Origin of the sequence: Vibrio porteresiae DSM 19223, assembly GCF_024347055.1 — a bacterium.
Classification (GTDB): Bacteria; Pseudomonadota; Gammaproteobacteria; order Enterobacterales; family Vibrionaceae; genus Vibrio; species Vibrio porteresiae.
On sequence record NZ_AP024895.1, the window covers coordinates 1,384,114 to 1,441,784 of the forward strand.

Genomic DNA, 57,671 nt, shown 5'->3' on the forward strand with positions numbered 1-57,671 from the left:
ATCAACTCTCCAGCGCTCGCTAATCCTGATCTGATTACTGAGCTTTCTGATCGTTTCGGAGTGCAGTGTATTGTTGTTGGTATCGACTCCTATTTTGATAAAGAGACTGGTAAATATCAGGTATACCAATTTACTGGCGATGAAGCGCGCACCAAAGCAACGCGCTGGGAAACTTGCGATTGGGTGCAAGAAGTACAACGCCGTGGCGCGGGTGAAATCGTGCTCAACATGATGAACCAAGATGGCGTGAGAAACGGTTACGACCTAGAACAGCTTAATAAAGTGCGAGCTGTGTGTAACGTGCCACTGATTGCTTCCGGCGGTGCAGGCGAAATGGTGCACTTTTTAGATGCCTACCAAAAGGCCAATGTGGACGGTGCCTTAGCTGCATCTGTGTTCCACAAACAAATAATTAATATTGGCGAGTTAAAACGCTATTTAAAACAAGAAGGGATCGAGGTACGACTATGAGTCAAGATCAAGCACAACAGGGTACGTTAGTAGAGCGAATCAATTGGGAAAAAGTCGACGGACTTGTGCCTGCTATTATCCAAGATTTCACCTCAAGCCAAGTCTTGATGATGGGATATATGAACCCTGCCGCGTTAGAAAAAACGCTAGAAACAGAGCAAGTTACCTTCTTTTCTCGTACCAAGCAGCGTCTTTGGACTAAAGGTGAAACCTCAGGCAACGTACTGCAATTAAAAAACATTGCGTTGGATTGTGACCAAGATACTTTGCTGGTTAAAGTGAAGCCAATCGGCCCAACTTGCCACACGGGTACAACAACCTGCTTTGATGCTGATAGCCAAGAAGAGTCACAAATGGTGTGGTTACACCAATTGGAAACCCTATTAGGTGACCGCAAGTCTGCGTCTCCAGAGACCTCTTATACCGCGAGCTTGTATGCGCGTGGTACGAAACGTATTTCTCAGAAAGTGGGTGAGGAAGGGGTTGAAGTGGCATTAGCGGCAACAGCGGGTGATAAAGATGAGCTGATTTGTGAATCGGCGGATCTGATTTACCACCTACTGGTACTGCTTAACGATCAAGAGCTGTCGATGTCTCACGTGATCGATAAACTCAAAGAGCGCCACAATAAGTAAGCGCTCCACAGCAAGTAAGCGCACGATAGTGCTTTGTTGATCGATTCGCCCCTAATTGGGTTATCCCTAATTAGGGGCGAATTTGTTTCCACTCACCAGGCTGTAAATCGCCTAAGGTGATATCGCCCATTGAATAGCGAATCAGGCGTAGGGTCGGAAAACCGATGTGAGCTGTCATACGGCGTACTTGACGATTACGCCCTTCAATAATCGTGATGGCTAGCCAAGTGGTTGGAATGGCTGCTCTAAAACGCACTGGAGGATTGCGCTCCCATAGCCCTTCAGGTTCTGCCATGACCACCACTTGGGCTGGTAATGTCATACCATCTTTTAATTCGACACCATCGCGTAGCGGCTGCAAATCAGCTTCGGTAGGGGCACCTTCTACTTGAACCCAGTAAGTCTTTGGTGACTTTGACTGAGGTTGAGTGAGGCGAGCTTGCAAAATCCCATCATTGGTGAGCACCATCAAACCTTCGCTATCGCGGTCTAAGCGACCCGCAGCGTATACTTCTTTTAGCGGAATAAAATCGGCCAATGTTTGGCGACCATCGCCATCAGTAAACTGGCTTAATACATCAAAGGGTTTGTTAAAAATCACCACTTTTTGGTCTTGCAGTGCCACTTTGGGCCGAGATGCATTGGTACTAGTACGTCCGCTACGTCGGTGGTTTGAGGCTGTAGGTCCTGTAGTGGAGCGCTTTCTAGCCGTGGTGCTAGCACTTTTTTTTGGCGCGAAATGACGCTTCTCTTGCGGGTGAGATGACATGTTAACTACCTTGCAAAAATGTAAAATTATCGCTGCGATCGTTTTTTGAAAGCGAACTTTACGTTATGATTTCGAAAACAAAAACAGGTTAGACGCGAAAGGTATTGGACTCTAGCGTCAGATTTGGTTATCAATAATAGCGCGATGAGTGACAACGCTCTAGGCAAGTGGCTCACCCATCACGGTTTTGTCAAATCATACCATGTATTACATCTGTTTGGTCTCGCGATGGGTGTATTCACTGTCAAAGACATGCGTCTGTGTTAGTTGGCGAGTCAAAACCATGTCCCCACAAGGACGATGACAGCAGCAATGTTGTTCTACACTACAATCATGAAGAGTGAGTTAAGCTTGCTCGAAAGGATTGGACGTTCATCAAGCCTCTCTTGTCACAGTCGACAACTGTGCTGGCAACATTAGGAGTGATGAAGCAATATCATCTTCGAGCAGGGTAGCCACACACACGATAGCGGCTTTATCGTGTTTTAAGAACATATAGGGAAAGTTCATGCCTACAAAAAAACCAACGATCATTTATACGATCACTGATGAAGCACCGGCACTTGCAACATATTCTTTATTGCCAATTATTCAGTCTTTTACTGCCTCTTCAGGCATTGAAGTAGAGACACGAGATATCTCCTTAGCTGGACGTATTCTGGCGAGTTTTCCAGAACATCTTAAAGAAGATCAACGCATTGGTGATGCACTGTCTGAATTAGGCGCATTAGCTCAAACTCCAGAAGCAAACATCATTAAGCTGCCGAACATTTCAGCATCAGTTCCACAGTTGAAAGCTGCGATCAAAGAGTTGCAAAGCAAAGGTTATGACTTGCCTGATTATCCTGAAGAGCCAAGCACTTATGATGAAGAAGCAATCAAAGCGACTTACGATAAAATCAAAGGTAGTGCAGTAAACCCAGTATTGCGTGAGGGTAACTCAGACCGTCGTGCTCCTGCCTCTGTAAAAAATTACGCGAAGAAAAACCCACACTCAATGGGCGCGTGGAGTAAAGAGTCCAAATCCCATGTGGCGAGCATGAGCGATCACGATTTCTTTGGTAGCGAAAAATCCGTTACCGTGGCGCAGCCAACCGAAGTGAGCATAGAGTTTGTTGGTCAAGATGGCAGTAAAAAAGTATTGAAAAAACCTTTTGCGCTTAAAGCACAAGAGATCATTGATGCTTCAGTGCTCAGCAAAAAGGCGCTGATCACCTTCTATGAAGAGCAAATTGCGCAAGCCAAACAGCAAGATGTGTTACTTTCATTGCACCTAAAAGCCACCATGATGAAAGTCTCTGACCCAGTGATTTTCGGTTACGCAGTGAAAGTGTATTACAAAGCCGTATTCGATAAACACGCCGCTTTGTTTGCTCAATTAGGTGTGGATGTGAACAATGGCTTGGGTGATGTGTATGCGAAAATTCAATCGCTACCAGACGCTCAACGTCAAGAGATCGAAGCTGATATCGCTGCGGTTTATCAAACTCAGCCAGCACTGGCGATGGTCGACTCTGACCGTGGCATCACTAACTTACACGTACCAAGCGATGTGATTGTAGATGCGTCTATGCCAGCCATGATCCGTTCTTCTGGTCAAATGTGGGGGCCTGACGGCAAACAGAAAGACACCAAAGCGGTGATTCCAGATCGCTGTTATTCAGGTGTGTATCAAGCGGTAATTGAGTTCTGTAAAGAACACGGCGCATTTGATCCAACCACCATGGGTAGCGTACCAAACGTTGGTTTGATGGCGCAAAAAGCCGAAGAGTACGGTTCACACGATAAAACCTTTATTATTGATGCGGCAGGTACCGTCAATGTAGTCGATAGCGCAGGTAAGGTTCTTCTCAGCCAAACCGTCGAAGAAGGCGATATCTTCCGTATGTGTCAGGTGAAAGACGCACCTATTCAAGATTGGGTAAAGTTAGCCGTGACACGCGCTCGTGCCAGCAACACTCCAGCGGTATTCTGGCTTGACAGTGCTCGTGCTCATGATGCTGAGCTGATCAAAAAAGTGAATCAATACCTACCTGATCACAACACTGAAGGCCTAGAGATCAAAATCTTGTCACCAGTGGATGCAACGCTCTATTCACTAGAACGCATCAAAGCGGGTAAAGATACCATTTCCGTCACTGGTAACGTATTACGTGACTACCTAACGGACTTGTTCCCTATTTTGGAATTGGGCACGTCGGCAAAAATGCTCTCTATCGTTCCATTGATGAATGGTGGTGGTCTATTTGAAACTGGGGCGGGTGGTTCTGCACCTAAACACGTGCAACAAGTGCAAAAAGAGAACCACTTACGTTGGGATTCATTGGGCGAGTTCTTGGCACTAGCGGCCTCACTTGAACACCTAAGCCAAGTGTCTGGTAATCAACAAGCGCAAGTATTAGCGGATACGCTTGATAAAGCGACCGGTGAATTTTTGGATACCAACAAATCACCTTCACGTAAAGTAGGCGAGCTAGATAACCGTGGCAGCCATTTCTACTTAGCTATGTACTGGGCGCAAGCTTTAGCTGCGCAAACCGCTGACAAAGCGTTAGCGGCGCAATTTAAGCCAGTTGCACAGCAACTTGCCGACAATGAAGCTGCGATTGTGGCAGAATTAAATGGTGCTCAGGGTATTCCTGGTGATTTAGGTGGTTACTATCTACCTGAGTTTGATAAAGCTTCAACGCTGATGCGTCCAAGCGCCATTCTTAATGGCATTATCAATGCTCTGTAGAGTGACGACGCCTAGAAACAATAAAACCCGCTGCGGCGGGTTTTTTATGCTTTGCAAAGTAATCGATTTGCTAAGTTAACGTATTCTGCTGGTACGTTTTTTCTTTCGGGTTGGCTGCTATTTAGCCAGCTCACCTTCGATGGGAACGACGCTGCTCGCGTGAGAGCCTTTTGGTCCTTGTTCCACTTCGTAAGATACCTGCTGTCCCGCTTTCAATGTGCGGTAGCCATCCATCTGAATGGTCGAATAGTGAGCAAAGATGTCACCATCTTCACCTTCTGGACAGATAAAACCAAATCCTTTAGCGTTATTGAACCATTTCACTGTACCTGTAGCCATGCTATACATCCCTCATGCATTGTGTTACTGATGTGATTGCAGTGCAGTTAAACCCAAATTGTTAACTTTCACTGTTAGTGAGAATCGATCTACTACCAAATCATTACTCACTAATTGACCAATTTAGCTAATGATTGACCACAGTCAATAGGAAAATTGCATAAAGATTGAATGTTTTATAAGCAAATCACTTTTGGGATTTGCAATTTGGTAACGCAACTTACTCTTTTTTAACTTCTTTGATTCGCATTTGGCGACGCAAAGTGTGAAATTGTTTGTATATTTGCGATGAGAATTTGTGCGGTCAAGCAGGTCAGTGATCGGAATCGCAATCTTTTATTTGCAGCCGCTGGATTGGTGGATTAGTCTCTTTAGTAAGGGGAGTTTTTCACCTGAACTCACAGCAGCTTACGTATGAATCAATATGAGCATTGCACTGTTGATTTCCACCAAGCACAATAACGACTGAGAAACACTCTTAACAAAATACGTCATGGGCAAGAATTTTGAATGGGTTACTCCAGGCTCAGATTTACTGGAGGCAGAGAAAACGGCAGTTAAGCCACCGGCAATGTATAACGTTGTGTTAAATAACGATGATTACACTCCTATGGACTTTGTTGTCGAAATCCTTGAGCGCTTTTTCTCTATGAATATAGAGCAAGCAACGCAAATCATGCTCAGGGTTCATTATGAAGGTAAAGCAATATGTGGCACGTTTACTGCAGAGGTTGCAGAAACGAAAGTAGTACAAGTTACGATGTACTCAAGGGAAAATGAGCACCCGCTGCTCTGCACCATGGAGCAGGCGTAACACGATAACACATGCGAAAACCGTGGTTGTTTCTTAAGGAGGCCTTATGCTTAACAAAGAACTAGAATCGAGTTTAAATGGAGCGTTTGCTCGAGCTCGAGATAAAAGACATGAGTTTATGACAGTCGAGCACCTCCTTTTGGCGTTGTTGGAAAACGACGCTGCGAAGGAAGCATTAGTCGCGTGTCAGGCAGATATCGATACTCTTCGACGTGAGCTTGACACATTCATAGATCAAACCACTCCGTTAATTCCAGATAACGATGAAACCCGTGAAACTCAGCCAACCTTGAGTTTTCAACGTGTGTTGCAACGTGCCGTGTTCCATGTCCAATCCTCCGGTCGCAGTGAAGTCACAGGGGCCAATGTGCTCGTGGCCATTTTCAGCGAACAAGAGTCTCATGCTGCTTATCTTCTGAAGAAGAATGACATCAGCCGACTCGATATTGTCAATTACATCTCTCACGGTATTACCAAAGCGTCTAGCTCAAGTGATGACTCTTCATCCGATTCGTTTGGTACCGAGAGTTCAGAAGAGGTGGGTTCTGATGAACGCCTAGAAAGTTTTGCTAGCAACCTAAACCATTTAGCAAAACAGGGGCAAATCGATCCACTGATTGGTCGTGACAAAGAGCTTGAACGTACTATTCAAGTGCTGTGTCGCCGTCGTAAAAATAACCCATTACTTGTCGGCGAAGCTGGGGTGGGTAAAACCGCCATTGCGGAAGGCCTTGCATGGCGTATCGTTGAAGGTACCGTTCCTGATGTGATTCAAAACAGCGTGATTTATTCGCTGGATATCGGTTCACTATTGGCCGGCACTAAGTATCGTGGCGACTTTGAAAAACGCTTTAAATCGATTTTGAAGCAGCTTGAAAAAGAGAAAGACGCCATTCTCTTTATCGATGAAATCCACACCATCATCGGTGCGGGTGCGGCGTCTGGCGGTCAAGTCGATGCAGCAAACCTGATTAAGCCTCTGCTAAGTAGCGGTAAGCTGCGTTGTATTGGCTCAACAACCTATCAGGAATACAGCAACATTTTCGAGAAAGAGCGTGCTCTGGCTCGTCGTTTCCAAAAAATCGACGTTGTGGAACCATCACTTGATGATACCACCAAGATTTTGATGGGTTTGAAACCGAAATACGAAGCGCACCACGATGTTCGTTATACCAACAAAGCGTTGCGTGCTGCGGTGGAATTGTCAGCTAAATACATCAATGAACGTCACCTTCCTGACAAAGCGATTGATGTTATCGATGAAGCCGGCGCTCGCGTTCGCTTGATGCCAGTGAGCAAACGTAAGAAAACCGTTGGTGTGGCAGAAATCGAAGCTATGGTGGCTAAGATGGCGCGTATTCCTGAAAAATCTGTCTCTTCTTCCGATAAAGATATTCTTAAAAATCTCGATCGTAAGATGAAGATGTTGGTTTTCGGACAAGACAATGCCATCGAAGTACTGACTGAATCGATCAAGTTGACTCGTGCTGGATTAGGTTCAGACAATCGTCCAGTGGGTTCCTTCTTGTTTGCTGGCCCAACTGGGGTAGGTAAGACAGAAGTGACGGTGCAGTTGGCAAAACTGCTCGGGATTGAGCTACTGCGCTTTGATATGTCTGAATATGGCGAACGTCACTCCGTGAGCCGTTTGATTGGTGCGCCTCCAGGCTATGTTGGTTATGACCAAGGTGGTTTGCTCACCGATGCGGTGATTAAAAACCCGCATTCTGTAGTGCTGCTGGATGAAATTGAAAAAGCGCACCCAGATATCTTTAACTTGCTGTTGCAAGTGATGGATAACGGCACGCTAACGGACAATAACGGTCGTAAAGCCGATTTTCGTAACGTCATTTTGGTGATGACCACCAACGCTGGCGTGGCAGAAACTGTGAAGAAATCGATTGGTCTTATCCAACAAGATCACTCGCATGATGCTCTGTCGGAAATCAAGAAAGTGTTTACGCCAGAATTTAGAAACCGTTTGGACCACATTATTTGGTTCAATAGCTTGGATGAACGCGTCATCGCGCAAGTGGTGGATAAATTCATCGTTCAATTGCAAGTTCAATTGGATGCACGTGGTGTTTCTCTGGAAGTGTCTGAAGATGCAAGACATTGGCTTGCCATCAAAGGTTATGACAGAGAGATGGGGGCTCGCCCTATGGGCCGTGTGATTCAAGAGCAGCTCAAAAAACCGCTGGCCAACGAACTGTTGTTCGGTTCTTTAGTTGATGGCGGTACGGTGAAAGTGGAATTGGATGGCGATAAACTGAAATTTGAGTACTTAGGCTCTAAAGCGGAAGCTCAAGTCGAGTGATAGGTTTGTCTCTCCTGAAAAAGTAAAAAAAGCGTGCAGTGGCACGCTTTTTCTTTGCCTTGAGATTGTTATCCGGTTTTTAGTGAAAGGCTTAATAGTCTCAAAGGGAATCCCATTTTGAGAGTCTCTTTGAGGTTAACAATGATCTACCTAGAAACATCTACAGCAAAAAGCGTGCATAAAAAACGGGACTCTCAAGTCCCGCTTAGTGGTTCGCAATCAGAGATTAACGAGCACGGAAGACGATGCGTCCTTTAGTTAGATCGTATGGAGTTAACTCTACAGTTACTTTGTCGCCAGTCAGAATACGGATGTAGTTTTTACGCATTTTGCCGGAGATATGAGCTGTAACCACGTGGCCATTTTCAAGCTCAACACGGAACATAGTATTAGGAAGAGTATCAAGGACAGTACCTTGCATCTCAATTACGTCTTCTTTAGCCATTTAATCCTCTTTAGAAATTTGGCGATATTTTAGCGGCGGGAATTGTGCCCCTAAATGTTCAATAAGTAAAGTTGCCGCGTATTTTACCCTTGCCAACGCTGATTTACTAGCCTTTGATGCGCTTGAAAACGCACTTTGTAACTCATCGCGGGGCATTCATCAATCTGGTAGCCAAGATATAACCACTGTTTTGAGTCTTTTTTACACAATTCAATCTGGTACAACACGCAGAGGGTACCAAGGGACAGGTCAATATCCGGGTCGAAAAACGTGTAAAACGCACTGGCGCTGGAGGGCAATATATCGGTCACGGCAATCGCGACCAAACGCTGCTGATAATAAACGTGTAGGTAGCGTGTGTCCAGCCAATCACACTTAGCAAATTTACTAAATTCATCACACTTTGGCGGATACATGGTGCCATTACGGTGACGGGCGTTGATATAGCGGGCGTAGAGGTCAAACCAACTCTCGTCCATCGTGCTTTTTATTTCCCAATGAAAATCGGCTTGTGCTTTGTTCAGTAGCCGTTTTTGGCTCTTACTTGGCAAACTGTCGGGGATAGCGACACGCAGCGCCTGACAGGCTTGGCAGTGATCACAGTGGGGTTTGTAAATGGTATCGCCACTACGACGAAAACCGTTGGCGAGTAGGACTTCGTAATTGCCCGAATCTTGCATTTGTGGATCGATGGCAACAGCGACCCTTTCCAGCTTATCAGCCAGATAACTGCACGGATGGTTATTGGTTAAGCCAATCCGAATCTGATGAATGTCTGAACTCATGGTTTCAACCTCAACTTAGAGTACGTCGATGGGCATGGTTAACCATTGGCGTTGAAAACAGTGGTCACTGATGACCTGCTTTTGTAAGGATAGCAATGTTTGCATAAATTGTTGTCTTGGTAGCTCCTGCGCGCCTAAGGATTGCGTGTGTGGATTCAAAACTTGGCAATCGATCATCTCACCACCGCAGCGCCCGAAGTGGTCACAGAAATACCACAGGGCAATTTTCGAGGCGTTACTCTTGAGACTGAACATCGATTCACCACAAAAGAGCTGACCTAAATTGAGTCCATAAAGTCCGCCGATAAGCTCTTGGTGTTGCCATACTTCCACGGAATGACAAATCCCTGCCTTAGCAAGGGACTTATAGGCCGCTCGCATCTCTTCATGCAACCAAGTTTGCTCTGGTGGACGTGTTGATGCACACAAATCAATCACTTGGTCAGTCGCCATGTTTAGACTGATGTCATAATTTTGCTTTCTTTGAAATTTTTTAACACTTTTACTCGGTTTAAATGTCTTAGGATAGAAGACGGCTCGTGGCGATGGGCTCCACCATAAAATGGGCTCACCTTGTCCATACCAAGGAAAGATACCTGACTGATACGCTCTGATGATTCGCTTAGGGTTAAGATCACCACCAAAGGCCAATAGGCCATTGGGCTCCTCTAAGGCTTCGTAAGGTGAAGGGAAGAGAAAATTGTCAGGTGCCAATTCTGGCAGATAAATCGTCATAGCCTACCTATTGTCCATTAAGGAGACACAAGATGAAAAAGTGGTTTTGGATCTTATTGATTTTTCCGATGTTTGCCAATGCAGCTTATCAAAGGAATCAGGCCAGACCCGTGAATCAGGTCGTATTTGGCTCGGTTGAAACAGTTAGATACATTTCTCAGCATGACATTGGCCGCGCGCAGCAAACCAACGATGGATGGAAGACGTTACTTGGTGCCGTTGTTGGGGGCGTGATTGGACATCAGTTCGGTGGTGGTCATGGTCGCCAAGTAGCAACCGTTGCTGGCGCTGCTGCTGGCGCTGGGATTGCGCATGCTCAATCTCAAAGTGCAGATCCGATTTATCGCGTCGAGTACAAGTTGGTCGAACTTTTAATCAAAACCGATGACGGTAAATTGGTGGATGTGATTCAAGATGTTGACCCTGATATGTTATTTGGTTCAGGGGATAAAGTCCGGATTCTCTATTTTGATGACGGTGTGCGCGTCGATAAAGAGATGTGAGACAAAAATAAGCCGATTTTGCACTAGCACAGGGCGACATTTTTGGTTAGTCTGCCACTACGAAGAATTTTCGTCGCCCAGCCTATGAGACAACCTAAAGTGGCGACGCAAGGATACACAATTTAGATGGAAAGCCTTACGTTACAACCCGTTCAAAAAATTGAGGGAGAAGTGAATCTCCCTGGTTCAAAAAGTGTTTCAAATCGCGTTCTATTGCTAGCTGCCTTAGCAAAAGGAACCACTCGACTGACCAACCTGCTCGATAGTGATGACATTCGCCATATGTTGAATGCGTTATCTAAACTGGGCGTCTCTTATCAACTTTCAGCGGATAAAACGTGCTGTGAAGTGGAAGGATTAGGTCGTCCATTCAGTTCAACTGAGACACTGGAACTATTTTTAGGTAACGCAGGTACGGCAATGCGTCCATTGGCTGCGGCACTATGCCTAGGCCAAGGAGACTTCGTGCTCACTGGTGAGCCACGCATGAAAGAGCGTCCGATTGGCCATTTGGTCAATGCGCTGCGTGAAGCTGGTGCGAGCATTGACTATCTCGAGAACGAAAACTACCCACCACTGGCTATCAAAGGGACTGGCTTAAAAGCTGGCTCCGTATCGATTGATGGTTCTATCTCAAGCCAATTTTTGACGGCATTTTTGATGTCAGCTCCTCTGGCTGAGGGTGAAGTGACCATCAATATCGTGGGTGAGCTAGTTTCAAAGCCCTACATCGATATTACGCTACAAATCATGAATCAGTTTGGCGTGACGGTTGAAAACCGCGATTACCAACAATTTGTGATTCCAGCAGGCCAAAGCTACGTTGCACCTGGAGATTTTCTTGTTGAAGGCGATGCCTCTTCAGCTTCCTACTTCCTTGCTGCAGCAGCAGTCAAAGGTGGAGCAGTGAAAGTCACTGGTATTGGTAAAAACAGTATCCAAGGTGACGTACAGTTTGCTCATGCCTTAGAGAAAATGGGTGCTGAGATCGAGTGGGGCGATGATTACGTGATCGCACGTCATGGCGAGCTTAATGGTATTGATATGGACTTTAATCATATCCCTGATGCAGCGATGACCATTGCCACTGCCGCCCTGTTTGCTAACGGTACGACATCGATTCGCAACGTTTATAACTGGCGTGTAAAAGAGACGGACCGCTTAGCGGCGATGGCGACAGAACTGCGTAAAGTGGGGGCGGTTGTCGAAGAGGGTGAAGATTACATCACCATCACTCCGCCGGAGCATTTTGTCCACGCGGCTATCGATACTTATGATGATCACCGCATGGCGATGTGTTTTTCACTGGTCGCGTTAAGTGATGTCGGTGTGACCATTAATGACCCTAAATGTACTTCAAAAACCTTCCCAGATTATTTTGAGAAGTTTGCTCATTTAGCGCATTAAAACCGATGAAATAAAAGCCTCTACTGAGGCTTTTATTATTTTTCTACCGTAAATTCCGGTGAAAGTTGGTGAGCAAGGTATTTGAACATATTAAACACGGCTGTGGTTTTCTCAGTCGGTAGACCTCTGTCGTCTAGAAAATAGTTCCCTTTGAATACCAGAATACCCTCTTTTTCTTCTACGCTGTCTGCACGCATACCATCAAGAAATGCTTCGTGGTCCATGATCAATTGGTTTGCGATCATCAGTAAGTCGAACTCAGAAATACTTTTTTTCTCAGCCATTGCTTATACTCCTCTCATAATTTGCTGGTCAGTGTAACGAGCAGAATAGGGATTGCAATGATCGAGCTCAGTAAATTTTCAGGAATAAAGCCGAGTAAAATTGTGATTTATTCCAAAAAACATTTCTTTCATCTCGCCTAATGCCAGGAGTGTCATTACTATGTGCCTATTTTCTCATTCGCTTAGCATGTCGTCGATTTGTCGAGCAAATAAGTCGCTTTTTAAAAAAACAAGTTGATCTTCTGGTTATCTACCTCGATAGTAAAAAAAGAAGCAATATTTAAGAACATCATGCGATAAACCATTCGCAAGTGGTTAAGGACATTTGAATCAAATTATGGGTAAATCACTCGTTATCGTGGAGTCACCAGCCAAGGCCAAAACAATCAACAAATATCTTGGTAAAGACTTTATCGTAAAGTCTAGTGTCGGTCATGTCCGCGATCTGCCAACTGCTGGTCAAAGTAGCGCTGCCACAAAAAAGGCGACGCCACAGTCGACTAAAAATCTCAGTGCCGAGGAAAAAGCTCGCCTGAAAAAAGAAAAAGAACAATCTGCTCTAATTAAAAAGATGGGTATTGACCCATACAATGGTTGGGAAGCCAATTACCAGATTCTTCCTGGCAAAGAGAAGGTGGTTGCTGAACTGAAAAAACTGGCGAAAGACGCAGACAGCGTTTATCTCGCAACCGACTTGGACCGCGAGGGAGAGGCTATCGCTTGGCACCTTCGTGAGATCATCGGTGGAGATGAAGAGCGATATAAACGTGTTGTGTTTAACGAGATCACCAAAAGTGCGATTCAACAGGCCTTTAAACAGCCTGGCGAACTGAACATGGCTGGCGTAAACGCTCAGCAAGCGCGCCGCTTTATGGACCGCGTGGTGGGCTTTATGGTTTCGCCACTGTTGTGGAAAAAAGTGGCACGTGGTTTGTCTGCAGGTCGTGTTCAATCAGTTGCTGTGAAGCTACTCGTTGAACGTGAGCGCGAAATCAAAGCCTTCGTACCTGAAGAGTTTTGGGACATCAACGCGGATACCAAAACTGCCGCGAAAGAAGATTTCCGTCTGCTGGTAGCGCAAAAAGAGGGCGCTGCGTTTAAACCTTCGAATGAACAAGAAGCCATGGCCGCGGTAGCGGTTTTGGAAAAAGCGCGTTACGAAGTGTGCAAACGTGAAGACCGCCCAACCAGCAGCAAACCTAGTGCGCCGTTTATCACGTCAACGCTCCAACAAGCGGCGAGTACCCGCTTAGGTTATGGCGTTAAGAAAACCATGATGTTAGCTCAGCGTCTTTATGAAGCAGGTTACATTACCTACATGCGTACTGACTCAACGAACTTGAGCCATGAAGCGGTAGAGGCTGTGCGTAACTACATTCAAGACGAATTTGGTGCACGCTACTTGCCAAGTCAGCCAAACGTCTATGGTAGTAAAGAAAACGCCCAAGAGGCGCACGAAGCGATTCGCCCATCCAGTGTCGATGTCAAAGCAGAAGACCTTGAAGGAATGGATGCGGATGCGCATAAGCTGTATGCGTTGATTTGGAACCAATTTGTTTCTTGTCAGATGACTCCAGCAGAATACGACTCAACAACGGTAAGTGTGAAGGCTGCAGAGTACACCCTGAAAGCCAAAGGTCGCATTCTGAAGTTTGATGGTTGGACTCGTGTACAACGTCCACTGGGCAAAAACGAAGACCAAATTTTACCAGCGGTGAAAGTGGGGGACGAGCTATCTCTGACTGCACTCGATCCAAAACAGCACTTCACTAAGCCGCCTGCGCGTTATACCGAAGCTGCACTCGTTAAGGAGCTGGAAAAACGTGGTATCGGCCGTCCATCTACTTACGCGTCAATCATCTCTACGATTCAAGATCGTGGCTATGTGAAAGTCGACCAACGTCGTTTCTACGCGGAAAAAATGGGCGAAATCGTGACGGATCGTCTCGATGAAAGCTTTGAAGATTTGATGAACTACGACTTTACTGCGCGCATGGAACAGAAACTGGACCAAATCGCAGAAGGTGAAACAAGTTGGAAAGGCGTTTTAGACGATTTCTTTAACGACTTTAGCCACAACCTAGAGCAAGCTGAGCAAGACGAAGAACAAGGTGGTATGAAACCAAACCACATGGTGATGACGGATATTCATTGTCCAACTTGTGATCGTCCAATGGTGATTCGTACTGCTTCGACGGGGGTGTTCTTAGGCTGTTCTGGTTATGCATTGCCACCAAAAGAGCGTTGTAAAACCACCATCAACCTTGGTGACGAACAGGGCATTGTCAACGTACTTGAAGAGGACGTTGAAACTGCTGCACTGCGCGCGAAGAAACGTTGCCCAATTTGCGGCACAGCGATGGATGCATACCTGATTGACGACAAACGTAAACTGCACGTGTGTGGTAACAACCCGAACTGTGATGGGTACATCGTCGAACACGGTCAGTTCAAAGTAAAAGGTTATGAAGGTCCAGTCGTTGAGTGTGACAAATGTGGTTCAGATATGGAACTGCGTAATGGTCGCTTTGGTAAGTACATGGCTTGTACCAATGAGAGCTGTGGCAACACACGTAAGATTCTGAAAAACGGTGAAGTTGCGCCGCCAAAAGAAGATCCAGTGCATTTCCCTGAATTGCCTTGTGCGCAATCTGATGCGTATTTTGTATTGCGCGATGGTGCGTCAGGTCTGTTCTTTGCAGCAAGCAACTTCCCTAAATCGCGTGAGACTCGCGCACCGTTAGTCGAAGAGCTAGCACGCTTTAAGGATCGTTTGCCAGAAAAGTACCAATACCTAGCGGATGCACCAAGCCATGATCCAGATGGAGACGCTGCAGTCGTTCGTTTTAGCCGTAAATCGAAAGAGCATTACGTGCGTACCGAGCACGATGGTAAGCCAAGTGGTTGGACTGCGTTGTACATCGACGGTAAATGGGATATCACAGATAAGCGTAAGAAAAAATAGCGTTTTTCTGCTCAATAAATAAAAGGCAGCCAATTGGCTGCCTTTTATTTTGCTGGTGACCTCTCAAATTTGAATGGCATTCGTTAAACTTTTGTTAAATCAATGCGATTTTGTTCTCATTATTCAATATGTTGACTATGTTTTCTATAGTGCCGCAGTGTCGGTACGCTTAGTTTATGCACGAGTAAGTGTCAAAGATAGTGACTAATATTCAGATGCTTAGCTGAGTAATCGCTTATTAGAGTGTGATCATTGCGTGACCTTAGAGGATGTAATGAATGGAGTAAAAGCTCTAACATGTTAAGAGAAAGATATGATGGCCTACCAGCTTAACGCATCTACTCGTTTGGGGTGTGACAGGGGAAGCGCTGTTGGGTCTCGGTTTAAAGCTACTGATGATATTGCGGATGAACGCGCAGCATTGCTTGTCGGCGTTCTCATGGCTTTGAGCGACATGTCTTCATACTTTGATGCATTTGAAATCGGTGTCAATTCCTTAGGTGCCTTGTGTCGGGTCTTTTGGGGAGCTCGGGCACTGTAAGTATAAATAACGGAGAATAATGAATGGCTGGTGTACTGGGAATGATTTTGGCGGGAGGTGAAGGGACTCGCTTGATGCCTTTAACTGCCTCTCGTAGTAAACCTGCTGTCCCATTTGGGGGCAGTTATCGTTTAATTGATTTTGCGCTTAATAACTTTGTTAATGCGGATTTGATGCGCATTTACGTGTTAACACAGTTCAAGTCGCAATCTCTGTTCATGCACATGAAAAAAGGGTGGAACGTAGCGGGCATCACCGACCGCTATATCGACCCAATTCCAGCGCAAATGCGCGATGGTAAACGTTGGTATGAAGGTACCGCCGATGCCATCTACCAAAATATTCGTTTTATTGAAGTGGCAGCGCCCGACGAAGTGTGCATCTTTGGCTCTGACCATATCTATAAAATGGATATTCGCCAGATGCTGGATTTTCACCGTCGCAAAGAAGCACAACTTACGGTATCTGCTTTGCGCATGCCTATTGAAAAAGCATCACAATTTGGCGTTATTGAAGTGGATGATAAAGGGCAAATGATTGGCTTTGAAGAAAAACCGGCTCAACCTAAATGTGTTCCTGGCGAGCCTGATTGGGCTCTTGTTTCCATGGGTAACTACATTTTTGATGCCGCTTCCCTTTATCGTGAACTACGAGAAGATGCAGAAAATAAACACTCTAGTCACGATTTTGGTAAAGACGTCATTCCGAAAATGTACCCACAGGGTGGGGTGTATGTGTATGACTTCTCAAGCAATGTGATTAAAGGTGAGCGCAAAGAAACTTACTGGCGCGATGTAGGTACGATTGAGTCCTACTGGGAAGCTCATATGGATTTACTGGGTAAAGATCCGGCTTTCTCTTTGTATAACCGTAGCTGGCCAATGCATACGTATTACCCACCACTTCCACCTGCTACCTTCATCGATGTGGATGATCAGAAGGTGAAAATCACCGATAGTTTGGTCTCTGGGGGGAGTTATATCCAAGGTTCAAATATTTATAAATCCGTTTTAGGTTATCGCAGCAACATTGGTGCTGGTTCTTGTATCAGTGAATCTGTTATCTTAGGTGATGTGAAAATTGGTGCAGGGTGCACGATTAAACGAACCATCATCGATAAAGATGTGGAGATCGCCCCTGGAACTGTTATCGGTGAAAATATCGAGTTGGATAGACAACGTTTTCATGTTTCACCGACTGGTATAGTTGTGATTGCGAAAGGAACAAAAGTTGGATTCTAAAATGGAGCACATGAATGTGTGGTTCGCCGTTTCAGAAGCCCAAGGGTTGGTCAAAAGCGGTGGCCTTGCAGATGTTGCAAAGGCTCTGCCTAAAGCGCTCCAGGAATTAGGTCATCAGGTAGCCATCGTGCTACCTGCTTACCGCAAGATTCCCGATAAAAACGCCTTACCCGTGGTATTGGAAACGGACCTAACACATTGGCCGCACACTCATTATTTAGTTAGAAAAACCGAACTGGATGGTGTCTTAGTTTATCTCATTGATTGTGATGCGTATTTTGATCGTCCAGAATTGTATGCAGAGCAGAACCAAGCCTATGCCGATAACGGAGAGCGCTTTAGTTTCTTCTCGGCTGCGTGTTTGGATGTCTTACCTAAACTCAATATCCGCCCAGACATCATTCATACCAACGATTGGCACACTGGGTTAATTCCTTTCCTTCTAAAAACACGCTATCGCTACGATGGCTTTTTTGAAGGGGTGAAAAGCGTTCTAACCGTGCACAATGCGATTTTCAAAGGGATTTTCTCTTACCACGAGTTGGAGATCATTCCTGAGTTGAATCTATCAGGTATGGAGTTTCTGCGTTACGGTGTAGACCACGTTAGTATGCTGCGCGCTGGGATTGCCTATGCCGATAAAATTAACGCGGTTAGCCCCAATTACGCTTGTGAACTGCTGACACCACTGGGATCGCATGGGTTAGTGGACGATTTTGTCCGCCGTGCGCGCGATTTACACGGCATCATCAATGGTTGTGATTACAGTGAATGGGATCCTAAAAACGATCACTACTTACCTGTAACCTACAGCAGTGAAGCCAACTCGTTACGTAAGGGGAAAGCTGCCAGTAAGCAAGCACTACAGCAAGACGTGGGGCTGCCAGTCAGATCTCTCCCTATGTTTGGGATGGTGTGTCGTTTAACTCACCAAAAAGGTTTCCATTATCTGCTACCTATCATTGAGCTATTTTTGCGTAATGATGTGCAGCTCGTGATTGTCGGAACAGGCGAACCTGAAGTGGCAACACGCCTGAAATCATTAATGGCGGCGTACCCTGACAAATTTGCTTTTATCGAAGCATACGACAACAAACTGGCTCACTGGGTTGAGGCTGGGGCTGATTTCTTCTTGATGCCATCAGAATTTGAAGCGTGTGGTTTAAACCAAATCTACAGCATGGCGTATGGCACTTTACCTATTGTACGTGAAGTGGGCGGTTTAAAAGATACCGTGATGGACTATGATAAGTATCCGCAAGAAGCCACTGGTTTTGGTTTCCTCGAGCCTTCTGCTCAAGTGCTGTTGATCACCATGCAGCGTGCGCTGCTGTTCTATCTACAGAATCCAGACGAGTTTCTGGCGGTGCAGCAAAGAGCAATGGAACAGGACTTTAGTTGGCGTGATTCAGCTCTGGAATACATTAAAATGTACCGCTTAGCCGTATTTGCTTAACGCGATTGTCTTGGTTGAACTAGCACTACGGCTGTGAAAGGCGACACAAAGGATTCTCTGTGTCGCCTTTTTTATGAGTACTTTAATCGAATTCATGCACCATCTCACGGCGATGACAAAACAGGCCGCAACGTGCACCCAAAGCGAATGTATCACTATTTGGTATCACTGAGGTTTATGGTAGTCTAGCGCGGTTTTAATAACAGACTGAGCTCTGCATGGTATCTAACCTCCTTTATCATAAGATCTATTCTCATCCTACGAGTTCACAGTGGGTGGTTTTTGTGCATGGCGCTGGTGGCAGCTCATCTTTGTGGTTTAAACAGATTAAGGCCTATAAACGCCATTTTAATTTGCTGCTCATTGACCTACGTGGCCATGGACAATCGAGCCAATGGGTGCGTGAGTGGATGACACACCCTTATACCTTTGACGCCATAGCGCAAGATGTGCTCAATGTTTTGCGTCATTGTGAGATAGCCAAAGCACACTTTGTTGCCATGTCTTTGGGGACCATCATTGTGCGCAAAATCTCTGAACTTGCTCCAGACCAAGTTCAATCCATGGTGCTAGGAGGCGCGGTCATTCGTTTTGACTTTCGTTCGCAACTCTTGGTGAGTATAGGGCGCTGGTCAAAGCATATCATCCCTTACATGTGGCTCTATCGTCTGTTTGCCTACATTGTGATGCCAAGTCGTGCACAGCGTGAATCTCGCCTATTGTTTATCCGGGAAGCAAAAAAACTGTGTCAAAAAGAGTTTAAGCGTTGGTATCGTCTCACTGCTGAGGTGAATCCGTTTATGCGCTATTTTCGTGAGAAAGATGAGGCTATCCCAACGCTATACTTAATGGGGGATAGAGATTATCTGTTTTTATCGCAGGTACGTGAATTGGTCACTGTTCATCGACAAAGCGAGCTGATTGAACTGAGCGATTGTGGGCATGTGTGCAATATCGAACAAGCAGAACGTTTTAATCATCACTCGATTCATTTTATTCGTCGCTTTTCGCCTCGATCGTAATAAGTTGTGGCGAGCTGGGCTGGGCACTATGATTTATGAAAGGTGCGATGAATGTTGCAGGGTAGTCTTTATCAATAAGTCAACATCTTACTGCAGCGTTGGCTTATATAAGCGTACGCCGTACCTTTCTTTTCTCATACACGATACTGCTTGCAGTAGCAGAATGTGTGATGAGCTTGAATCAGGCTAGCTCATCACACATGAGAATCAAAACTACATAACTAAGAACTATATCACTACCTTTATTACTGTCTCTCCATTTTCAAAAAGATGACTAACATATTGAGGTTGAAATGGTCAGTGTGTGCCAACACTTGATTCCGCCTTCTTTACGGAGAGTTGGGCACTCAGTACAGTTTTTACTATGTCTCGGACTTTGGGGCACAGTTAGTGTAACGTGATTTATCACTAAGGCTACAAGCAATGTGGTTGGGGACTGATGGCGTCCCCTAAATGGACGAAATAATTCCCATTTATTCAGGGATTTTACATAAAAAAAAGCACCCACCTAGGTGAGTGCCTTCGTTACTCTTACTTGCCAATCTTTTACAAGCGCTGCATCAGTTCATCACGACGATTTTGCGGAATAACTGACCAGTGTTTCCCTTCAATAGCGCCCTCAAGAGCCCACAGAAGTTCAATGCTTACATCACTTGAATGAGTCTGTTGAATCGCTTTATACGCTTCTACAGAGCCTTTCTCGTGCAGCTCTTCAACCGACTCGATACCTGCTTTACGTAACATACGTTCTGTTGCCAGACGTAAGTTAGGCAGATCTTTAAGACGGTTAGGTTTTGCTTGAGCTTGAGTTTCACGCTCTTGCTTAGCAACAACCAAAGCATCTTTCGCTTCTTTCAAGATTTTTTCTGGGGCATCCCAGAAATTTTCAGGAAGAGCGAAGTATTTAGTAACCACTGGGAAGCCACGTTTTTTATAAACGTAAGGTTCTAAGCCTTGCTGCTTGTATTTCTCGGAACAATTGTCATCTGCACGAATGTGAAGTTTGTCGTTAACCACCAATGCAAACATTGTGTCATCAACGAAAATTCCAAATCCGCCAAACATTGAACGAGATTTTACGCGTCCTAAGTTTTCAAACAGACGCATTGAGTCTTTTAATATTGGTTTATCCATGCCTTTAGTCTCGGTGTATTAACAATACGCCACCAAAATCAGGTCCGAGAATGTAGCAAAAGAATGCAAAGATTGTGTCAGTAAGAAGTTAACGTCTTAAATGCATTTTTGCCATCGGTAACCCCGCTACCTACCCAGAGCCGGAAAATACCATCTAAGGGTTTAGGCCGGAGGCTTTGCGTCCCACCTTTTCAGATGGTTTGCCCTGTACGTGACATTTCGTTCACTAGAGTAATCTTAAACTTGAACATAAATCACAAAATATTTTGCCTAATGTGATATTCGTCCAAAAAATCGCTGTATCTTTAATAAGCGACATTTTCATCAATAAGATTTTATATCAAAAGTGAGAAAACATGTAACATTAAGATTTTAAAGTTTTTTTACAGTATTTCGTGCGACGAGCTCAGGATGCATCTCAAAAACGCGACGATCATGGGCTTTGTTTTTGATCCGTTCCAATAGGATCTCAAAGGCGTTCTTACCAACACGACGTTTGGGTTGGTGAATCGTCGTTAGCGGTGGTGAAAAGTACTCAGAAAGCTCGATGTTATCGTAACCTACGACAGAAATATCATCGGGTACTTTCACGCCTTTTTGCTGTAAACGGCTCATTAAACCCAACGCCATCGTGTCGTTAAAACAGAACACTGCGGTCGGTTTGTGATCCATCGCAATAATTTTGTCTGCTGCAAGTACCGCAGTGTCACATTCGAAGTTGCCTTCTAGAATCCAATCTTCGTTCACTGGAAGATTAGCTTCGGCCATCGCACGGCGAAAACCAATGATGCGTTCCTTACAAGCCATTTTAGAAAAATGACCGCTCAAACAAGCAATGTCTTTGTGTCCGTTATCGATAAGATGTTTCGTTGCGATGTAACCGCCTTCTTCAGAGTTATCCATAATGGTGTCGGCTTGCGAATCTTCAAGACCCCAATCCATGATCACTTTTGGAATGTCAGAATGGCCTTCAAGCATTTCCATTAGCTCAGGAGTCATATCTGAGCACATCACCAAAATGCCATCGACACGCTTTTCAGCAAGCATGCGTACATAGTCGCGTTGTTTTTCATAAATGCCGCCGGTATTACACAAAATCAGTGTATAGCCTTGGCGGTAACAGTAGCTCTCAACCCCATCAATGACTTCAGAGAAAAATTGGTTGGTTGATTGAGTCACCAACATACCAATAGTCCGTGTGGTGTTGCATTTTAGGCTGCGAGCAACCGCGCTCGGTGCGTAGTTTAGCTCTTTTACCGCTGCCAACACTTTCGCTTGTGTTGCTTCGGCTACAAAACGTGTTTTGTTAATCACGTGTGATACAGTGGTGGTTGACACGCCTGCAATGCGCGCAACATCTTTTATAGTCGCCATTGGTTTTTCCCATCGATATCTGCTGACTAGGACAAAGATTTACAGTGATTGACCACTTCAACAGGTGTTGATTCGATATGTAAGTGAAGCTTAAAAGTAGTAAAAACACAAAAACCGCTTCAAAACAGCGGTTTAAGTAAAATTTCTATAGATTATCGTTTGCGTCAAAGATTTTAGACTGGTATTGAACCACTCGCAATGAAAAATTCATCTTTGTTTGATATCAATCGCTTTACTATTTTGTTACCAAGCTGGTGCAAGCTTCGACCTAAGATCAAGTGCAAAATGAGCTGTAAAGTGACTCATTCATCTTGAAATGCGAGTGAATGCATAGCGGTATTTCAGTCGGCTTTTTATTGTCTTCTTAACTGTCCACAACAAACCATCATCGCCTTTAAGTTATTTGTTGATATTAATAAAAACCATTAAATTTATAACCAAATGCACTAATAGATATGAATATTATTTTCATTTGTCGCCCGTAAATGAGTAACAATGTGACAAAAAAGAAGACAAATTTTTACATATTTGAGAAATGAAAATAAAGTGCTTTTATTTCGATTGTTCAAACAAAGCAAAATGTTATCTAAGCTTGTTTTGAATCAATAAAGCATCAGGTTTTAAGTTCGTACTCTAGAATTGTTACCGTCTATGAATAGAATGAATAGGGATTAAATTTAGCGGAATAAAGTGACGTCTATGAGTTATCACTTATTAGTCGTAGAGAGCGACAGAGACACCCGTGTCACATTGGTCGATTATTTCAAACGAGAGGGATACCAGATTTCTGTTGCCGATACGGGGGCAGAGATGCGTGAGGTATTACGCCAACACGCTATCGATTTGGTTCTGATGGAAACTAACCTTCAATTTGATGACAGCCTGATGCTGACCCGTGAATTGCGTAGCCATTCAGATGTCGGGATTATTCTCATTAATGGTCGTGAAGACAGTATCGACCGAATTATTGGTCTAGAAATGGGCGCAGACGATTATATCGCGCGACCTTTTGAGTTAAGAGAAATATTAGCGAGAGTGAAGAATTTAACCTGGCGAGTTTCCAATTCGAGAACAGGTACTCTAGAAAATATTTCCGGTAGTCAGCTTATTCATTTTGGTGAATGGGCGTTTGATATTCAGCGTCGTGCGCTAAGTCAAAATGGCGAACCGATAAAATTAACCAAAGCAGAATATGAGTTGCTCGTAGCATTAACCTCTAATCCACACCAAGTTCTCAGCCGCGAAGCAATTCTCGATATGATCAGCCATCGTGTTGATGCACCTAATGATCGTACTATTGATGTACTTATTCGCCGCTTGCGTTCGAAAATGGAGCTAGACCCTAAAACACCACAAATTATTGTGACCGTGCATGGGGAAGGGTATATGTTTGCAGGCAGCTAGCAGACTGATACGGATCTCTAAATAAAAAACGCCAGCACTCTGTGCTGGCGTTTTTTTGGTTCTTATTTAATCTGTTCTTATTGAATCTACAGCGATTATTTCTGCGGTTGAGTCGCTGGTGCTACGCTGCTGTCTGCATGTGATGCTTCGTAGCCGGTTACCCAGTCGCGCAGTACTTGCCAAATATGCCCCATAGTCTCGTGCCAATAGCGCTCGGTTTGCTCTAAATAACGTGCTTTGGGTGCGTATTTTTCCCAAGGCTGATAAATGTTCTTTTGCGCTAAATAGTTGGTTGGAGCCGGAATTGGCGCTAACCCGGCAGAACGAAATTCGTATAACGCTCGCTCCATGTGCGAGGCAGACGTAACTAGCACTAGCTTTTTCTGTTGCACAAAGGCTGCTGCTTGACGCGCTTCTTCCCAGGTGTCTTTCGCTGTTTCCAGCAAAATGATTTCTGATTTGGGCACACCAAGCGCTAAAGCGACCTGGGCAAGCATACGCGCATGACTAAACTCACTCCCCCCCGCGTAACCGGATAAGATCAATTTTGAACCAGGGTACATCCGCATAATTCGAATACCTTCGGTCAGGCGAACTAACGCAGTACGGCTCAATTCTGAGGTCGGCGGTATTTGGTCGTCAACGACATGACCACTGCCAAGCACCATGACATAGTCAATGGATTGATCGGTGGGTAAAAACACCGTGTATTGACGCTCAAGTGGCATCAATAACCGGGATGAAACAGGTTGAAACGAAATCAAGAACAGTCCACATAACGAGAAGAGCACAATAAAGCAGCCACTCTTACGTTTTGAAGTAAACATGATCAGTGATAAACCTATAAATCCGATGATCAGCAGTGCTGGCATAGGCATAAATAGGGAAGAAATGATTTTTTTCAGCTCAAACATATACAAAATAGCCCGAAAAAACAGCACTTGAGAGTAAAAACAACGAAACCCTCTTTATTCCTGCCATTCCTATGACAGAATAGCGGTACGTTTCGTTATCATAACTCAAGCTGCCGTGACTAAAGATCGCAATTTCGACGATATTGCCCACAAATTTGCAAAAAACATCTATGGCTCAGACAAAGGTGAAATTCGCCAAGTCATTGTTTGGGAAGACATAGAGCAATTGTTAACTCATTTTGCTACCGCTGACAAGCCTTTGCATATTTTAGATGCTGGTGGCGGTTTAGCACAGATGTCGCAAAAAATAGCCAAATTGGGGCATAAGGTGACGTTGTGTGATCTCTCTTCTGAAATGTTGCGTTTGGCCGAGTTGGATATTGAAAAAAACGGCCTGCTTGAGCAGTATCGGCTGGTCCATGCTCCGGTCCAAGAGATTCAAAACCACTTAAGTGAACCAGTCGATATTTTGCTGTTTCATGCCGTGATGGAGTGGTTGGAAGAACCTAGAGCTGCGCTGGAAAATTTGCTCAATCAAGTCAAACCGGGTGGCATGGTATCGATAATGTTCTATAACTATCACGGTTTGGTTTACAAAAATGCCGTGTGTGGAAATATCCCTCATATTCTCAACGGGATGCCGCACAAAAAACGATTTAAATTACAGCCACAAAAAGGCTTGGTTCCAGAATCGGTCTATTCTTGGATAGAAGAGGCTGGATATGAAATTTGTGGCCGATCCGGAATTCGTTGTTTTAGTGATTACATTGGTAACATGACGAACATGGGCGAATTCAACCATGACGATGTATTGGCTTTAGAGCGGAAATTTTGCCGCCAAGAACCTTACCTCTCATTAGGCCGATACATCCATGTGTGGGCTAAGAAGCAATAAAAACAGGAAAACGAATGAGTGAGTTGACTCATACTGCTGAAAAACAGCCAATCGATGAATTGGTTGGCTGGGTAAAACAGCATGATTTCTCACTGAACTTAACTTCTGAACGTCTGGCGTATTTAATCGCAATCTCCGTACTGAGTAGTGAACGTTTTGACGAAGAGTTAGGGGAAGGTGAGTTGCACGATGCATTTAAAATAGTCACAAAGATGTTTGATAACACTGGCGAAGCATCGGCATTTCGCGCTAATAACGCGATCAATGAACTAGTCAGTCAAAGATTGATTCGCCGCTTTACAAGCGAAGTCACGGAGGGCGCCAGCATTTATCGTCTCTCTCCTTTGGCGATTGGCATCACCGATTACTACGTGCGCCACAGACAGTTTTCAAAACTGAAGCTGTCGATTCAGCTGTCGATGGTCGCTGATGAAATGGCGAAAGCAGTCAATGCGGCGAAGCAGAGTGGCACCCCGAATGAATGGCGTAAGAATGTCTACGGTGTGCTTAAGTACTCGGTTGGCGAGATCTTTGACCAAATCGATTTAAACCAGCGCGTGATGGATGAACAGCAGCACGCGGTGAAAGAGCAAATCGCAAAACTACTGAATCAAGATTGGCGTGATGCCATCAGTAGTTGTGAGGAGCTTCTCTCTGAAACGTCCAATACCCTAAAAGAGTTGCAAGATACTTTGCAAGCAGCAGGGGACGAATTGCAAACCCAAATCCTTGATATTCAAGAGACCGTTTACGGTGATGATGAACTTGAATTCATCGCGGAAACCTTATTTGGTTTGCAAATGAAATTGGACCGTATCGTAAGCTGGGGGCAGCAGACGATCGATCTTTGGATCGGTTACGACCGCCATGTGCACAAGTTTATCCGTACTGCGATTGATATGGATAAAAACCGCGCCTTTAGCCAACGGTTACGACAATCTGTCCACGATTTCTTTGACCATCCTTGGTACCTCACTTATGCCGATGCAGAGCGTCTTCGTGACCTGCGTGATGAAGCCTTGATTCTGCGCGATGAGGAAGTGACAGGTTCTGTACCAGATGAAGTCGAATATCAAGAATTTGAACGCATACATGATGAGTTAGCCGAACGAGTAGGTGACATGCTGCAGCAATACAAACAGCACAATCAACCTATCGACTTAGGCTTGGTGCTGCGCGATTACCTCGCCGAACATCCACGCACTCATCATTTTGATTTAGCCCGAATTGTTGTTGATCAGGCGGTACGCCTGGGCTATTCAGAATCTGACTATCAAGCCATCCAGCCAGACTGGAAAGCGATCAATGAATTTGGGGCAAAGGTACAAGCAAATGTCATCGACCGATATTAATGAATTTATGCCAGTCAATCTGGCCAAAGCAATTGCCAACCCGCTTTTCCCTGAGTTGGACAGCTTACTGCGTGGCGGACGCCATATCGCCAGTGATGATATGGATAACCACGCGTTTCTTTGTGATTTTGAAAGCGAATTAGCGCTGTTTTACCAACGTTATAACACTGAGCTGATTCGTGCTCCGGAAGGCTTTTTCTATTTACGACCACGTTCAACCTCGCTGATTAACCGCAGCGTGTTGTCTGAACTGGACATGTTGGTTGGGAAAGTATTGTGCTTCTTATACTTAAGTCCTGAGCGTTTGGCACAAGAAGGCATCTTCTCTAACCAAGAGTTGTACGATGAACTACTGCAACTCGCCGATGAACAAAAATTGATGAAGTTAGTGACGAATCGCGCCACGGGTTCCGATTTGGACCGTGAAAAGCTGTTCGAAAAAGTACGTACTTCATTACGTCGTCTTCGCCGTCTTGGCATGATCATTCACGTAGGGGAAACCACCAAATTCCGCATCACTGAAGCGGTATTCCGTTTTGGTGCCGATGTGCGTGTAGGTGATGATATGCGTGACGCGCAACTTCGCTTGATTCGTGATGGTGAAGCTGTGGTGTATCACGAAGAGCCAGCTCAACCATCACTGCTTGATGATCAAGATGAGCAAGATTACGACGAGCAAACAGAATTAGAAGGTGAAGCATGATTGAAAGAGGTAAGTATCAATCGCTGACCATGATCAACTGGAACGGCTTTTTTGCCCGTACTTTTGATATTGATAACTTAGTAACGACGTTGTCTGGTGGTAACGGTGCAGGTAAATCGACCACTATGGCGGCCTTTATCACAACGTTGATTCCAGACCAAACTCTACTGCATTTTCGTAACACTACGGAAGCGGGCAGTTCACAAGCATCACGCGATAAAGGTTTGTACGGTAAATTGCAACCGGGTACCTGTTATGCCGCTCTTGATGTGGTGAACTCACGTAAACAGCGTTTGCTGTTTGTTGTGAAACTGCAACAAGTGGCTGGCCGCGACAAAAAAGTGGATATCAAACCTTTTGTTATCCAAGGTCTGCCAAGTCATATCAAACCGACCGATGTCTTGATTGAAACCGTATCGGCTCATCAAGCTCGTGTTCGTCAGATTAATGAAGTGAAAGATGCCGTTGCTGCAATTGAAGGAGCGAGTTATCGCACATTCAACTCGGTGGTGGATTATCACAGCCAAATGTTTGAATTTGGCGTTATACCTAAGAAACTGCGTAACAGCAGCGACCGTTCAAAATTCTATCGTTTGATTGAAGCATCACTTTACGGTGGTATTTCCAGTGCGATCACCCGCTCTTTGCGTGACTACTTGTTGCCACAAAATGGCGGCGTGAAAAAAGCGTTCCAAGACATGGAATCGGCATTGCGTGAAAACCGTATGACGCTAGAAGCGATCAAAACGACGCAAGCTGACCGTGATCTGTTTAAGCATCTGATCACAGAATCAACCAATTACGTGGCGGCAGACTATATGCGTCATGCCAACGATCGCCGTAACAAAGTTGACCAGACACTGTCACTGCGTTTGGAGCTGTTTGAAACACGTAATGCGCTGATTGAACACAACGACGTGTTGAACCGCGTGCAAGAAGAATTAGCTCAATTTGGCGATCAAGAAGGGGCACTTGAGCAAGATTATCAAGGTGCATCTGACCATCTGCAATTGGTGCAAAACGCACTGCGTCAACAAGAGAAAATCGAACGCTATCAAGAAGATCTAGAAGAACTGAATATTCGTCTAGAAGAGCAAATGATGGTGGTCGAAGAGGCGCAAGAGCGTCTGTTGATGGCAGAAGATCAAGCGACCGTTTCTGAAGAAGAAGTGGATAGCCTTAAATCGCAATTGGCTGACTACCAACAAGCGCTCGATGTGCAGCAAACGCGTGCCTTGCAATATCAGCAGGCGGTACAAGCGTTGGATAAAGCGCGTCAATTGCTGAGCAACGATGAGCTCACCATTGATGATGCAGTGACGACCGTTACCGAGCTGAAAAAAGCGCAAGAGAGTCAAACCTCGACCCTACTGGCACTAAAACACCGCTTAGATATGTCTTCTGCAGCGGCAGAGCAGTTTGAAAACGCCTTTGCTTTGATTCGCAGTATCAAGGGTGAAGTGGCTCGTGGCGAGGCTGCGCAAGTAGCTCGCGATGTGCTTAATCAAGCCCGTGACGCGGGTCATATTGTGACCAATGAGCAGCAATGGGTAGCACAGCAGCGTGAGTTGGCTCGTCAACAAGAGCAGCAGCAACAAGTTCGCCGCTTAATCGATGAGTATCAACAGCAGCATCATTTGGCGCTAACCGATGAAATAACGGTTGAGCAAGAGCGTGAGCGTCACAATGAACTGCTAGAACAGTTAGAAATAAGCTCTGAACAGTTGCGCGAAGAGCGCAGTGGCCTGCGTCAGCAAGAACAAGATTTGCAAAGTGATGCTACTCGCCTTGAATCGCAAGCGCCTGCTTGGATCAAAGCGAACGATGCCTTGGAAACCCTACGTGACCAAAGTGGCGCGGAACTGGCTGACAGTCAGTCAGTGATGAGCCAAATGCAAATTGTGCTGGAAGAAGAGAAAGGTCTGTCACTGGCTAAAGATAAATTAGCGCACCGTCGCGATGAACTCGATAGTGAAATTGGCCGTTTAGCTTCTCCTGGTGGTTCGAATGATCCGCGCTTGAAAGGTCTTGCTGATTCATTAGGTGGTGTACTGTTATCGGAAATCTATGATGACATCACTATCGATGATGCCCCTTATTTCAGTGCAATGTATGGTCCGGCGCGTCACGCGATTGTGGTCTCTGATCTTTCAGGTATCAAAGAACGTCTGATTGAACTTGATGATTGCCCAGAAGATTTGTACCTGATTGAAGGTGATGTGGATGCCTTTGATGACAGTTCATTTGATGCCGAAGAACTTGAAGGCGCAGTTTGCGTACAGTTCAATGCGCGCCAAATGCGTTACTCTCGTTTGCCAGAGATTCCACTGTTTGGTCGTGCTGCCCGTGAGCAGCGCTTAGAAAAGCTGCGCGATGAGCGTGAAGAGGTGGTTGAAGAGCATGCTAAGGCGGCCTTTGATGCACAAAAACTTCAGCGTTTGTATCACGCTTTTAACCAGTTTGTGGCTGAGCACATTCAGGTCGCTTTCCAAGCTGACCCAGAGCAAGCACTGACTAAAGTACGTGAACGCCGTAACCAAGTGGCTCGCCAACTGGCTGAGTTGGATAACCGTGATCAACAGCAACGCACGCAACGTCAAATCAGTAAGCAAGCACTTAGCGCGCTAGAACGTATTGCACCAAACATGATGTTGGTGGAAGACGAAACTCTTGACGCACGTTTCGCTGAAATGAACGATAAATTGGCGCAGCTTGATGTGGCGAAAGCCTTTAATCACAAGCATGGTAAAGCGGTCCGTGAACTTGAACGTATCGTGACTTCACTGGACGCCGACCCCGAGCAGTTTGAAAACCTAGAGCAGGAATATCAAATCGCTGACCAAGCATTGCAAACACTAAAAGCACAGATCTTTGCAGTGTCTGATTTGGTTGAACGTCGCCACTACTTTGCTTATTCCGACTCAGTGAGCTTACTCAGCCAGAGCAGCGAATTGAGTGAACAACTTAAAGCGAAGTTGGCGCAAGCGGAAGTACAACGTACACGCAGTCGTGAAGCGCTTAAGCAGGCGCAAAATCAGATGAACCAGTACAACCAAGTATTGGCTTCTTTGAAGAGTTCGCACCAGGCAAAATTGGAAACCGTTCAAGAGTTTAAGCTTGAATTACAAGACCTTGGCGTGCAAGCGGACGAGAGTGCCTTAGAGCGTGCTCAGTACCGTCGTAACGAGTTGCAAGAGCGTCTGCATGCGATGCGCAATCGTAAGAGCGAGTGCGAGCGCCTGATGACGTCGACAGAGATGGAGATGAAATCTCTAGTTAAACGTCTGAAGAAACTAGAAAAAGATTATCGCGATCTGCGTACTTTCGTGGTGAATGCGAAAACCGGTTGGTGTTCTGTACTGCGTTTAGCGCGTGAAAATGACGTAGAACGTCGTCTGCATAAACGTGAATTGGCGTACCTATCTGCGGATGAACTGCGTTCAATGTCGGATAAATCACTAGGTGCATTGCGTCTTGCGGTGGCTAACAATGAAGACTTACGTGACGCATTGCGTTTGTCTGAAGATAACGCCCATCCAGAACGTAAAGTTTTGTTCTATATCGCGGTTTACCAACATCTACGTGAACGTATTCGCCAAGACATCATTCGTACTGATGATCCTGTCGAAGCGATTGAAGAGATGGAAGTGGAGCTAGGTCGTTTAACCGAAGAACTGACACAACGTGAGAACCGTTTAGCCATCAGCTCTGAATCGGTCTCTAGCATCATTCGTAAAACCATTCAGCGTGAGCAAAACCGAATCCGGATGCTTAACCAAGGCCTATCGAATATCGCCTTTGGTCAGGTGAATGGGGTGCGTCTGAACGTTAAGGTGCGTGATAGCCACGAGACCTTGCTGTCGGGTCTGTCCGATCAACAAGATCAGCATCGTGATCTGTTTGAAAGTAGCCGTTATACCTTCTCTGAAGCGATGGCGAAATTGTTCCAACGAGTTAACCCACATATCGATATGGGACAACGTTCACCTCAGGTGTTGGGTGAAGAGCTGCTCGATTATCGTAACTACCTTGAACTTAGCATTGAGGTTAACCGTGGCTCGGATGGTTGGCTACAGGCAGAATCAGGAGCACTATCAACTGGTGAAGCCATTGGTACGGGTCAATCGATTCTGCTGATGGTGGTTCAAAGTTGGGAAGAAGAGTCGCGCCGTTTACGCAGTAAAGACATTGTTCCTTGTCGCTTGCTGTTCTTGGATGAAGCGGCTCGTTTGGATGGTAAGTCTATTGCAACGCTATTTGAGCTGTGTGAACGCCTTGACATGCAATTGCTGATTGCCGCGCCAGAAAACATCAGCCCAGAGAAAGGCACCACCTACAAGCTGGTACGTAAAGTGTTTAAAGACCATGAACACGTTCATGTCGTCGGCTTACGCGGTTTTGGTCAAGAGGCTAAAAGTAAAACACCAGAGCAGACCGTAGCAGAAGAGCTGTAGTCTGGTTTGATTATCTACTCAATGAAAGCGCCCTTCGGGGCGTTTTTTTTGCGCCAAATCTAAAGTCTATGTAAAAGAAAGTCTTATACTCAACATGTTGTGTATTTTCGACATTTTGTCTATTTCGTTTTTCATAGGGTTCTATTATGTATAAAGGTCTATTGATGGCAGCCTCTGTTGTGCTGCTGGCGGGTTGTTCTGGTGCTAATGTGACCAGCCAAGTTCGTGATTTTGATGCGACTAACGCCTCTAAGATGATTCGCTGCGTTACCGTTGGCACAGGTTCATCCTCAACTAACGACAAATTAGCGCAATACGATGGATGGAGTATGGTGTATGCGTCTGAGTACACAACAGACAATAAATCCACCACCGAGCTGACTATGTGCTTTGAGAAAAAAATGTAATAGCAAACCTCTCCCTGCCATTAATAGATTCAATATATTTCAACTCGTTAGTGGTGGGGAGAAACTCTGTAACTTCAGCGCGGTCTTCCAAACGAATCCCCCTTTCTTAATGAACTAGCTACCTTATCGATTGGCTGCTTCGCCATGTACTATTCTTAACTCATTATCAGTAATGCAGGTTTTTTCTTGTATGTATACCCAGCCTAATCGTCGAGCTATTGATACACTGCAAGCTCTACGTAGCCAATTGGAGCGTCTGACTCAGTTGGCTGAAAGCTATCCTGAATTGGTTGCTGAGCAGCAACAGCTGCAACAATCGATTGATTCTTTAGAGACGTTGTGGAGCCATTACAATGAATTGGAGCAAGATTGGGAGTGGTTTTTTGAAAACTCTATCGATATGAAATGCATCGCGGGACTCGATGGGTATTTCAAACGAGTTAATCCAGCGATTTGTCGATTACTTGGTTTTACTGCCGAAGAACTGACCTCTCAGCCGCTACTTAACTTTATTCACCCCGATGATGTAGAGAAAACCGCACGGGAACTGGAGAAGTTAGCGAACGGGAGAACCACGTTTCAATTTGAAAATCGTTACCGTGATAAAGAGGGCAATTGGCACTGGATTTCCTGGTGTTGCCCTCCGTTTACCACCGATTCTCGCCAGCTCTATGCCATTGCACGGGACATTACCGAAGCGAAGAAAACGCAGCAAGAGCTGCTTTATCAAGCGATGCACGACCCGTTAACGGGGTTACGTAATCGAGCGTCACTTGAGTACGATCTACAGCAGGCGATGATTCGCTGTGACGCGCAACCTTCGCTGTCAATTACAGTCATTGTGATTGATCTTAATGACTTTAAACAGGTGAATGACCGTTATGGACATCGCGCTGGGGATGTGGTGTTAACCGAAATGGCCAATCGCTTTAATCACATTAAACGCAAGAAAGATCTGGTGTTTCGTATTGGTGGGGATGAGTTTGTGTGGATTGCTGAGGGTAGCCACAAGCCTGCACAACCATCGATGCTAAAACGCATTGCCCAAGCGCTGGAAGAACCGATCAAATATGAAAAGCAAATGTTGAAACTCAGTGGGAGTATTGGTACTGCGGTTTACCCACACAGTGCGACGACACCATCGCAGTTAATTGAACAAGCTGACCAAGCGATGTACCAGATTAAAAAATCGCAAAAGCAAGCGGGCGGATGAACAGCAATAATGGTGATGAATTCAAATAATAAAGCCAGTCTGACGACTGGCTTTATTGTTAGACCGATAAGCGGCTTGAAGCGCATGTGAACTGAGTCTTAGAACTTATGGTCTTGCACGGCAAAGTGTTTAACCGCATAGGCAACGCGTTCGGTAGCCGAAGGATATATCAGTGGCGTACCCAAACTTTCGATATGACGCAGGCGCGGTAACAAGCCTGCACCGTTTGCAATTTGGATCGCTAAGCCCGGACGAGCATTCAACTCCAGCACCATTGGGCCTTCGTTTTTATCCAGAACCATGTCAGTGCCCATATAACCAAGGCCAGTCATTTCCCATGCACTGGCTGCAAGCGTCAAAAGCTCTTGCCATTGTGGCACTTCCAGCTCAATCAGTTCTCTACCTGTGTCAGGATGGACGGTCACAGGGCGGTTAAATTGTACCGCTTTTACTGCTTTACCGGTCCCGATATCGATACCCACCCCTACAGCGCCTTGGTGTAAGTTTGCCTTACCATCGGAAGCGGAAGTAGAGAGACGCATCATCGCCATCACTGGGTAGCCTTTGAACACGATAATACGTACGTCAGGCACACCTTCGTAACTAAAACCATCAAAGCAATCATCAAACACAATCAGGTTTTCAATCACTGCCACGTCGTTTTTCCCACCCAGAGAAAACAGACCCGCCAGAATATTACTGATGTGACGTTCAACATCGCTGTTGTTGATCGAATTACCTGACGGCTTAGTGTATTGGTTTGCTTGATGGGAGGTCACCACCAATATGCCTTTACCACCACTGCCGCGAGCAGGTTTGATAACAAAACCTGGCCAATCGGTAACCATAGAGTGAATGTTCTTTACGTCCCCCTGGTTACTGATCACGCCAATCAGTTTTGGTACGGTGGCTCCAGCACGTTGAGCAATCAGCTTAGTCTTCAGCTTGTCATCCACAAGGGGATATTTTGAGCGGTCGTTGTACCGCCCAATGTAGCTGTGGTTACGCTGGTTCATGCCCATAATGCCTTTGCGGCGCAACTTGAATGGCGATGTATATTCAGAGAGTGAAAACAACATATTAATCTTCCTCTGCTAATGGCTTAAAGCGACGTAGCTCGGAAATTCGGTAACCTGTGTAAGTACCCAGCAAGAGGATGATAGCCATTACCACTAATTGCAGACCGATAAAGTTGAAGGTCAGGTGTTGTACGTAGCCGTTGGTCATTGCAAGGTAAATCAGGATAGCGGTAAAGAGTGAGCCACCGCCTTGCATCAATACTTCTTTTGCCCCTTCTTCTTCCCATAGAATCGACATACGTTCGATGGTCCATGACAAGATGATCATCGGGAAGAAGGTAATGGTTAAGCCTTCAGTTAAGCCAAGCTTAAAGGCAACGACAGTAAAGATAGAGATAATCAAGATTACCGCGATGATCACTGCGGATATTCGCGCCACTAACAACAAGTTGAGCCGCGATAAGTAGCTACGGATAATCAAGCCCGTTCCGACAATCAGCAGGAAGCCAATAATACCGGTCATTAATTGGGTTTGCACAAAGGCTACCGCAATCAACACAGGCATGAAGGTACCAGAGGTTTTAAGACCTACAATGACGCGTAGGAATACGACAATCAGCGCACCAATAGGAATCAGCATGATGGTTTTAAACATCGCTTGCTCTTCTAAAGGTAGGCTGTGAATAGAGAGGTTAAGTAGCCCGTCAGCTTCAACTTTGCTGGTGGTTGCCTGGGTAGGTGAGACTTCTTCAGAAATCATGCTGAAGTAGACTTGGCTATTTTTACCGCCAATGACGTCCAGTAAAGAGACGTTAGATTCATCCCACACAAGCAGGTTAGGGTGAGTTGGCTGAGTGCCTGTCTCTGGATTAAACAGCTCCCATGTTTTGCCGTCCCAAACTTGGTTCATCATCTGAATAGGTTGACGACGACGACCATCTTCAAGAGAAATAACCCCCACCACTTTGTTTTGAATATTGGCATAAGAGAGCAATTTTTGCGTTGCTTCATAGCGCGCCATGTTGTTCAAAAGCAAAGAGGCATTTTGGCTTTCAGGATCGTTTAGTGTTTTGATCAGTTCGCGAGTAAAGCTCACAGGATCGGCCGATAGCTGGTTAGCTCGATTAATCAGAGCAACCGCAGCGGCCTCTTCAGGGCCATCGAATGTTGGCTTTTCGATGTCACCTGTTGGTGGAACTGGGTTTGAGCGTGCCTGTGGGTCTACCAAGAACTGGGTTTTGTAATAAATGGTTTGTGGACCCTTAGCGTGACGAATTGACCATTCGGCACGACGACCAGAGTTGCTTGAAATATAAGAAACGCCATAACCAGGAGAGGAAGCCGTTTCGTTGATGAGCGTATAACCGTCTTGAGTCGCAGGTGCAGCAAGAGAGACTTTAACGGGTTTGTCCATCGCGTAGAACTCGATGCGTGCTTCTAAATCCCATACTTGACGAGTTTCACCGGGGGTCCATGGCACACCGTATTGTTGGTGACGCATAACAGTCAGTGTTATCCCTGCTACGATAAGCAGCAGTATCGAGATGTAAAACGGTACTTTAGATGTCATAAGTGACCTTTACTTTTTCGTGTTTTCTTTATTGGCTTCTTTAACGCTGTCGGTATGAATAAATTTCTTGCTGACATCAACCACTGCGATGTCACGAATAAATTCTCTACCCAACAGGATAGGGTGGCTCATTTGTGAACGGTCCGCCAATGTAAATGGCGTTTTTTCATGAATGTCGCCTAATTTTACCCATAATTCGATCACCGCACGACGTTCTGCTTCTTCCGTGTTGGCTTGGCGGATACGGACGTAGCGAAGAATCGGTGCTTCGATCCACGGTGCGTCTTTGGCTACTTCATCACCTGCTGATAGGTGGAAACGAACCCAATTCTTACTGTTACGTTCAAATTCTTGAATATCGACGGCATTCAGTGATGAGGTCGCTGCCCCCGTGTCGACGCGAGCATCAAAAGATTGATTAATAGCATCGATAGTTACTTTTTCCACTTCACCTAACACCACTTCATGACGCGGTTTCTGCTGCGTCACTTGCAATGGCGCAGAAGCGTCTGCTGCCTGTTGCGCTGCCACCTGCTGTTCAGTTTGTGAATCGATTTCAGAGGCAGTGTGTTGCAGGAGTTTGACGTGATCTTGCAGTGTGATGATTTGTTGTTCGAGGCTATCAATGTAATCCATCTGGTTGCTAATTTGCAGCTCCAAATTGGTTAAGTGATTGTCAATATTCGATTCTGAATGTTGGATGGCGGCGAGCGTAGCTTGATGATATTCATCACCGTTCATCATAGTGCAACCTGATAGCATGCTAAGTGCAATAACGGGTGCTATTCGCTTAAACATTTGCGACCTTATTAATATGTTTGTTGGTGTTAATTATTATGATATTTCGAGCAAAACAAAGAGCGCCGCGACCTAAATAAAAAATCCTCTCTATCGAGCGCTTAATTCGATAAATAGGCGGTGAGGTAAATGCCACACCTTTTGGGTCGTTTTTAATGCTCATATCTCTTCAATATCGCAAGGATTATCATATTGCCACTGAGAAAAGAGTGAATCCAGCTATATGATATTTCTTGATTATACTTATTCAGTTGGGGAGCGGTTAGCTTCCGTGCCATAGCTTAGCCTCATCATCCTGATGGAGAGTTAAAACTGTGTCAATTATGGTTTTTTTGCAATTAAAATTGCCCGACGCGGAGCAGGATATCCTTCCACTGTCATATTCGGATTTTCTGGATCAATATAATCGGGTAAAGAATTATGTTTCATCCATTCTGTTGTGCGCTGTTCGTCTAATGATGTGACGTTTTCATCGACAATTTTTACATCAACAAATCCCACTTTTTCTAACCAAACTTTTAATGCCAAAGCCGATGGGAAGAAATAAACATTGCGCATTTGTGCATAACGATCAATCGGCACTAATACGGCGTTTTCATCGCCATCAATGACTAAGGTTTCTAAAATCAGTTCACCACCAGAAACCAACTGATTTTTCAATTGGATAAGATGATCAATAGGCGAACGACGGTGGTAGAGTACACCCATGCTAAATACAGTATCAAACGCTTCTAGCTCTGGGAGCTGTTCAATACCTAATGGCAGCAGGTTAATGCGTTGGTCATTGCCCATTAGTGCACGTACTGCTTCAAATTGGATAAGGAACAGTTCTGATGGGTCGATACCGTACACTTGTCTTGCCCCAGCACCGAGCATACGCCACATGTGATATCCGTTACCGCAACCCACATCCAACACGGTACGGTTAGTCAGGTCAGAAATATGTGGTAATAGTCGATCCCATTTCCAATCTGAGCGCCATTCCGTATCAATATGAATACCGTGCAGATAGTAAGGACCTTTACGCCAAGGGTGAAATGTCTTGAGCAGGTTTTCTAACTTGTTGAGTTCACCTTGAGCGAGGGGAGTGTGATTGTGCAGAGTCACCGAGTCTTTCAAATCAATAACGTCTGGTTTATCAGTAGGGATTTTTTTGAGCGCGCGTAACCAACGGTCGAGATCGCCGTGCTGCTGTAGCTGCCAATCGGTGAGCTGTTGAGGAAGAACATTCAACCAAGGTTGCAGACGGGTATCTTGCGCAATCAGTTGGTATACGTTGGCAAAGTTGAGCATGAGTATGTGTACCTGATACAGAGTCCCAATAGTGATAATCAGTGCCTGCAGTAGGGTGGGACTCACACTCTACTACAGAAACCGAAAACGTTATTTAATCGCGAACATTGAGCCGAAGTTGAAACATTGGAACCAGACTTCGTAGCTGGAGAAACCAATTTTCGCAAAACGCTCTTTATGCATCGGAATGGAATCTGGACGCATCACGTGCTCAATTGCACTGCGTTTTTGACTAATTTCCAGCTCGCTGTAGCCGTTCGCGCGTTTAAAATCGTGGTGCAAGTCGATCAGCAATTCATGGGCAGTATTGTCTTCAAACACGTATTTTTCCGACAAAATCAAAATGCCGCCAGGACGTAAACCTTGATAGATTTTTTCAAGCAAGCTGTAGCGATCTTCTGGGGATAAAAACTGTAAGGTGAAGTTCAACACCACGACAGACGCATTGTGAATGTCGATTTCACGTATATCCGCTTCGATCACGTCTACTTGCGTATCGGAGCGGTAAGCGTTGACGTGCAATTTGCAGCGTTCGACCATGGCATGCGAATTATCCACTGCGATGATTTTGCAACCGTCTTGCCCCTCGATGTGGCGACGCATTGAAAGCGTTGCTGCGCCAAGTGAACAGCCAAGGTCATACACATGGGTATTAGGTTTAGCAAAGCGCTCCGCCAACATACCGATGGCAGAGATAATATTGCTGTATCCAGGTACCGAACGTTGAATCATATCGGGAAATACCTCAGCGACTCGCTCGTCAAAGGTAAAGTCGCCGATTTTATCGATCGGTGCTGAAAATATTGTGTCTTTGTTACTCATGTAGACCTCATTGCGGAAAACTAAAAACTGCCGCCCTTGCACTGCGTCTGAAAAGGCGCGTATTTTATGAAAAATTGATGCTGGTGTCATTAAGGGGAATGGCTAGAAAGCGTAAATGAGTAAATCAATTAGAACATTGACAGCTGGTTGATGCCTTTTTGTGCGGGAAATTCCGATAAATCTGGCAAGGTTAGCTCACATTGACGCTGAACATGGTTTTGTAACTCTTTATAAAGCGTTTGTGCGAGCTTTGGCGCTAATAGGTTATCTGGAGTATGAATCATCAGATAAGGCTGTTTCCCTTGAGCAATCCATTCGGGCAACTTATTTAACCAAGGCGTGAAAAAAGCTAGGTTGGAATCCAAGTCAGGGTGGCCGATAAAACGAATCATCGGATGCTGTGCGGTTGCAATGGCATGAACGGGCACTTTGGGTTTCTTTTGTTGGGCATCTAAAACTACAGGATCGGTCGGCGAAGCACTAAATACTGGGCGACTATCCATAATAATTCGGTCGATATCTTGTTCAATCAACCATTGATTCAGCTCTTTTTCGGCATCACCTTTTGCAAAAAAGAGGGGATGACGGACTTCAAGACCCAGTGGTAACTGTTTGGGAAATTGTTGGCAAAAGCGATAGAGAACCGCAAGGTCTTCAGGACCAAACGCGGCAGGCAACTGAATGGTCCACATGCCAATCTTGTGGTGCAGAGGTTCCATTAAGGTTAAGAAATCGGTGAGTAATTGTGTTGAATTACGCAGTCGATTCTCATGAGTAATGGCTTTGGGCAACTTAAACGTAAAGCGAAACTCATCTGGGGTCGCATCACGCCAGTTCAATACGGTGTGTGGCGCTGGGCTCGCATAAAAAGTGGTGTTGCCTTCCACGGTATTAAACACTTCTGCATAGCGCGCCAGACGATCACCTGCGCTGGTTCCTGAACCGTAAAATTCACTTTGCCACCCAGAATGAGACCACATGGTCAAACCAAGACGCATGGGCAGTGACGTTGTCGACATACTCTCTTCCTTTTGGCGATGCTCAGTGACGATACAATACAACTTAGATGCTCTTCACTGTAACAGAGCTCTGTCACCGATGACAATTTACCGCTATAATCGGCGCCACATTTTAGTTCTTGCCGGTTGATTTGGTTGAAATTTGTACCAAATGAACTTTCGCCTGAATAAAAGCACCTTTTTTATCTGCTGGAAGGTCGATTTTCGCGGTTTTTCAGCGTATAAATGGAATCTTGTCCTGCAGTGCCGTGAGCAGCTGCAGCGTAAAGTTTGAATGATTATTTTAAGAGATTGGGAAATTCATTATGCGTAGCCATTATTGTGGTCACCTGAACAAGTCCCTTGTTGGACAAACTGTGGAACTGTGCGGCTGGGTTAACCGTCGTCGTGATTTAGGCGGTCTTATCTTTATTGATATGCGAGATCGTGAAGGTATCGTTCAGGTGGTTGTCGATCCGGATATGGCGGATGTGTTTGCAGTAGCAAACCAATTGCGCAGTGAATTCTGTATCAAACTCACTGGTGCGGTACGTGCGCGTCCAGAAAGCCAAATCAATAAAGATATGGCTACCGGTGAAGTAGAAATCCTGGCATCAGGTATTGAGATCATCAACCGTTCAGAAGTACTGCCTTTAGACTTCAACCAAAAGAACTCTGAAGAGCAACGTCTGAAATACCGTTATCTAGACCTACGTCGTCCAGAAATGAGCGACCGTATTAAACTGCGTGCGAAAGCTTCTAGCTTTGTACGTCGTTACCTAGATAGCAACGGTTTCTTGGATATTGAAACTCCAGTACTGACCAAAGCGACTCCAGAAGGTGCGCGCGACTATTTGGTTCCTAGCCGAGTACACAAAGGCAAATTCTATGCATTGCCTCAATCTCCTCAGCTATTTAAACAGCTGCTGATGATGTCTGGTTTCGACCGTTACTACCAAATCGTTAAGTGTTTCCGTGATGAAGACTTACGTGCTGATCGTCAACCAGAATTCACTCAGATCGATATCGAAACCTCGTTCATGACCGCTGAAGAAGTTCGCGTTGTCGCAGAAACTATGGTTCGTGATATGTGGAAAGAGTTGCTAAATGTTGATCTTGGCGATTTCCCTATCATGCCATACAGCGAAGCAATGCGTCGCTTTGGCTCTGATAAACCAGACCTACGTAACCCACTAGAAATCGTGGACGTAGCGGATTTGGTTAAAGATGTCGACTTCAAAGTCTTCGCAGGTCCTGCAAACGATCCTAAAGGTCGCGTGGCAGTACTTTGTGTGACTGGTGGTGCTGCACTGACTCGTAAACAGATCGATGAGTACACCGCGTACGTTTCTGTTTACGGTGCGAAAGGTATGGCATGGTTGAAAGTGAACGACCGTGCTGCTGGCCTTGAAGGCATTCAGTCTCCTGTGGCTAAGTTCCTAACTGCTGAGATCATTGAGTCACTGCTTGAACGTACTAACGCACAATCTGGCGACATCATTCTGTTTGGTGCTGACAGCGCAAACGTTGTGACTAACGCTCTAGGTGCACTTCGTCTGAAAGTAGGTAAAGATTTAGGTCTAACCAACGAATCTGCTTGGGCACCACTTTGGGTTATTGATTTTCCAATGTTTGAAAGTGATGAAGAGGGCAACATTGCAGCAATGCACCACCCATTCACTTCACCACTTGGCGTTACTCCAGAAGAGTTGAAAGCGAATCCAGCAGAAACTAACTCTAACGCGTACGACATGGTTCTAAACGGCTATGAAGTGGGCGGCGGTTCGGTTCGTATTCACGATGCAAAAATGCAAGCCGCTGTGTTTGATATTCTAGGTATCAGTGAAGAAGAACAGCGTCTGAAATTTGGTTTCCTATTGGATGCACTAAAATACGGCACACCACCACACGCTGGCTTGGCATTCGGCCTTGACCGTTTGGTTATGTTGCTATGCGGCACTGAAAACATTCGTGACGTTATTGCCTTCCCTAAAACAACTGCAGCAGCATGTCCATTAACGGACGCACCTAGCTTTGCTAACCCAGCAGCGCTAGAAGAGCTATCCATTGCCGTAGTTGCAAAAGAAGCCGCAAAAGACGCTGAGTAAGCGCCAATCACTCTATGAAAAAGCGACCTATGTGGTCGCTTTTTTTATGGTGACGAGAATAGACTGCAAGTTGGTTGGATGCGCCGACGTTAATTTGCGATAGCGCATGGTCAGTGACGGCTTTTTTGTTACAATGCGACCACTCTTTTTTTGGTTAGTTGCCGATGATTGATGATCGGCTCGTTTCAGGAATATCTCTTTTGGCTCAGATGTATTTTTATTACTCCGCAATGAATGCGGGGAAGTCCACCACACTGTTGCAATCGGCATTTAACTATAAAGAACGTGGCATGACGCCAGTGATTTACACCGCAGCAATTGATGATCGCTTTGGTGTGGGTAAAGTGAGCTCACGAATTGGTTTGGAAGCTTCTGCCCATCTTTTTGGCGCACAAACGGATCTTTACGCAGAAATTACGGCGCTCAATGAAGAACAACCTCGCCACTGCATTCTTGTCGACGAGTGTCAGTTTTTATCGAAAGAACAAGTCTATCAACTGACCGAAGTGGTCGACCGCCTTGATATTCCCGTGCTTTGCTATGGTTTACGCACTGACTTTTTGGGTGAGCTTTTCCCTGGTAGCCAAGCGTTGCTGGCTTGGGCTGATAAGCTTGTGGAACTCAAGACAATTTGTCATTGTGGGCGTAAAGCGAATATGGTGATCCGCACCGATGAGCATGGCAATCCTATTGCGGAAGGCGACCAAGTAGCGATCGGTGGGAATGATAAATACGTTTCGGTTTGTCGTTTGCATTACAAAGAAGCACTTGGTCGATAATCACTAAGCGAAGATTCCGTGTCTCGTTTTTAACGCAAGAGGCAAAAAAGGATGTCGTATGACATCCTTTTGTTTTTCTGCAAGTGACTCACATGCAGTTTGAATTGATACCTAACCTATGGCAGCCATATTCAGTGGCTTTTAAAGCATTACCCGAAAATAGGTTTGAGCGCTTCGTAAGCTTGGTGCACTTCAATCGGCACTGGCTGACTAATTTGGAATCCTTGCGCTGGGTAGTTTTCGATACGTTCAAAGTCCCCAAGTAGCTGCTCAATAACTAAGTCCATGGTCATTTCTTCAGTGAGATATTCAAAGAAATCAGTGGCACAAGAGGTCACTTGTAAACTCTGCACTGCTTCAGGCCATTGCTTCATGAAAGTCGCGTAGGCACGACGTTCTTTGTAAGGTTTATGTACAAGAATGACACGCTGTGGATGAACATTGTGTTCCGCTAACAAACGCGCCGAAAACTGAACGTTTTCACCGCTGTTTTGCGAGGTACTTTCAAGCAACATGCACTCTTCAGGAACACCTGCGTCTTTAGCGACAGTGGCAAACCGTTCCGCTTCCGGTTTGTCATAGACACCGCGAGTGAGTCGACCATAGCCACCACTAAAAACAATCAAAGGAGCTAAACCCTGTTTGAATAGGGCTGCAGCGTGTTCTGCCACGCGCAAGTCGTTACTCCCCATAGCAATAATGACATCAGCAGGTTGAAGATCATGATCCAATTGCATGTAATGCCAAAGAGTTTCTAAATGTTGATAAAGATGTTTACTCATTATCGGACAAAGCCTCCAGAGTATTAGAGTAATAAAACTGGTATCCCAGTTCGATCAGTCGGTCACTGACAATCTCCTTGTCAGGTCGATCATTGATAGGAGGAAGGCTTACCTCCCCACCCATTGTAGAAATCGCTGCGGCATAAAACTCGGCTTTGCTCACAGTTTTTGGTGTCGTAGCGTTAATCACTTCATTGCTTAAGTGGTTGAGTGCAAATTCAATAATGCCAATGGCATCTTTGAGGTGCAACATATTGGCTGGCGCCATTGAGCTCACCGAACTGAGCTTGGTGGCGAAGCGGCTCGGGTGGCGTTCAGGGCCGAAAAGACCACTGCAACGGATGATGACGTAGTCAAGACCTGAATCGATCACGCACTGCTCAGCTTGCAGCATAACTCGCGCGTTGCTGGAAAACTCTTCGCTGCCAAACGCTTGAGCGTACGTGGCATCTTGCTCACGCATGATCTGTATGCGATTGGGATAAACCGTCGTCGAGCTAACCATAATAATCTTGCGTACTCCCGCCGCTTTAGCGTGAGTCACAAGGTTGCCCCAATAGTGCGCATACTCATCACCCTGGCCACGACGAAAGCCGGGAGGAAAACAGCCGATGATGGTGTCACATTGGCGTTGGAACAGCTGCTCTGTAAGCTCTTTAGGCTGATTTAGGTCACATAAGAAACTTGGAATGCCCAGTTGCGAAAGAGCTTCAACACCTTCCATTTTGGTTCGTGTTGCACTGACTTTGATCTTTTTTTGCAGTAATGATTGTGCAAGAGGCTTACCTAGCCACCCAGCACCGACGATCACAACGCGACTCATATTACGGCCCCTCATCATTTACATAACAGAATGATAATAACGTGAGAAAAATCAATCCGCGACCTTAAAGGTAAGAATATTCTAAATCAATACAATATGATGCCATACGCCTTTGTTAAAATTATCTCAGTTACATATCCCTGCTTATGTGCTTATATCAGATTATTTATTGTGCTTATCATTGGGTGCTTAAAGTGAAAATGAATAATTAACCCAAATTCGGGATTAACCTTGGCATGATTTTGTAATACATTATGCGTCCGGTTTTAGAAGAGGGTATTATCCTCTCTCCTGTTGTCTATTTCATTACGCTCTCAAAAATATAAAAACAGAGCCTAGGTCGTTAAGGATTAGCTATGAATCAACTACGTAAAGCACTCGTTGCTTCGGCACTGATGACTCTGATTGGATGTCAATCAACACCGAAAGAGGGGCAGCAGGCCGCTCAGACGAATCAAGAGTTGCAACAGGCAAACGCTGAGTTCGCTAAAATTCAAACGATGCAAGCCGAATGGACTAAAACGTTAGACACCGTAGCTGATCTGAAAATTTACTCTCCTTCCGATTATGATGCACTGCTTAAAGCCTGGAGCGACGCTGGCGAGCTGTACAAAGTGATGGAGAAAAACCCTAATGTGACGACTGAAGATCGCTCATTCTTCTCTAGTCAAAGTTACGCGCAAGCTTATCAAGACAAGATGACTGTGGTAGACACCCAGCATAAAAAATTGTTGGCGTATAAAGGCAAAGCGGATGTACTGCTTGCAGACTCTATCGCGCAAATGGCTTATCTGGAAAAAATCTATGCTAATCGCCATTTTCCTACCGAGTTCCGCTCACTGACCACCAGTTACAATAAGTTGTTTGCATACGTAAAAAACGATGAACTGGAAGATGCACAAGATAAACAAATAGCGTTTTTGGACCAAGGTAAAAAGCTGGAAATTAAGATCAGTTTGAAGTTGTACATCTCTCCACTAGAGCAAGAGAAATACGTGTTGCAACGTGAAGGTTTTAACAGCGTTGCACCAATGGCTTTCAGTGCTGCTCAAAGTGAAATTCAGCTCGCGTCTAATGTAGTCAGCAGTAATCCACGTGATAAAGTGGCGATAGAAGCGGCTGTAGCAAAAGCACGTTTTGAGCTACAGCATGTGAAGCAAGTGGCTCATCAAGTGAAATTGCTTGCCGCAGTTGAAGATGACAAATATGAAAGTTACGTGTTGGATATTGAAAACCAGCTGTTAGCTATTTCAAAAACCATTGATGGCTCTGATTTTCGTGACGTTGTCCTGCGTGAACAAGCAGAAAAGATTTTGCAGCAAGTTAAGGCATTACGTAATACCAATAAAGTTGACGAATTGTCTCAACAGCTCAGTGCTGAAAAAGCGGATGCTTTGAAACTGAAAAGTGAAAACCAGCAGTTGAATGGTGAGTTAAGTCAAGTTAAGACGTTGAATCAGTCTTACCAAAACCAGATTGATCAACAAGCCAAGTTAATCGAAAACTTGGAAAAGCAGCTGCAACCTAAAGCCCCCGCTGTTGTAGCACCGTTAGCACCTGTTACGCCAGCGGCAACAACACCTCAAGCTGTTGCGCAGCCAGTGGTGAATACAGACTCATCGCCTGCCACTGATAGTGTTGCTACACCTAGTGAAGCCAACGTTCCAGTAGTACCAGCACCGGCTACCAGTGCTCCTGTTGTAACAGAGGCATCAACTGCTGCCTCTGAAGCTGTGACTGCGAACTGAGCATGGATTGTTCGTCAAACTAACGGCTAAATCTCACCCATAAAAAAAGAGTGCCTAGGCACTCTTTTTTTGTGGGTGATAATAATACTATTCGAGGATGCGATGAACTCGATGAATGCACTCAGCAAGCTCGATTCCTTCGTGAGTCAGATAACCACCATCAGGCTGAGTACAAAGCCCTTTTCTGTGCAGATTGCTAATGGCATCTTGCATAAGGGGAGAGGCGTCACTATGTACTTTGATGCCTTTAGAGGTACTACTTAAATCAAACTGTAGTAACAGATTAAGCTCATCAATATGGTTTTGGCTAAACTTCATATTTCTACTCCTGCCTGTTTTTGTCTTTATTAACATAGCGAAACACCCACACACTGCAATATAAATTCTGACGATTTGTTACCTAACCCACTTAATTTCTTTGATTTTTTCAATAGAAGTGAATTTTATTAAAATAAACTTTATATTACTTAATTTTATATAAGAAGATTCAATAAGATAGGAGCGGTCAGTGGCAGGGGGAAGCGACAATATGACCCTATGCGTTCAGCACAATAAAGTCATTTGAACATATTTAGCTTAATCAATGAGTATGGTTTATGGGTCAATTAACAACAAGGTTAAATTTATAGATAAACTGAATATCAAAACGGTGTATTTTGTTAAAAGTATAAAATTCCCTTGAATTCAAGGGAAAATAAAGCCATCATCCGCGGACTTCAATTTTGTATCAAAACGTAAATTTATCATGGAACTTAACCAACTCGACGCTCTATCACCACAACAGATGGCGGAACGCGCCGCTGAAGTAGGTGTTGGTAAGGCAACTAAACCTGCCTACAAATCATTCCTTCTTGCAGTATCTGCTGGTATGCAAATCGGTATCGCGTTTGTGTTTTACACTCTTGTGACTACTGGCACTGGCGATGTGGCTTTTGGTTTCAGCAAACTGATGGGCGGTCTAGCATTTAGCTTAGGTCTGATCCTTGTTGTTGTAACTGGTGGTGAACTGTTTACTAGTTCAGTACTGACTCTTGTTGCTAAAGCATGCGGCAAAATCACTTGGAAACAGATGTTCAAAAACTGGGCAGTTGTTTATGCAGGTAACTTTGTTGGCTCAATGCTGCTCGTTGGCATCATGCTTGTGACTAAACAGTACATGAGTGATGCAGGTCAACTAGGCATCAACGCAATGCACATTTCTCAACACAAACTTCACCACGATTTCTTCCAAGCTGTTGCGCTTGGTCTAATGTGTAACCTTTTGGTTTGTTTGGGTGTATGGATGACATTTGGCGCACGTTCAATGTCTGACAAAGTGCTACTTTTGGTTTTACCTGTTGCGATGTTCGTATCTTCAGGTTTTGAGCACTGTATCGCTAACATGTTCCAAGTGCCTATGGCAATTGGTATCAAAGCATTCGCTCCTGAATCATTCTGGCAAATGACCGGTACTGATATCGCACACTTTGCGGATCTAAACTGGGCAACATTTATTATTAACAACCTTATCCCAGTGACCATTGGTAACATGATCGGTGGTGGTATTGTGGTTGGTATGCTTTACTGGTTGGTTTTCCTTAAACATAAACACTAATGTTTAAGCGACACAGTTAAGTATATGAAAAAAGCGGCTTTTTTGGCCGCTTTTTTTATTTCCTTCTATTTCTCATCGAATTGTGCACCAAATCCGTTTTAAGGTTATCCACATTTTCTGTGGATAAGTTGTTTCAAATCTCGTGTGTAACCTTAAATTGATGATTATTGGTGCAAAAGTCGCACGTTTTTCGTGCGACAGTTAATGGTCAAATGATGAAAGTTTGGGCAAAAGATCACAACTTATCTTTGTCGATAAATTGAACAAGTACACGACCTTCTCTGCTTAAAACCTTACCTAACGTAAAGTGAATCGAACAAACGAGGGAAATGTTCATCGTGACAAATATCGCCATCATGATCATCAACTGATACTTAATTGCGATCATGGGACTTGAGCCTCCGAGAATTTGACCTGTCATCATTCCGGGTAACGTCACTAAGCCTATCGTTGCCATGGATGCCAGCAGCGGCGCGGAAGCTTTACGCAAGGCTTCTTGTACAAATTGACGGGAGGCGTAACGTGGGGAAGCACCAAGTGCAATCGCCGCTTCGTATTGATCTTTACGCTCTCGATAACAGGTAAACAAGTTCTGCAGCGCGATGATATTACTGCTCAGGGTGTTACCCAGTAACATCCCTGCTAGAGGAATCATATATTGTGCGTTATACAAAGGGGTAGGGCGCACCACGGCTAGGCAGAGAATGAGCAGTACCGGGAAAAGACCAATACCGATTCCCAAGGCGATCGGTAGCAACAGAACTTTTTTCGGTAAGTGGGTTTTCGATAGTACTGAACTTGCGCCAATCACTAGCATCAGCAATAGCCAGATGATATTGACTAGTAAGCTATTAAGATTAAAAAGGTATTGGAGATAACTCCCCACCAATAACAGCTGCAATGCCATACGGCCGACTGAGATGAGAATGTCTTTACCTTGATCAAGGCGGTGATAGTGGTTAATGGCAAGAGGAACCAGCAAAATCAAGCTAAAAGCCAACAGCTGCAGCCAGGAAATATCCAGTGCTTCGTTCATACGTATCCTAAATAGAAGCTAACGCCTATCTACATCGATATTAAGAAGGATAATCCTACAACTGAGCTCTCAAAAACGGTGTATGGGCGTATAAGAGTGAGTTAACTCATTCATTATCATATTTTTTTACGATTCTATCTAGCTCGCCGTTACTGCGGATGAGATGAAGTCCTCGGTTAAATGCATCGATGTACTCTTGCGCATTCGGATTGCTCTGACCAGAGGCAACATACAAGCCGCTATAGGCAACGTTGGGATAAATCTTGGTGAAGAGATTGGGAGCAATTTTGTTTTGGCGCATGGTCCATAAAGCGACGCGATACTCTTCGATAAGCATGTCGATACGTCCATTCATCACTAGATGTATATTGCTCAGTAGGTCGGTGGACTCTACCCGTTTAAACCATGGTGACTGGAGAAAATCATCATCGTAGGCATAGCTTTTGATTACCCCCACCGTTTTGCCTGCGAGATCCTTATAGGTACCCCATTCAAATTGCTTACCTTTTAATGTGATAAGGCTAATTTCATTGTATAGGTAGGGTTCAGAAAATAGGAGAGTGTGCTTACGTTCTTCTGAATACCAAGCGGCGATAACCACTACATCGCGTCCATATTCCGCTTCTTTTAATGCTCGAGACCATGGTTTTACTTGAATCTCGATGTCGTATCCTTGAGTCGCATAAGCCGCGGTGACAATATCCACCGAAAGCCCTCTGGGTGGCGTGCCATCAATAATATAGGGTGGCCACTCATTTTGCAGTCCAATGATCAGTTTATTTTGTGCAGCAGAAAGCGGGCTGAAAGTCAGCAAAAAAAGTCCTAGAACGGTATAAAGCAAATTCAGCACAGTCTAACCCTTACGTGTAGTTACACGGAAAGTTTAGGCTCTAATTCAAGAGATTGCTCTGTAATTATTAGGAATTCTCGCTTACGTGTTCAGAGTGTGAGGTGAGTGAAATCTTGCTTGGGAAACAAAGTGACTCTTTCATTACAGAATTCATTACCACGCGCTGGTTCGTTGTTGTAGTTGGACGAAAGAAAGCACTGGATGAAAAAAGCAAACCCACTGGAGTCAGTGGGTTTATTAAGGGTAAATACAGCGTTGTCTACTTAAAACTTGGCGCTTTGTAGAAGTGACTTTCAATCATACGTTCGGTGATTGGGTGCTGTGGATTAGAGAGCACCTCTTGGGTATCACCAAACTCCACGACTTCACCTTCATGCATCACCATTACCTTATCGGTAATGTGTTTTACTACCCCGATATGTTGCGATACGTAGACGAAAGAGACGCCCATCTCTTCTTGTAACTCTAAGAATAGGTTAATAATTTGCGAACGCATTGCCATGTCCAAACCATTAAGTGCCTCGTCGGCAATAATGATGGATGGTTGCAGTACCAACGCACGTGCTAAACAAACACGCTGTTTTTGCCCTGTCGCAAGCATCTGAGGATAGAAATAGGCATGCTCAGGTAAAAGCCCTACACGAAGCAAAGTGTCTTTGACACGACGTTGACGGTCTTCTAGCGACATATTGGTATTTCGCTTCAGCGGACCTTCCAAAATATTACCAATTTGCAAGCGTGGATTAAGCGAGGTATTGGGATCTTGAAAAATCATACGAATCAGCTTACAGCGCGTTGCATAGTCTTTATGTTCTAGCAACTCACCGTTCACACGAATCTCACCACTGGTTGGTTCAACCATTCCTGCTAGCATACGTGCAAGGGTTGATTTGCCTGAACCGTTCTTACCAATAAAACCGACGGTTTGTCCTGCTTCAAGGCGAAAACTGACCGGTTTGACGGCATGATGAATACGCTTACGAAATAGACCAGAGCGGGTCACGAACTCTTTCGACAAATTGTCGACTTCTAAAAGAGAAATACTCACAGTGACTTACTCCATATTGAGCGGGAAGTGGCAAGAGAACTTATGGTTTTTCACCCATTGAGTCTGCGGCACTTCAACACATTGACGTTGTGCATAAGGGCAACGAGGACCAAGACGACAACCAATTGGCAAGTGCTGGAGTGGGGGGATGGAACCCGGCAACGATTGCAATTTCTGTTTTGGTGGAATCCAGTCACTGAAATCTGGCATCGCTTTTAGCAGTGCCACAGTATAAGGGTGTTTTGGATATTCGAGCAGCTGTTCGGTTTCAGCAGATTCTACCGATTGACCACAATACATTACGGTAATGCGGTCAGCCCATTGCGTAATGGTGTTGAGATCGTGCCCGATCAACATGATCGAGGTGTTATTGACCTGATTCATTCGGCTCAACAAACGCAAAATTTGAGACTGAGTGATGGGGTCTAAGTCATTGGTGGGCTCATCTGCAATCAAGAGCTTTGGCTTGGCAGCAATCGCCATAGCGATCATCACTTTTTGACACTCACCATCAGTTAGCTCATACGGATAGCTTTCCATGATGCGTTTATGCTCTTTGATGCCTACTTTATGCAGCAGAGCAATGGCTTGCTTTTTACGCCAACCGAAGCGTTGCCACCAACGACCTTCAAAGGTGCGATATGGAATCGATTCAATCAGCTGTTGTCCCACTTCATCTGAAGGGTCTAAACAGGTGGAGGGCTCTTGAAAGATCATGGCAATGTCGCGTGCAATCACACGGCGTCGCTCGCGTGGCGTCAGTTGGAGCAAATCAATGTTGCCTAAGCGCATCCGGTCTGCAGTTATGCGCCAGTTTTCTTTGGTCACGCCAACGATGGCTTTAGCCACTAAGCTCTTACCTGAACCTGATTCACCCACTAAACCGCGGATCTCTCCCTCGGTCATGGTTAAACTCATGCGATCGACTGCTTTGACAATCCCTTGTGGCGTGTCAATTTCGATAGTGAGGTGACGAATATCGAGAATAGGCATTATTCGACTCCTGCGTTAAGCGCTTGGCGTACGCCATCGCCCACTAAGTTGATGATAATCACCGTTACCATGATAGCGATACCGGGCAGCGTTACCGTCCAAGGCGCAAGATAAATGAGCTCTACGGAATCGCCCAAAATGGCACCCCATTCCGTACTTGGCGCTTGAGCCCCCAAACCAAGAAAACCCAGCGCGGTGATGTCCAAAATGGCAATGGTGATCGCCATGGTCAGCTCTGCCACAATCATAGGCAAAATATTGGGTAAGATGGAGTGCCAAAACAGATAAAAATCGGTGGCACCATCAAGGCGAGCCGCCATGATGTAATCTTTTTCCACTTCGTTGTGTACCGCGATATAGACTGAACGCACAAAGCGCGGAATCAATGCTAATCCGATGGCTAACAATACGTTCATTTCGCCAAAACCTAAGAAGGCGACAAAAATGATGGCTAACAAAAGCGAAGGGATCGACATAACGGTATCAAACAGGTGATTTAGCGTACTGGAGAGTAAACCACGAGTCATACCCGCTAAGAAGCCTATCGAGCAGCCGACCAAGGCAGAAAGAAGGGTCATCAGTACTGACGCACCAAAGGTGAGGCGAGTACCATCGATGAGGCGCGAAAGTATGTCACGTCCCAAATCATCGGTACCAAAGAAGTAGTCGACCGTACCCATCGGCTCCCACGACGGTGGCAATAGTAAATTGCTGCTTTGGGCGTGTGGGTCATGAGGCGTGACCCAAAGTGAAAGTAGGGTAATTAAGACTAATAACCCCAAACACCATAAACCAAACATGCTCAATTTATCGGAGCGGTAGCTGCGCCAAAACCGTTGGAATTGAGTTGGGATATGCTCTTCTTGGTAGATATTATTTGTTAGCATACCACTCTTTCCTTACCAGAGGATTGACGATAGCGCCGATCAAATCAGAGAGGATGATCGCAGTAAGCACCAAGGCTCCGACCACAATCACGCCCGCTTGAATCGCGACATAATCTTGACTCGATAGGGCATCAAGCAACCAACGGCCAATTCCCGGCCAATCAAAAATAGACTCTGTGACAATGGCTAGGGTCAACATACTCGACAGCTGTACACCGAATTTCGGCACGATGGGTGGAATGGCGTTACGCAATACGTGTTGAGTGACGATTTCAAAATTAGACAAACCTTTAATTCGCGCCGCGCGAATGTAGTTTTGCGACATTACATGTGACACCGAAGTACGCATCAAGGTAATGACTTGAGTCGTTGGGGAAATCGCTAAAACTAAGCAGGGCAAAATCATGTGTTCAATAACACTTTGCAGTGCATAACTGCGAAATGGACCTTGGGCAAGGAACGCATCAATCAAGGAGAAACCCGTCACCCGTTTAACATCGTAAAGCAGATCATAACGTCCAGAGACTGGGAAGAATTGATAGTGCAGTGACAGCACCATAATCATCATCAGTGCGACCCAGAAAATTGGCGCAGAATATCCCGACATCGAAACGAATTTGATGACAGTATCCACCCATTTACCCTGTTTCATTCCTGCAATTGTGCCAAGGGGAATGCCGACCAGCAAAGAGAAAATAAACGCAATCACGCACAACTCTAGCGTGGCGGGAAATACCATCGCCAACTCTTTGGCAATAGGAACGCCATTTTTATTCGTGCCGAAATTAAGGTGAGTGAGTTCGCCAAGATAAACAGTCCAACCAGACCAATAGCTCTGTTGTGACCAAGGAGAAATAGGGTCAAGGCGTAGCAGGCTGTAGCCAACTAAGGTCAATATCAGCAACGTAATCAAAAAGAGATTAAAACGTCGCACGGTATAAATAAACATTACGGTTGAACCCTCTCTACGGTATTGAAGGGTTCGAGACTAAAGGGGGTCATGTGTAGGCCAGTCAACGATTTGTTATAGGCGATAAATTGCATGCCATGTGCCAAAGGAATCACCGGAAACTCTTGATTTAAAATGTTTTGTGCTTGTCTGTATAGGTTAAGCCGATAACGAGGTCGATTCACTTCTAGTGCCAAATCGAGTAGAAAATCAAAATCACTATTACACCACATGGAGTAGTTCAATCCTGCGCGATTTGCATCACAAGAAAGCATCGGACGTAAGAAGCTATCAGGGTCGCTCGTGGTACCTTCCCAACCTGTGAGAATTAAATCCACGTGATCCCTATCAGCCAACTCAGTACGTTCTAAGCGGTCTTCTGGTATCAGCGTTAACTTTATACCGACCTCAGCCAGATTAGACTGGATAAGTTCAGCAGTTTTACGTGGGCTTGGATTATACCTACGTGGTTCTAAAGGTACAGTCATTGTTAATTCAAGCCCTTTTTCAAAACCCGCTGCGCGCAATAATCCCAGAGCATAGTTACGGTCATAGCGTATTTGCGACTGATCTTTTTCATAAGCCCATGAGTTAGGCGGCAACATGTTATAAGCAATACTGCCGGAGCCGTAAAAGACCGAATCAAGAATATTTTGGCGGTTCAGAGCAAAGCTGATGGCTTCGCGAACTCGCACATCATTAAGCGCGGCATGTGTGGTGTTGACCGCGATAAAGGCAACGTTCATCGCGGGGGTAGAAGCAAGGGTGATATTACTCTGCTTTTTAATCGTGGGAATTTGGCTAGCAATGGGCGAGTTGAGCACATCGCACTCTGAGCGGAGTAACTTTGCGAGTGTCCCTGTACCGCGCTGCGAAATATCAAATACCACCTGTTCCATCTTCGCAACACCACCCCAGTAGTGTGGATGACGTTTGAGGCGCACATAGTCGTGAATTTGGTAATCGTCGAGATAAAATGGCCCAGTCCCGACAGGGAGTGAGTCGATTTGTGGCTTCTCATCTAACTGTTGGAGTTTGCGTGCGTATTCGGCAGAGAGAATCACCGCATGTGGTGTGGCGATATTGGCCAAAAAGCTGTTATCTGGACGGCTTAGGGTGAATTTGACTTGATGATCATCAAGCTCTTGCACATCGACTAAGAGGTTTTGAAAATCAAGGCTGGTAAACCAAGGGTATATCCCATCATTGACATAATGATATGGGTTAGTCGCATCAATAATACGGCGAAAACTGAACACGACATCTTCTGCATTCATTTTTCGAGTAGGGGTAAACCAACGCGTCGTTTGGAAAGAGACGTCATCACGTAAAGTGAAAATGTATTCGGTGCCTTCACGATTCACACTCCACTCTTTGGCTAAACTCGCTTTGAGCATTAGGGTGTCAGGGTCAAGCGTGAGTAAGGTATTGTAGATTTGTGGACTAAGCGCGTTAGCGGTTAATCCGTTGTCGACCAACTGTGGATTGAAAGTCGACAAATTGCCCTGACCGCAATAGATGAAGCCAGTTTGACGAATTTCACTATGGTCTTTTGTTTTTTCGCCGCAGCCTGCAAGCAGACCTAGAACACAAATTCCTAACGTGATTTTGATTAATGATTTCATATCGCCAATGCGTTAGAGAGATAAGGTCATAGCCTAAACTGTGCCTCAAAGTCTCATCAATTTACCAGTTTTTATGCAACAAAACCAAATGAATGTGGTTACATTATCAGCAGAAGATCTGCTCTTATTAGCAATAGACCGACATTCCTCACTTTGCCACATCCAGAGTTAGATTGGGGCGAAACAGGCTCAAGTCAGTTCGCTTTGAGTGAGTGTTTACGCAAAATGCCTCGCAATTGATGATAGCTCAAGCCTAGTAAATCAGCGGCATGTCTTTGATTAAACTTGGCTGATTTGAGAGCTTGGTTAACAATCACCTGTTCGTTTTGCTCTTGCCAAAGTCGATAATCCATAGGTAATGAAAAAAGTGGTGGAGTGACCAAATCTTCGGTGTTCAACGGGGGAGGTTCAACGTGATTCTCCTGCGTTAATGACCAAGGCGTCACAAAAGGGTCAAAGACCAATTGTTCGATAGGTTGGTCAATTTCGCCATGTTGATAAATGGCTCTTTCCACCACATTTTTGAGTTCACGAACATTGCCCGGCCAAGAGTAGTTGAGTAATGCCTGCTGCGCCATTTGACTAAAGCCAACGAAAAACGAAAGAGAGAGTTCTCGGCACATGCGCATCGCAAAGTGTTCGGCAAGCAGCAGAATATCATCTGGGCGCTCGCGCAGTGGCGGCAGATAAACCACATCAAAGGCTAAGCGATCCAATAAATCGGCGCGAAATTGGCCTTGTGTGGCGAGCTTGGGTAGGTCAGCGTTGGTGGCACAAACTAAACGCACATCGCTGGTTAAGGCTTGGGATCCGCCGACACGTTCATATTGACCATATTCGATAACTCGCAGCAGTTTTTCTTGTACCATCAAGGGCGCTGTTGCCAGTTCGTCCAAAAAGAGTGTGCCACCTTCGGCACGTTCAAACCGTCCCTGATGACGCTGTTTGGAGCCGGTAAATGCCCCGTGCTCGTGACCAAACAGCTCTGAATCAATTAATCCTTCACTTAGCGTCGAGCAATTGAGAGTGACTAAGGGTTGCTGCCAACGGGGAGATAAATAATGCAGACGTTCAGCGATCAATTCCTTCCCGGTACCACGCTCACCCATGATCAGCACGGGACGGTTGATTTTGGCTAAACGGGAAACCTTGTCTAACACGGCGTGAAAGAGCGGTGATTCACCGATGGGCGTCATAGGCATAAAGACTCCTAACTCGTAAACGAGGGTTGTACTTGTGTTACCAGATGAATTAGACCGATCGAAAATGTGTTGGTTAAATTCGCCACTAATTGGTTAATTTATCCACGTTATAGGTGACTCTTGCAAGCGAAATTTATTAAGGTATTGAAAAATAGAGGTTATATTTTTTGGCACTCTATTTGTATAGACTCTGCTTGTAATAAGCTAATCGTGGCCGCGAACAGTGACATTAGCTGTTCGCGAATGTGCTGCATAGCGGTGCACACTGCATCATCGGCGTTATTGATGAGGTTCGGATTCAATTAAAGGGGTAAAGCATGGGTATTTTTTCTCGTTTTGCAGACATAGTGAACTCCAATATCAGCGCTTTGCTAGACAAAGCGGAAGACCCAGAGAAGATGATTCGCCTGATCATTCAGGAAATGGAAGATACCTTGGTCGAAGTGAGAACCCATTCTGCGCGTTCTCTCGCGGATAAAAAGGAGTTAGTGCGTAAGATAGCGGCCATTGAACAGCAACTTGCCGATTGGCAAAACAAGGCGCAACTGGCATTGGCTAAAGAGCGTGAAGATTTGGCACGCAGCGCGCTTCTTGAAAAGCAAAAAGTGGCGCAAGTATTAGTCGGATTGCGCAGTGAATACACGCTGGTGGAAGAGACGATTGAAAAACTCACCAGTGAAATTGCCAAACTTGAAACCAAAATCAGTGAAACCCGCGCGAAACAGCAAGCACTGATCATTCGTAACCAAACCGCTCAAAGTCGCCGCGATATTCAACGTCATCTCCATACGCACAAAACAGATGAAGCGATGGCGAAGTTTGATCATTACGCAAGACGTGTTGATGAATTGGAAGCGGAAGCTGATATCTATACTCAATCGAACGCAAAAAATTTGGAACAGGAATTTGCCGAGCTGCAAGCACAAGAAGAAATTGATAATGAGCTGGCTAAATTGAAACAAGCATTGCAAAATAGATAATTTTACAATTACAACAAAGAGATACAGAGGCGGGAAGAAACATGATGTCATTCTTGATGGTTGGCCCCTTAATGGTGTTTATCTTAATTGTCGCGCCATTATGGTTGATTCTACATTACCGCAGTAAACGTAATTTTAGTGATTCGCTAAGTCACGATGATTATGAGCAATTACATCAGCTCAGTGAGACATCACGTCAATTACAGCAAAGGGTACAGACGTTAGAAAAGATCTTAGATGTCGAATCACCTAGTTGGAGAAGCCATTATGAATAGAGTTTCTCTCTATCGCGATCCCCAACACGGCAAACTAACTGGGGTTTGTGCTGGTGTCGCCAATTTCTTTGGTTTAGAACGTTGGCTGGTTCGTATCTTGGTGGTCTCTGCGACGCTACTGGGTGGCGGTTTTTTGGTTATCTTGCTCTACATCGCCCTCTCTTTGATGTTAGAAA

At 45.1% G+C, this 57,671-nt stretch carries 51 protein-coding genes and 1 riboswitch (2 of these 52 only partly in view); of the genes, 25 read left to right on the top strand and 26 right to left on the bottom strand.

Annotated features, from left to right (window positions below):
* Window positions 1-471, top strand: the 3' portion of a protein-coding gene (gene hisF, locus OCV11_RS06410) for an imidazole glycerol phosphate synthase subunit HisF (protein WP_261895747.1). It extends 303 nt beyond the left edge of the window; the window shows 471 of its 774 coding nt (coding positions 304-774); its start codon lies off the left edge, out of view; the stop codon is at window positions 469-471.
* The gene (gene hisIE, locus OCV11_RS06415; protein ID WP_261895748.1) at window positions 468-1,106 is read left to right on the top strand and encodes a bifunctional phosphoribosyl-AMP cyclohydrolase/phosphoribosyl-ATP diphosphatase HisIE; all 639 of its coding nucleotides are present in this window, start codon (window positions 468-470) and stop codon (window positions 1,104-1,106) included. The genes hisF and hisIE overlap by 4 nt, the downstream gene beginning before the upstream one ends.
* Before the next feature lie 70 nt (window positions 1,107-1,176).
* Here hisIE and OCV11_RS06420 read toward each other — a convergent pair whose 3' ends face one another.
* A complete protein-coding gene (locus tag OCV11_RS06420; RefSeq protein ID WP_261895750.1) occupies window positions 1,177-1,875 on the bottom strand; it encodes a pseudouridine synthase in 699 nt (232 codons plus the stop codon).
* 508 nt (window positions 1,876-2,383) lie between these two features.
* On the opposite strand from OCV11_RS06420, the gene OCV11_RS06425 reads away from it, so the two are divergent.
* Complete coding sequence (locus tag OCV11_RS06425; RefSeq protein ID WP_261895752.1) at window positions 2,384-4,612, top strand: NADP-dependent isocitrate dehydrogenase; 2,229 nt, start codon at window positions 2,384-2,386, stop codon at window positions 4,610-4,612.
* A 117-nt stretch (window positions 4,613-4,729) separates the two neighbouring features.
* Here the strand turns inward: OCV11_RS06425 and cspD are convergent, their stop codons facing one another.
* Window positions 4,730-4,951: a cold shock domain-containing protein CspD gene (gene cspD / locus OCV11_RS06430; protein ID WP_261895753.1), complete on the bottom strand. Its 222-nt coding sequence runs from the start codon at window positions 4,949-4,951 to the stop codon at window positions 4,730-4,732.
* Between the two features lie 493 nt (window positions 4,952-5,444).
* On the opposite strand from cspD, the gene clpS reads away from it, so the two are divergent.
* Together clpS and clpA are read left to right on the top strand one after the other, a co-directional pair.
* Window positions 5,445-5,765, top strand: a complete 321-nt coding sequence (gene clpS / locus OCV11_RS06435; protein ID WP_261895755.1) for an ATP-dependent Clp protease adapter ClpS — start codon at window positions 5,445-5,447, stop codon at window positions 5,763-5,765.
* A 46-nt stretch (window positions 5,766-5,811) separates the two neighbouring features.
* Window positions 5,812-8,082: an ATP-dependent Clp protease ATP-binding subunit ClpA gene (clpA, locus tag OCV11_RS06440; RefSeq protein ID WP_261895756.1), complete on the top strand. Its 2,271-nt coding sequence runs from the start codon at window positions 5,812-5,814 to the stop codon at window positions 8,080-8,082.
* A gap of 226 nt (window positions 8,083-8,308) precedes the next feature.
* Here the strand turns inward: clpA and infA are convergent, their stop codons facing one another.
* From infA to aat, 3 genes are all read right to left on the bottom strand, one after another.
* Complete coding sequence (gene infA, locus OCV11_RS06445) at window positions 8,309-8,527, bottom strand: translation initiation factor IF-1 (protein WP_005298441.1); 219 nt, start codon at window positions 8,525-8,527, stop codon at window positions 8,309-8,311.
* Window positions 8,528-8,610: 83 nt separating this feature from the next.
* Complete coding sequence (locus OCV11_RS06450; protein WP_261895757.1) at window positions 8,611-9,312, bottom strand: arginyltransferase; 702 nt, start codon at window positions 9,310-9,312, stop codon at window positions 8,611-8,613.
* A gap of 15 nt (window positions 9,313-9,327) precedes the next feature.
* Window positions 9,328-10,047, bottom strand: coding sequence for a leucyl/phenylalanyl-tRNA--protein transferase (gene aat, locus OCV11_RS06455; RefSeq protein WP_261895759.1), 720 nt, complete (start codon window positions 10,045-10,047; stop codon window positions 9,328-9,330).
* Window positions 10,048-10,079: 32 nt separating this feature from the next.
* Here aat and OCV11_RS06460 point away from each other — a divergent pair, with 32 nt between their 5' ends.
* A complete protein-coding gene (locus tag OCV11_RS06460) occupies window positions 10,080-10,550 on the top strand; it encodes an outer membrane lipoprotein (protein WP_261895760.1) in 471 nt (156 codons plus the stop codon).
* A 126-nt stretch (window positions 10,551-10,676) separates the two neighbouring features.
* Complete coding sequence (gene aroA / locus OCV11_RS06465) at window positions 10,677-11,957, top strand: 3-phosphoshikimate 1-carboxyvinyltransferase (RefSeq protein WP_261895761.1); 1,281 nt, start codon at window positions 10,677-10,679, stop codon at window positions 11,955-11,957.
* A gap of 35 nt (window positions 11,958-11,992) precedes the next feature.
* On the opposite strand, the gene OCV11_RS06470 is transcribed toward aroA, so the two are convergent.
* Window positions 11,993-12,241: a DUF2498 family protein gene (locus OCV11_RS06470; protein WP_261895763.1), complete on the bottom strand. Its 249-nt coding sequence runs from the start codon at window positions 12,239-12,241 to the stop codon at window positions 11,993-11,995.
* A gap of 337 nt (window positions 12,242-12,578) precedes the next feature.
* Here OCV11_RS06470 and topA point away from each other — a divergent pair, with 337 nt between their 5' ends.
* From topA to OCV11_RS06490, 4 genes are all read left to right on the top strand, one after another.
* Window positions 12,579-15,206 carry a type I DNA topoisomerase gene (topA, locus tag OCV11_RS06475; protein WP_261895764.1) on the top strand — a complete coding sequence of 876 codons (2,628 nt, stop codon included), beginning with the start codon at window positions 12,579-12,581 and terminating at the stop codon, window positions 15,204-15,206.
* Window positions 15,207-15,770: 564 nt separating this feature from the next.
* The gene (gene glgC / locus OCV11_RS06480; protein WP_261895766.1) at window positions 15,771-16,988 is read left to right on the top strand and encodes a glucose-1-phosphate adenylyltransferase; all 1,218 of its coding nucleotides are present in this window, start codon (window positions 15,771-15,773) and stop codon (window positions 16,986-16,988) included.
* A 1-nt stretch (window position 16,989) separates the two neighbouring features.
* Window positions 16,990-18,444, top strand: a complete 1,455-nt coding sequence (gene glgA / locus OCV11_RS06485) for a glycogen synthase GlgA (RefSeq protein ID WP_261896240.1) — start codon at window positions 16,990-16,992, stop codon at window positions 18,442-18,444.
* A 218-nt stretch (window positions 18,445-18,662) separates the two neighbouring features.
* On the top strand, window positions 18,663-19,466 hold the full coding sequence (locus OCV11_RS06490; RefSeq protein ID WP_261895767.1) for an alpha/beta fold hydrolase: 804 nt from the start codon (window positions 18,663-18,665) through the stop codon (window positions 19,464-19,466).
* A gap of 546 nt (window positions 19,467-20,012) precedes the next feature.
* On the opposite strand, the gene OCV11_RS06495 is transcribed toward OCV11_RS06490, so the two are convergent.
* A complete protein-coding gene (locus OCV11_RS06495; protein WP_261895768.1) occupies window positions 20,013-20,600 on the bottom strand; it encodes a TfoX/Sxy family DNA transformation protein in 588 nt (195 codons plus the stop codon).
* A 113-nt stretch (window positions 20,601-20,713) separates the two neighbouring features.
* Window positions 20,714-20,815, bottom strand: a riboswitch (cyclic di-GMP riboswitch).
* Between the two features lie 157 nt (window positions 20,816-20,972).
* The gene (purR, locus tag OCV11_RS06500) at window positions 20,973-21,974 is read right to left on the bottom strand and encodes an HTH-type transcriptional repressor PurR (protein ID WP_261895769.1); all 1,002 of its coding nucleotides are present in this window, start codon (window positions 21,972-21,974) and stop codon (window positions 20,973-20,975) included.
* Window positions 21,975-22,673: 699 nt separating this feature from the next.
* Here purR and torR point away from each other — a divergent pair.
* Window positions 22,674-23,378 (top strand): two-component system response regulator TorR, encoded by a 705-nt coding sequence (torR, locus tag OCV11_RS06505; RefSeq protein ID WP_261895771.1) that lies wholly within the window; start codon window positions 22,674-22,676, stop codon window positions 23,376-23,378.
* A 95-nt stretch (window positions 23,379-23,473) separates the two neighbouring features.
* On the opposite strand, the gene elyC is transcribed toward torR, so the two are convergent.
* Window positions 23,474-24,319, bottom strand: coding sequence for an envelope biogenesis factor ElyC (gene elyC / locus OCV11_RS06510; protein WP_261895773.1), 846 nt, complete (start codon window positions 24,317-24,319; stop codon window positions 23,474-23,476).
* 88 nt (window positions 24,320-24,407) lie between these two features.
* Here elyC and cmoM point away from each other — a divergent pair, with 88 nt between their 5' ends.
* The 6 genes from cmoM to OCV11_RS06540 all read left to right on the top strand — a co-directional run bounded on the left by cmoM (window position 24,408) and on the right by OCV11_RS06540 (window position 33,316).
* The gene (cmoM, locus tag OCV11_RS06515) at window positions 24,408-25,187 is read left to right on the top strand and encodes a tRNA uridine 5-oxyacetic acid(34) methyltransferase CmoM (protein WP_261895775.1); all 780 of its coding nucleotides are present in this window, start codon (window positions 24,408-24,410) and stop codon (window positions 25,185-25,187) included.
* A gap of 14 nt (window positions 25,188-25,201) precedes the next feature.
* Window positions 25,202-26,539 (top strand): chromosome partition protein MukF, encoded by a 1,338-nt coding sequence (mukF, locus tag OCV11_RS06520; protein WP_261895776.1) that lies wholly within the window; start codon window positions 25,202-25,204, stop codon window positions 26,537-26,539.
* Window positions 26,520-27,242: a chromosome partition protein MukE gene (gene mukE, locus OCV11_RS06525; RefSeq protein ID WP_261895778.1), complete on the top strand. Its 723-nt coding sequence runs from the start codon at window positions 26,520-26,522 to the stop codon at window positions 27,240-27,242. The genes mukF and mukE overlap by 20 nt, the downstream gene beginning before the upstream one ends.
* Complete coding sequence (gene mukB, locus OCV11_RS06530) at window positions 27,239-31,696, top strand: chromosome partition protein MukB (RefSeq protein ID WP_261895780.1); 4,458 nt, start codon at window positions 27,239-27,241, stop codon at window positions 31,694-31,696. The genes mukE and mukB overlap by 4 nt, the downstream gene beginning before the upstream one ends.
* 146 nt (window positions 31,697-31,842) lie before the next feature.
* Window positions 31,843-32,103 (top strand): hypothetical protein, encoded by a 261-nt coding sequence (locus OCV11_RS06535; RefSeq protein ID WP_261895781.1) that lies wholly within the window; start codon window positions 31,843-31,845, stop codon window positions 32,101-32,103.
* 190 nt (window positions 32,104-32,293) lie between these two features.
* Window positions 32,294-33,316 (top strand): sensor domain-containing diguanylate cyclase, encoded by a 1,023-nt coding sequence (locus tag OCV11_RS06540; protein WP_261895782.1) that lies wholly within the window; start codon window positions 32,294-32,296, stop codon window positions 33,314-33,316.
* A gap of 98 nt (window positions 33,317-33,414) precedes the next feature.
* On the opposite strand, the gene OCV11_RS06545 is transcribed toward OCV11_RS06540, so the two are convergent.
* From OCV11_RS06545 to OCV11_RS06570, 6 genes are all read right to left on the bottom strand, one after another.
* Window positions 33,415-34,395, bottom strand: coding sequence for an alpha-L-glutamate ligase-like protein (locus OCV11_RS06545; RefSeq protein ID WP_373332807.1), 981 nt, complete (start codon window positions 34,393-34,395; stop codon window positions 33,415-33,417).
* A 1-nt stretch (window position 34,396) separates the two neighbouring features.
* Window positions 34,397-35,905, bottom strand: a complete 1,509-nt coding sequence (locus OCV11_RS06550; protein WP_261895784.1) for an inactive transglutaminase family protein — start codon at window positions 35,903-35,905, stop codon at window positions 34,397-34,399.
* 9 nt (window positions 35,906-35,914) lie between these two features.
* Entirely contained in the window at window positions 35,915-36,703 is a 789-nt protein-coding gene (locus OCV11_RS06555) for an ATP-dependent zinc protease family protein (RefSeq protein ID WP_261895786.1), read from the bottom strand.
* Window positions 36,704-37,024: 321 nt separating this feature from the next.
* Window positions 37,025-37,996: a tRNA 5-methoxyuridine(34)/uridine 5-oxyacetic acid(34) synthase CmoB gene (gene cmoB / locus OCV11_RS06560; protein WP_261896243.1), complete on the bottom strand. Its 972-nt coding sequence runs from the start codon at window positions 37,994-37,996 to the stop codon at window positions 37,025-37,027.
* Window positions 37,997-38,086: 90 nt separating this feature from the next.
* Window positions 38,087-38,818, bottom strand: coding sequence for a carboxy-S-adenosyl-L-methionine synthase CmoA (cmoA, locus tag OCV11_RS06565; protein WP_261895787.1), 732 nt, complete (start codon window positions 38,816-38,818; stop codon window positions 38,087-38,089).
* A 128-nt stretch (window positions 38,819-38,946) separates the two neighbouring features.
* Window positions 38,947-39,816, bottom strand: coding sequence for a DUF72 domain-containing protein (locus OCV11_RS06570; RefSeq protein WP_261896244.1), 870 nt, complete (start codon window positions 39,814-39,816; stop codon window positions 38,947-38,949).
* A 326-nt stretch (window positions 39,817-40,142) separates the two neighbouring features.
* On the opposite strand from OCV11_RS06570, the gene aspS reads away from it, so the two are divergent.
* Both aspS and OCV11_RS06580 read left to right on the top strand, forming a co-directional pair.
* Window positions 40,143-41,924, top strand: a complete 1,782-nt coding sequence (gene aspS, locus OCV11_RS06575; RefSeq protein ID WP_261895788.1) for an aspartate--tRNA ligase — start codon at window positions 40,143-40,145, stop codon at window positions 41,922-41,924.
* Window positions 41,925-42,124: 200 nt separating this feature from the next.
* Window positions 42,125-42,703 (top strand): thymidine kinase, encoded by a 579-nt coding sequence (locus OCV11_RS06580; protein WP_261895790.1) that lies wholly within the window; start codon window positions 42,125-42,127, stop codon window positions 42,701-42,703.
* Window positions 42,704-42,852: 149 nt separating this feature from the next.
* Here the strand turns inward: OCV11_RS06580 and OCV11_RS06585 are convergent, their stop codons facing one another.
* Window positions 42,853-43,485: a YdcF family protein gene (locus tag OCV11_RS06585; protein ID WP_261895791.1), complete on the bottom strand. Its 633-nt coding sequence runs from the start codon at window positions 43,483-43,485 to the stop codon at window positions 42,853-42,855.
* Window positions 43,478-44,308: an NAD(P)H-binding protein gene (locus tag OCV11_RS06590; RefSeq protein WP_261895792.1), complete on the bottom strand. Its 831-nt coding sequence runs from the start codon at window positions 44,306-44,308 to the stop codon at window positions 43,478-43,480. Before OCV11_RS06590 ends, OCV11_RS06585 begins: the two co-directional genes overlap by 8 nt.
* A 356-nt stretch (window positions 44,309-44,664) precedes the next feature.
* On the opposite strand from OCV11_RS06590, the gene OCV11_RS06595 reads away from it, so the two are divergent.
* Window positions 44,665-46,056: a DNA repair protein gene (locus OCV11_RS06595; RefSeq protein ID WP_261895793.1), complete on the top strand. Its 1,392-nt coding sequence runs from the start codon at window positions 44,665-44,667 to the stop codon at window positions 46,054-46,056.
* Between the two features lie 87 nt (window positions 46,057-46,143).
* Here the strand turns inward: OCV11_RS06595 and OCV11_RS06600 are convergent, their stop codons facing one another.
* Window positions 46,144-46,374, bottom strand: coding sequence for a TIGR02647 family protein (locus tag OCV11_RS06600; protein ID WP_261895794.1), 231 nt, complete (start codon window positions 46,372-46,374; stop codon window positions 46,144-46,146).
* Between the two features lie 427 nt (window positions 46,375-46,801).
* Here OCV11_RS06600 and focA point away from each other — a divergent pair, with 427 nt between their 5' ends.
* Window positions 46,802-47,650: a formate transporter FocA gene (gene focA / locus OCV11_RS06605; RefSeq protein ID WP_261895795.1), complete on the top strand. Its 849-nt coding sequence runs from the start codon at window positions 46,802-46,804 to the stop codon at window positions 47,648-47,650.
* A gap of 235 nt (window positions 47,651-47,885) precedes the next feature.
* Here the strand turns inward: focA and OCV11_RS06610 are convergent, their stop codons facing one another.
* The 8 genes from OCV11_RS06610 to pspF all read right to left on the bottom strand — a co-directional run bounded on the left by OCV11_RS06610 (window position 47,886) and on the right by pspF (window position 56,240).
* Entirely contained in the window at window positions 47,886-48,686 is an 801-nt protein-coding gene (locus OCV11_RS06610; RefSeq protein WP_261895796.1) for an ABC transporter permease, read from the bottom strand.
* 106 nt (window positions 48,687-48,792) lie between these two features.
* The gene (locus OCV11_RS06615) at window positions 48,793-49,500 is read right to left on the bottom strand and encodes a substrate-binding periplasmic protein (RefSeq protein WP_261895797.1); all 708 of its coding nucleotides are present in this window, start codon (window positions 49,498-49,500) and stop codon (window positions 48,793-48,795) included.
* A gap of 295 nt (window positions 49,501-49,795) precedes the next feature.
* Entirely contained in the window at window positions 49,796-50,584 is a 789-nt protein-coding gene (locus OCV11_RS06620) for a peptide ABC transporter ATP-binding protein (RefSeq protein ID WP_261895798.1), read from the bottom strand.
* A gap of 6 nt (window positions 50,585-50,590) precedes the next feature.
* On the bottom strand, window positions 50,591-51,577 hold the full coding sequence (locus tag OCV11_RS06625) for a peptide ABC transporter ATP-binding protein (RefSeq protein WP_261895800.1): 987 nt from the start codon (window positions 51,575-51,577) through the stop codon (window positions 50,591-50,593).
* Entirely contained in the window at window positions 51,577-52,464 is an 888-nt protein-coding gene (locus OCV11_RS06630; RefSeq protein WP_261895801.1) for an ABC transporter permease subunit, read from the bottom strand. Before OCV11_RS06630 ends, OCV11_RS06625 begins: the two co-directional genes overlap by 1 nt.
* Window positions 52,451-53,413: an ABC transporter permease gene (locus OCV11_RS06635; protein ID WP_261895802.1), complete on the bottom strand. Its 963-nt coding sequence runs from the start codon at window positions 53,411-53,413 to the stop codon at window positions 52,451-52,453. Before OCV11_RS06635 ends, OCV11_RS06630 begins: the two co-directional genes overlap by 14 nt.
* On the bottom strand, window positions 53,413-55,038 hold the full coding sequence (sapA, locus tag OCV11_RS06640) for an ABC transporter substrate-binding protein SapA (RefSeq protein WP_261895804.1): 1,626 nt from the start codon (window positions 55,036-55,038) through the stop codon (window positions 53,413-53,415). The genes OCV11_RS06635 and sapA overlap by 1 nt, the downstream gene beginning before the upstream one ends.
* Before the next feature lie 194 nt (window positions 55,039-55,232).
* Window positions 55,233-56,240 (bottom strand): phage shock protein operon transcriptional activator, encoded by a 1,008-nt coding sequence (gene pspF / locus OCV11_RS06645; RefSeq protein ID WP_261895806.1) that lies wholly within the window; start codon window positions 56,238-56,240, stop codon window positions 55,233-55,235.
* Window positions 56,241-56,557: 317 nt separating this feature from the next.
* On the opposite strand from pspF, the gene pspA reads away from it, so the two are divergent.
* The 3 genes in view from pspA to pspC are tightly spaced (at most 41 nt apart) and all read left to right on the top strand, a layout consistent with a single transcriptional unit that may run on beyond the window.
* Window positions 56,558-57,220, top strand: coding sequence for a phage shock protein PspA (pspA, locus tag OCV11_RS06650; protein WP_261895808.1), 663 nt, complete (start codon window positions 56,558-56,560; stop codon window positions 57,218-57,220).
* 41 nt (window positions 57,221-57,261) lie between these two features.
* The gene (pspB, locus tag OCV11_RS06655) at window positions 57,262-57,495 is read left to right on the top strand and encodes an envelope stress response membrane protein PspB (protein ID WP_261895810.1); all 234 of its coding nucleotides are present in this window, start codon (window positions 57,262-57,264) and stop codon (window positions 57,493-57,495) included.
* A protein-coding gene (gene pspC, locus OCV11_RS06660; RefSeq protein WP_261895812.1) for an envelope stress response membrane protein PspC crosses the window boundary here: on the top strand, window positions 57,488-57,671 show its 5' portion. Its footprint extends 194 nt past the window's final position; the window shows 184 of its 378 coding nt (coding positions 1-184); the start codon lies at window positions 57,488-57,490; the stop codon falls past the right edge of the window. Before pspB ends, pspC begins: the two co-directional genes overlap by 8 nt.

Coding starts and splice junctions, on each gene's coding strand:
- cmoA (WP_261895787.1), bottom strand. CDS start 38,818: ATGAGTAACAAAGACACAATATTTTCAGCACCGATCGATAAAATCGGC.
- OCV11_RS06495 (WP_261895768.1), bottom strand. CDS start 20,600: ATGGATAAACCAATATTAAAAGACTCAATGCGTCTGTTTGAAAACTTA.
- OCV11_RS06595 (WP_261895793.1), top strand. CDS start 44,665: ATGAATCAACTACGTAAAGCACTCGTTGCTTCGGCACTGATGACTCTG.
- pspF (WP_261895806.1), bottom strand. CDS start 56,240: ATGCCTATGACGCCCATCGGTGAATCACCGCTCTTTCACGCCGTGTTA.
- topA (WP_261895764.1), top strand. CDS start 12,579: ATGGGTAAATCACTCGTTATCGTGGAGTCACCAGCCAAGGCCAAAACA.
- aspS (WP_261895788.1), top strand. CDS start 40,143: ATGCGTAGCCATTATTGTGGTCACCTGAACAAGTCCCTTGTTGGACAA.
- pspA (WP_261895808.1), top strand. CDS start 56,558: ATGGGTATTTTTTCTCGTTTTGCAGACATAGTGAACTCCAATATCAGC.
- cspD (WP_261895753.1), bottom strand. CDS start 4,951: ATGGCTACAGGTACAGTGAAATGGTTCAATAACGCTAAAGGATTTGGT.
- OCV11_RS06625 (WP_261895800.1), bottom strand. CDS start 51,577: ATGCCTATTCTCGATATTCGTCACCTCACTATCGAAATTGACACGCCA.
- glgC (WP_261895766.1), top strand. CDS start 15,771: ATGGCTGGTGTACTGGGAATGATTTTGGCGGGAGGTGAAGGGACTCGC.
- OCV11_RS06610 (WP_261895796.1), bottom strand. CDS start 48,686: ATGAACGAAGCACTGGATATTTCCTGGCTGCAGCTGTTGGCTTTTAGC.
- clpA (WP_261895756.1), top strand. CDS start 5,812: ATGCTTAACAAAGAACTAGAATCGAGTTTAAATGGAGCGTTTGCTCGA.
- OCV11_RS06540 (WP_261895782.1), top strand. CDS start 32,294: ATGTATACCCAGCCTAATCGTCGAGCTATTGATACACTGCAAGCTCTA.
- OCV11_RS06585 (WP_261895791.1), bottom strand. CDS start 43,485: ATGAGTAAACATCTTTATCAACATTTAGAAACTCTTTGGCATTACATG.
- OCV11_RS06425 (WP_261895752.1), top strand. CDS start 2,384: ATGCCTACAAAAAAACCAACGATCATTTATACGATCACTGATGAAGCA.
- mukE (WP_261895778.1), top strand. CDS start 26,520: ATGTCATCGACCGATATTAATGAATTTATGCCAGTCAATCTGGCCAAA.
- OCV11_RS06450 (WP_261895757.1), bottom strand. CDS start 9,312: ATGAGTTCAGACATTCATCAGATTCGGATTGGCTTAACCAATAACCAT.
- focA (WP_261895795.1), top strand. CDS start 46,802: ATGGAACTTAACCAACTCGACGCTCTATCACCACAACAGATGGCGGAA.
- infA (WP_005298441.1), bottom strand. CDS start 8,527: ATGGCTAAAGAAGACGTAATTGAGATGCAAGGTACTGTCCTTGATACT.
- OCV11_RS06490 (WP_261895767.1), top strand. CDS start 18,663: ATGGTATCTAACCTCCTTTATCATAAGATCTATTCTCATCCTACGAGT.
- torR (WP_261895771.1), top strand. CDS start 22,674: ATGAGTTATCACTTATTAGTCGTAGAGAGCGACAGAGACACCCGTGTC.
- OCV11_RS06570 (WP_261896244.1), bottom strand. CDS start 39,816: ATGCGTCTTGGTTTGACCATGTGGTCTCATTCTGGGTGGCAAAGTGAA.
- OCV11_RS06555 (WP_261895786.1), bottom strand. CDS start 36,703: ATGTTTAAGCGAATAGCACCCGTTATTGCACTTAGCATGCTATCAGGT.
- clpS (WP_261895755.1), top strand. CDS start 5,445: ATGGGCAAGAATTTTGAATGGGTTACTCCAGGCTCAGATTTACTGGAG.
- mukF (WP_261895776.1), top strand. CDS start 25,202: ATGAGTGAGTTGACTCATACTGCTGAAAAACAGCCAATCGATGAATTG.
- OCV11_RS06545 (WP_373332807.1), bottom strand. CDS start 34,395: ATGTTGTTTTCACTCTCTGAATATACATCGCCATTCAAGTTGCGCCGC.
- OCV11_RS06600 (WP_261895794.1), bottom strand. CDS start 46,374: ATGAAGTTTAGCCAAAACCATATTGATGAGCTTAATCTGTTACTACAG.
- pspB (WP_261895810.1), top strand. CDS start 57,262: ATGATGTCATTCTTGATGGTTGGCCCCTTAATGGTGTTTATCTTAATT.
- sapA (WP_261895804.1), bottom strand. CDS start 55,038: ATGAAATCATTAATCAAAATCACGTTAGGAATTTGTGTTCTAGGTCTG.
- cmoB (WP_261896243.1), bottom strand. CDS start 37,996: ATGCTCAACTTTGCCAACGTATACCAACTGATTGCGCAAGATACCCGT.
- mukB (WP_261895780.1), top strand. CDS start 27,239: ATGATTGAAAGAGGTAAGTATCAATCGCTGACCATGATCAACTGGAAC.
- OCV11_RS06460 (WP_261895760.1), top strand. CDS start 10,080: ATGAAAAAGTGGTTTTGGATCTTATTGATTTTTCCGATGTTTGCCAAT.
- OCV11_RS06630 (WP_261895801.1), bottom strand. CDS start 52,464: ATGCTAACAAATAATATCTACCAAGAAGAGCATATCCCAACTCAATTC.
- OCV11_RS06590 (WP_261895792.1), bottom strand. CDS start 44,308: ATGAGTCGCGTTGTGATCGTCGGTGCTGGGTGGCTAGGTAAGCCTCTT.
- glgA (WP_261896240.1), top strand. CDS start 16,990: ATGGAGCACATGAATGTGTGGTTCGCCGTTTCAGAAGCCCAAGGGTTG.
- purR (WP_261895769.1), bottom strand. CDS start 21,974: ATGGCGACTATAAAAGATGTTGCGCGCATTGCAGGCGTGTCAACCACC.
- OCV11_RS06470 (WP_261895763.1), bottom strand. CDS start 12,241: ATGGCTGAGAAAAAAAGTATTTCTGAGTTCGACTTACTGATGATCGCA.
- aat (WP_261895759.1), bottom strand. CDS start 10,047: ATGACGATTTATCTGCCAGAATTGGCACCTGACAATTTTCTCTTCCCT.
- hisIE (WP_261895748.1), top strand. CDS start 468: ATGAGTCAAGATCAAGCACAACAGGGTACGTTAGTAGAGCGAATCAAT.
- OCV11_RS06420 (WP_261895750.1), bottom strand. CDS start 1,875: ATGTCATCTCACCCGCAAGAGAAGCGTCATTTCGCGCCAAAAAAAAGT.
- OCV11_RS06635 (WP_261895802.1), bottom strand. CDS start 53,413: ATGTTTATTTATACCGTGCGACGTTTTAATCTCTTTTTGATTACGTTG.
- aroA (WP_261895761.1), top strand. CDS start 10,677: ATGGAAAGCCTTACGTTACAACCCGTTCAAAAAATTGAGGGAGAAGTG.
- OCV11_RS06550 (WP_261895784.1), bottom strand. CDS start 35,905: ATGACATCTAAAGTACCGTTTTACATCTCGATACTGCTGCTTATCGTA.
- OCV11_RS06535 (WP_261895781.1), top strand. CDS start 31,843: ATGTATAAAGGTCTATTGATGGCAGCCTCTGTTGTGCTGCTGGCGGGT.